The following is a 44487-nucleotide window of genomic DNA, read 5'->3' on the forward strand; positions in this document are numbered from 1 at the left end:
CAGCTTGCCGTACTGCGGCCGCCAGGGGTGTTCGTCGCCGCGTTCTCGCGACGGGGACGGGCCGGCGGCCGCTGGACGGGGACTACTGCTCGGGGGTCAGGACCGGGCTGTTGTGGTAGGCGGCGATCAGCCACTGGCCGTCGCGCTTCTCGAAGACCCAGGTGGCGTTCACCTTGCGGTGGTCGTCGGTGATCTCGGTTTCGCCGGGGAAGAGGATGGCGGATTCGCTGACGAGGATCGCGGCGTCCTGGCCGAGGAAGCGGATGCTGAGCTGCTTGTTCTGGGTGGAGCTGCCCTTGAGGGGGCCGGCGAAGGCTTGGGCCATGTTCTGGCGGATCATCTCGCGGCCGTCGCGGAGCGAGCCGGGCATGATGGCGGTCGCGTCCGTGGCGTAGTCGGCGACCATGCCGTCGGCGTCGCCGGCCTCCCACGCCTTGTAGGAGTCGGCCAGCACGGCCTGGATCGCGGCCTCGTCATGGGCACGGGTGTTCGGCATCGGGTTCTCCCTTGTGATCGGCTCGCCCGGGGTGTTCCGGAGAGCCCGCCGATACATACCGGCGGCGCGGGCCGAACTCATCGCACCGTCGTCAGGAGATTTCAGTGGGCAGGCCGAAGGCCGCGAAGATCTCGGGGTCCTGGAACACCGAGTTCCTGCTGATGCCCTCGGCCGTGACGGTGAAGATCTGGAGCGTGTGCAGCCGGTATCCGTCGCCGGCGCGCCGGTAGGCGGCGAATCCGGGCTGGCCTCCGTTGGCGGTGACCTCCTTGAGACGCCAGTCCTTACCGGCGGCGTCGAACACCCACCCCATGAACAGGCCGTAGTTCCCGCGTCCGGTGAACCAGTTGAGCATCGGCGGCATCTCCATGAGGACGTCCTCGGTGATCAGCCGTTTGAGGGCCTCGACGTCCGCGAGCTCGAACGCCTTCATGTAGCGCTCGACCCAGGCGCGCTGCTCGGCCGCGGACGGCTCGCCGACCAGTTCCTGCCGGACCCCGGTCTCCTTCAGACGGGCACGTGCCCGCTGCAGGGAGCTGTTCACCGACACCGCGGTGGTGTCGAGGATCTCCGCCGTCTCGGAAGCCGAGAAGCCGAGCACCTCACGCAGGATCAACGCGCCGCGCTGCCGCGCCGACAGGTGCTGCAGCGCGGACACGAACGCCAGCCGCAGGCTGCTGCGGTCGATCACGGTCACAGCCGGGTCGCCCGTCTCCAGCAGCGAGTCCGGCAAGGGCTGGAGCCAGGCGTGCTCGCCCGGGACGAGCGGCGCGAGCGGATCCGACGCGGCCACCAGCCCTGACGGCAGCGGCCTGCCGCCGCGAGACTTCAGCGCGGTCAGGCAGGCGTTCGTCGCGATCCGGTACAGCCAGGTCCGCACCGAACTGCGCGTCTGGTCGTACTGCTCCCGCGCCCGCCACGCCCGCAGATACGTCTCCTGAACGAGGTCCTCGGCGTCGTGAACCGACCCGAGCATCCGGTAGCAGTACGCGAGCAGCTCCGTCCGGAACGACTCGATCCGACGGTCGAAGCCCTCTTCCCCCGACAACACGCCACGCCCCTTCTCCACCGCCGCCGCAACATTATGGACGGACTGACCTCTCATCGGTGCGGTGGCGCCGTGTGCCCGGCGCGTGGGCAGGAACTCCGGTCACCGGGCGCGGAGCGCGTGGGCGTGCCAGCGGCCGTCGCGGCGGCCGAGCGACAGCGGGCGGCCGAAGCACGCCGACGCCAGGTCGGCGGTGAGCACCTCCGCCACCGGGCCGGCGGCCAGCACCCGGGCGTCCCGCATCAGCAGCGCGTGCGTGGTGGTGGCCGGCACCTCCTCCAGGTGATGGGTGACCAGCACCGTGGTCAGCGCCACCCGGGTCTGCGCCAGGGTTTCCAGCGCGCCGATCAGATCCTCCCGGGCCGGCAGATCCAGCCCGGCGAACGGCTCGTCCAGCAGGAGCAGGGCCGGCTGGGCCATCATCGCCCGGGCCACCCGCACCCGGGCCCGCTCGCCCTGCGAGCAGACCGCGAACGGCCGGTCGGCCAGGTCCTTGCAGCCGAGATCGGCGAGCAGCGCCTCGGCCCGCTCCCGCTCGGCCGGCCCGTAGCGGTCCCACAGCGGGGCGCTGCTGCCGGTGTGCCCGGTGAGGACGACCGTGTGCGCGGTGAGGCCCTCCCCCTCCATGAGCTGCTCGTCCACCAGGCGCTGGCTGGCCGCCACCAGGCCCACGCGGCGGCGCAGCTCGCGCAGGTCCACCCGGCCCAGCCGGTTGCCGAGCACCGCGGCCGTCCCCGAACTCGGGTGGCGGACCGCGGCGGCGATCGACAGCAGGGTGGTCTTGCCCGCGCCGTTCGGCCCGAGCACCACCCAGTGCTCGCCGAACCCGACCCGCCAGTCCACCTCGTCCAGCAGGGCACGGCCCGGCACCCGGACCGTCACCCCCGAGACCTCCACCGCGGCGGCGGCCATCTCACTCTCCTGCGGCCCCATCGGCCCCCCTTCCCGCCAGCAGCATAAGAGGATGCGTCCCGGCCGCGTGACGCTTCGCCCTTTTGCCCGCTTCAGCACCGGGCCGGTAAGCGCGTCAGTCGTGACACATATCGCGATCACCAGCAGCGTTCCGCCGGTGACACCAATCACGGTCCAGCGAGATGGCCGGACCAGGCGATTATGACGAGCAAAGGCCTCGCCGGGAGCCGGGTAGGCAGCGCGTGCAACAGTTCGGGGGGCGTGGCCGTCTTGTGCGGGACGGAGGAGAGAGGACACCGACCCCTGTGGACGAACCACGATTCGAGGACTTCGCCGGTGAGCGGGCGGACGCGCTGCTGCGGTACGCGTACCTGCTCACCGGCGACCCGCACGACGCGGCCGACCTCGTGCAGGAAGGGCTGGTGCGGCTGCGCGGCTCCTGGGCCAAGGTCCGGCGCAAGGACGACCCGGAGTCGTACGTCCGCACCACGATGACCCGGCTGCACATCAACGCCTGGCGCCGGCGCTCCCGCGAGCACCTGACCGCGGTCCCGCCCGAGCGGGCGGCCCCGGGAGACCCGTTCGCCCGGGTGGAGCAGGACGACGAGCTGTGGCGCCGGCTGGCGTCGCTCCCCCGGCGCCAGCGCGCCGTACTGGTGCTGCGCTACTACGAGGAACGCACCGACCTCGAGATCGCCGAGATCCTCGGCGTCTCCCATGGCACCGTCCGCAGCCAGGCGTCCCGGGCGCTGGACAAGCTGCGCACCACGCTCGCCACCCCGCGGGCCACCACCGAACCGGCCGGAGGAAAGGCATGACGACCGACATCGAGGACGCCCTCACCCGCACCCTGGCCCGGGCCGCCGGCCGCGCCCCCGCCGCGTCACCCGACCTGCTCGACCGGGTCGCCACCCGCCACGCCCGCCGGCGGCGCGGCGCGGTCCTCATCGCCGCGGCGTCGGTCATCACCATGGCCGGCGTCGCGACCCTCGGCGTCGATGTGCTGGCCTCGCGCCTGGACGCGGCACGGCATTCCGCCACCTCCGGCCCGGCGAAGGACCGGCGGGAGGTCACGCCGAAGGACACTCCGATACCTCCGCCGCTGGCGAAGGTCTGGCACGACGGAGTATGGACCCTCCCCGCCAAGCTCTCCGACGGCCGGACCTACACGCCGATGACGTTCATCGACGAGACCCGGCTCCTGATCGCGACCAGTTCCGGCGCCGAGAAAGCCACCCGCCTGCTGTCGTACGACCTGTGGAGCAGGAAGACCACCGAGATCGCCACGATCGGCGTCCCGGCGGGGTCGGCGGCCCTCCCGTCCGGCTTCACGGTCGGCGACGGGCAGGTGGCCTGGTATTCCTTGCAGGGGGACGGCGCGGGACTCACCGTGGACATCTGGGCGGTACCGCTCACCGGTGGCACGCCACGGCGGGTGACGTCCTTCCCCGGGCTCCCCGAGGCGGGCGGGGTGGACCGGCTGGCGATCGTCGACGGCAAGGTCGTCTGGTCCCGGGCCGACGGCGCCGGGGTGTTCCAGGCGAAGCTGCCGGCGGGGAAGCCGGTCAAGATCCCGGGATCCGACGAACTGCACCTGTTCCAGTGGCCCTGGGCGGGGAGCCCCGCTTACCCCGATGAGGCCCGGTGGAGCAAGGCGAACGGACTTCCCTCCGAGTTCACGCTGGACGAGTTGACCGGATCCGCCGGAGATGTCGAGACGACCGATACGACGTGGTTCGCGCGGCTGACGAACGTGGTGACCGGTGAGCGACGGGACGCCGTCCAGCGCCCGAAAGCCGTCCGCGGTACCGCGTCGTGCGGAATGATCCGGTGCGCCGGTGCGACCGATGACGGTCTGGTGACCTGGGACCGCGACGACCCGGCGCCGACCGCCGTGGCGCCCAACGGGGGCCTCGCCGCGCACCGCCCCCCCGCACTCGACCGATTCGTCACCACTCTCCTGGTCCAGAACGGGCGCCTCGCGGGTGTCGCACTGCGTGATCTGCAGACCGGGCTGGCCGCGGACCTGGGCCTCCGGCCGAACAAGGCCGGCTTCATCAGGACGCCGTATGTCCACGACGGTGACATGCGCATGCTCGCCTACCCGCTGCCCGGGCGGATGGTGGTGATCGATCTGACCAAGCTCCTCGGGTGATCGCCGGACGTCGCTCAGGCCGCGCCACCGGACGGCGCGCCCGGCGGCGCGGCGGGGGCCGCGGGGTCGTCGCGGCCGGGAGCCCGGGTCCGGGTCGGCCGGTCCTTGGCGGTGCGGGTCGGGCGGGCACCGGTGCCGGACGGCGGGCAGGGCCGCTCCCTGCCCCGCCGGTTCACGCAGCCGGTCGGCTCCGCCGGCGGCTCGGTGCGCGGCGGCCGTGACCCGGAGCGGGTGGCGCTCGGCCGCTCCGCGGGCGGCCGCCGCGGGCTCGCGGTGAGCCGCCCGTCGTCACCAGGGGGAACGGCGGTGCGCGGGGTGGCCGCACGCCGTGACGTGGCCGGTGCCGGGCGGGCGGGCCCGCCGGTGCGGGCGTAGGGCACCGGACGCCGGGCGGGGGTGGCGGACCGGGCCACCGGGCTCGGCGCGCCGTCGGCCGGGACGACCACCGGGACCGGCACCGGACGCCCGGCCCCGGGCTCGGCGGCCCGCCCGCCGACGCCTGCCGCGTACACCGTCAGCGCGGCGATCGACAGGGTGGCCAGGGCGGCGAAGCCGGCGTTGGAGGCGTGCGCGCGCCGGGCCGCGGTCCGCCGCTCGGCCCGCGAGGCCCGCGACACGGTGGCCGGTGCGCCGGCGGCCGGGCCCGCGCCGGTCGGCTCGCCGGGCCGGGGCGGCACCGGGCGCGGGTGCGGCACCGGCTCCCAGATCTCCTCCAGCACCGCGGCGACGGCCTCGCGCCGGTCCCAGGAGACGTCCACCCCGCCGGCGGCCAGCAGCCAGGTCAGCATGGCGGCGGCGTCCGGCCGCTCGGCCGGTTCCTTGGCGAGCGCCGCCGACACCGGCCCCCACAGCAGTTTGGGCACCGAGGCCAGGCGCGGCTGTTCCAGCAGGACGCGGCGGGCGAGCACGTCGTCCTCGCCGGTGCCGAAGGGATGGTGGCCGGTCGCCGCGTAGGCGATCAGGCAGCCCCAGGCGAACACGTCGGACGCCGGGATGGCGGCCTGGCCGGTGAGCCGCTCGGGCGACATCCAGCCGGGACTGCCCATGACGTGGCCCGCCCGGGTGTGCCCGCCGGGGGCGGAAAGGTCGCGGGCGATGCCGAAGTCGATCACGCGCGGGCCGTGCGGGGAGAGCAGCACGTTGCCCGGTTTCAGGTCGCGGTGCACGAAACCGGCCTGGTGGATGGCGGTCAGCGCGGCCATCGAGCCGACGGCCACGCCGTAGGCCTGGTCGGGGGTGAGCGGACCGCTCGCCGCGACGACCTGGGCCAGGGACGGCCCGGGGATGTGCTCGGTGACCAGGAACGGCCGGTCCCGGTCGGTGCCGTCCTCCAGCACCGCGGCGGTGCAGAACGGCACCACCCGGCGGGAGAAGGCGACCTCCTCGGCGAACCGGGCGCGCAGCTCCGGGTCGCGCAGGTGCACGGCGTGCGGGGTCTTCAACGCCACCAGGCCGCCGCCGGGCGCCTCGGCCAGGTAGACCACGCCCATTCCCCCGGCGCCGAGCCGGCCGAGCAGCAGGTAACGTCCGATGATCACCGGGTCGCCCACGGTGAGCGGCCGGACCCCCGGGGGCGGCCTGCCGGCGCCGCCCGCTCCGCCACGTGCCATCCAGAGGGGACCTCTCTTCGGGGACTACGGCCACAGACACTGTGGCGCGCCCGAAGCGCGTTCGGTACTCACCGGCCCGAAGTGGCATGGCCGGTAAGGCGAATGATCCTCACAGGTAAGGAACGGCTGTGACGGATGTGACAGAGGATGCTGGAGTCCGCGATGACCGGCGGGCCCGTGCCGGGGCTCTGCGGTGCCGCCCTGGCCGGCCCGCGCGCCGGCCCGCGCGCCGGCCCGGCGGGGCGGTTCAGGCGGCGGCGTCGCCGGGGGCGGTGCCGGCGGAGGCGGGGGTCGCGGCAGCGCGATCGGGGCCGCCATCGACCGCGCCATCGACGGCGCCATCGACGGCGTCGCCGGCGGTGCCGGCCGCGGCCGCGTCGAGGAAGCGGGCGATGTGGCCGAAGACCAGGCGGGCCTCGGGCAGCACGTCGGCCAGGATGGCGAACACGTGCGGCATCCGCTGCCACTCCTCGTAGGTGACCGCGACCCCGTGCTCGCGGGCCCGCAGCGCCACCTGGCGGCCCTCGTCGCGCAGCACCTCGGTGGACCCGGTGACCACCATGAGCGGCGGCAGGCCGGTGTAGTCGCCGAAGATCGGCGAGACCAGCGGGTCGCGCCGGTCCAGGCCGGTGGTCCACCGCCGGGCGAGCCAGTCCACCCGGCGGGCGGGCAGCAGCGGGTCGGCCCAGCGGTTCGCCCGGCGCCGGCCGTCCGACAGGTCGGTCCACGGTGACAGGCATACCGCGGCGGACGGCAGCGGCAGCCCGGCGTCGCGCAGCGACAGCAGGGTGGCCAGGGTGAGGTGACCGCCGGCCGAGTCGCCGGCCAGCAGGATGTCGTCGCCGGAGTACCCCTGCTCGAGCAGCCCGCGGTAGGCGTCCAGCGCGTCGGCCAGCGACTCGGCGAGCGAGTGCACCGGGCCCTGCCGGTAGTCCAGCGCGTACACCGGGCGCCGGGCGGCGGCCGACAGCCGCCAGGTGATCGGGCGGTGCGTGGCCGGCGAGCAGAAGAAGTAGGCGCCGCCGTGCAGGTAGAGCAGGACCTTGGTCTCGTCCAGGTCCTCACCGGCGCGCACCCATTCCGAGCCGCAGCGGCCGGGCGTCTCCCGGACCACGGACACGTGCCCGGGTACCGAGCGGGGCAGCCGCTCCCCCAGCGAGGCCAGCCGGGCCATGAGCGACATTCCCATGTCGTGCCGGAGCAGCAGCGCCGAGATCGGTTTGGCGGTGCCGTGCGACAGCCCGTTCAGCAGGCCGGCCTGCCAGCTGAACGGATACGAAGGGTGGACGTCGACGTCCAGGTCCAGCCGCATATGTACCTCCGTGGGCGGAACCATGAAATTTCCGTCTTGCCCTACCAGCCGATATACCTCCGGTTTACAGGCTGGTTACGTTGTTTGTCCAGCGTTGGGCGGTTTCTTGACTCACCGACGGCTCCCGTCGGTCAAGTCGGCCGGAAAAGGAAGCGACGCCCGGCGGGAGCCGCCGTTACACTGCTCACCGCCCCGCCGGACCCTGGAGGTGCCCGACCTTCCCCCTCTACCTGACGATCTTCAAGTACGGTTTCCGCCGCCACGCGACCTACTGGGGCGCCGCCATCGCCGGCGCGTTCACCAACACCGTCTTCGGCATCCTGCGCGCCTACGTGCTGATCGCCCTCTGGCAGGCCCGTCCCGGGCTCGCCGGATACGACGTCACCGACGCGGTCACCTTCTGCTTCATCTCCCAGGCCGCCATCGGTCCCATGATGGTCTTCGGCGGCGGGCTGCAGATCGCCGAGCGGGTACGCACCGGCGACATCGCCCTGGACCTGGTCCGGCCCGCGTCCCTGCAGCTGTGGCACCTGGCCGACGACCTCGGCCGGGCGGCCTTCCTGTTCCTGCTGCGCAGCATCCCGCCCACCGTGGCCGGCGGCCTGCTGTTCGGCATCCGCCTGCCCGCGCAGCCGCGCGTCTGGGCGGCGGCCGCCGCCGCGTTCACGCTGGGCGTGCTGGTCAGCTTCTGCCTGCGCTACCTGGTCGCGCTGTCCACCTGCTGGATCATGGACGAGCGCGGGTCGCAGACGACCGCGCTGGTGCTGACCGTCTTCTTCAGCGGCATGCTGCTGCCGCTGAACCTGTTCCCCGGCCTGCTCGGCACGCTGGCCAGGGCGCTGCCCTGGGCGGCGATGATCCAGGTGCCGGCCGACGTCTTCCTCGGCAAGGCCGACGTGCTGCCGGCGCTGGCCGGACAGGCGGCGTGGATCGCCGTGCTCTTCGCGGTCGGGGCGCTGGCCACCCGGGCGGCGCGCCGCAAGGTCGTCGTGCAGGGAGGGTGAGGCCGATGCCGCGGATCGTCCGCCTGTACGGGCTGCTGGCCTGGGTCTGGGTGCGCGCCGCCGCGCAGTATCCCGTGTCGGCGGCGCTGCTCATGATCGGCTCGGTGGTGACCACCGGGCTGGACGTGGCGGCCATCTTCATCATCTTCCGGCACACCGGCTCGCTCGGCGGCTTCACCCTGCCGGAGGTGATGTTCCTCTACGGCACCGCCGGCCTGTCGTTCGGGATCGCCGACCTGCTGTTCGGCAACGTGGAGCGGCTCGGCCGGCACGTGCGGGCCGGCTCGCTGGACGCGATGCTGATCCGCCCGGCCAGCCCGTTCGTGCAGATCGCGGTCGAGCGGTTCTCCTTCCAGCGCATCGGGCGGACGGCACAGGCGGCGATCGTGCTGTGGATCGGGCTGGCCGGGGTGAGCGTGCCCTGGCAGCGCGCCTGGATGATCCCGGTGATGGTGGCGTGCGGGGTCGTCATCTTCGCCGCGGTGTGGACCTTCGCCGGCGCGGTGCAGTTCCTGCTCACCGACGCGCCGGAGGTCGCCAACGCCTTCACCTACGGCGGCGGCCAGCTCACCCAGTACCCGCTCAGCGTGTACGGGGCCGACCTGGTGCGCGCGGTGACGTTCATCGTGCCGCTGGCCTTCGTCAACTGGCAGCCGGGGTTGTTCGTCCTCGGCCGGCCCGACCCGATCGGCCTGCCGCACTGGCTGCGCTTCCTCGGCCCGGTGGTGGCCCTGGCGCTGGCGGCCCTGGCCGCCCTCGCCTGGCGGGCCGGGCTGCGCCGTTACCGTTCGACCGGGAGCTGACGATGATCGAGCTGGACGAAGTGGGCCGAACCTTCACCGTGAGCCGCCGCACCGGCGTGCTGCGGCGGGAGCGGCGGGTCGTGCACGCGGTGCGCGACCTGTCGTTCACGGTGGCCGCCGGGGAGTTCGTCGGCTATCTCGGGCCGAACGGCGCCGGCAAGTCGACCACGATCAAGATGCTGACCGGCATCCTGACCCCGTCGGTCGGCCGGGTGCGGGTGGCCGGGCTGGACCCCTCCCGCCGCCGGACCGCGCTCGCCCGGCGGATCGGCGTGGTCTTCGGGCAGCGGACCACGCTGTGGTGGGATCTGCCATTGAAGGACAGCTTTCAACTGATCCGGCACCTTTACAAAGTAGATCGTGAGGCGTTCCACCGGCGGCTCGACGAGCTGTGCGAGGTGCTGGAGCTCGGCGCCTTCCTGGCCACCCCGGTGCGTCAGCTCAGCCTCGGCCAGCGGATGCGCGGCGACATCGCCGCCGCCCTGCTGCACGACCCGGCGGTGCTGGTGCTGGACGAGCCCACCATCGGGCTGGACGTGGTGAGCAAGGCGGCGGTGCGCGGCTTCCTGCGCGGCCTGAACGCCGAGCGCGGCACCACGGTGCTGCTGACCACCCACGACCTGGGCGACATCGAGCGGCTGTGCCGCCGGGTGATGCTCATCGACCACGGCACCCTGGCCTTCGACGGGACGGTGGAGGATCTGATGGCCACCGCGCCCGGCGAGACCTCGATCGAGGAGGTCGTCACCCGCCTCTACACCCGGGCCGCGCCGTCCTGACGGTGGCTACTACTGACCCGCCCCGGGCGGGTCAGTAGTAGCCGCCCGGAGACTCGACGGTCTCCTCGGCATACCCGTCATCGGCGTCGCGGCGGCGGCCGGTCCACCGCGAGGGGAAGAGCACCGGGACGAACAGCGCGATGCCCAGCATCGCGAAGATCCCCTTGGCCAGCAGGTCCTGCATGCCCTTGCCCGCCTGGACCAGCAGCGGGTGCATGGAGGGGTCGGTGGGCGCCAGTCCGAGCGCGCGGTTGACGTCCAGCGCGTAGACGACGGTCCACGACAGCATGACCATGGACGGGATGAACGTCGCGAGCGGGGATATCCGTGCGGTCAGCACCAGGCCGAGCAGCAGTCCGGCGACCGCCATCGCGCCGAGGCCGACCAGCGCCCGGGTGTCGCGCGCCGGGTCGACGGCGTTGGCGGCGTCCGCGGCGGCGCTCACCATGCCGCGGGCGGCGTCCGGGGCGGCCCAGCCGGCGCCGGCCAGCAGGATCGCCGTCACCACGACGCCGAGCAGCAGCCCCAGGAAGTGCCGCACGCTCCACCACCTCGCCCTCACGCCTACCAGCGGTTCGCGGCAACAGTAGCGACAAAACTCGCGAAGGGGCAGATGCACCGGCAATAACGATCAATGCCGCACCCGGTGGCCGCGGCCCGCCCCGCACCGGCGAACGGCCCCGCCGGCACCGGTCCCGCGGCCGGTTTCACCCGGCGGCACCGCATGATCCGAGAGATTCGTACGGATTCGCCGGATCTTCCGGGCACCCGGTCCCGGTCCGCGAGATCAAGGGGCGACAGACGTCCCCGGCCGTGGCACCATGTGGGGCGTCATGCGTGCCCGCCTCCCGCTCCGCCTGCTCCGGGCGGCCGTCTTCGCGGTCGTCTGCGTGCTGCTGGCCGTGGCCGGTCACCGGGCGGCCGGCGGCGCCGGACCGGCCGGGTGGGCGGTGGCCGCCGCCACGGCCGCGGTGACCGCGGTGACCGCGCTGCTCACCGGGCGGGAGCGCTCAGCCCAGACGATCAACGGTTTCCTGGTCGCCACCCAGTTCGTGCTGCACGAACTCTTCGGCGCCTCCGAGAGCGGCATCTCCGCCGCCTTCCATCTGCGGCACGGCGACGGGCTCGGCACCGACATCGGCATGCTGACCGCCCACCTCACGGTGACCCTGATCACCGGATGGTGGCTGGCCCGCGGCGAGTACGCGCTGTGGTCGGTGCTCCGCCGGCTCGGCACCCTGGTGGTGCGGCCGCTGCTCGCACTGCTGGCCCTGCTCGCCCGCGGGCCGGCGGGCCCGGTCCGCCCTGCCGCCCCCGCCCCCCGGCACCTGCTGCCGGTCATGGCGCCCCGGCTCCGGCACGCCGTCAGCAGGCGCGGTCCACCACTTCCCGCCCTTCGCTGACCGGTCGCCGCCCCGGCGACCACCCGACCCGCCCGAACCTGCCCGGCCGCGGCCGGATCCGCCGTGCCCTCATGCGCGGGGACCCGCCGGCGGGCACGCGAGCCCCGGCGCGGGCACCGGGCCTTTCCGATCTTGATCTATGCCGAAGTGGAGTCTTCCCCGATGTCGTTCTTCTCGCGTTCCGCCGCGCGCCGCGCGGCTCTGGTCGTCGCCGGCACCGTCGCCCTCACCGCCGGCCTCGCGCTGCCCGCACTGGCCCACGTCTCCATCAACCCCGGCACCGCGGAGAAGGGCGGCTTCACCAAGGCCGCCTTCCGGGTGCCGAACGAGCGGGACAACGCCTCGACCACCAAGATCGTGGTCGAGTTCCCCACCGACCACCCGCTGCCCTTCGTCTCGGTGCGCCCGGTGCCGGGGTGGAAGGTCGAGGTGACCGAGGGCAAGCTGCCCGCGCCGGTCAAGTCCAAGTACGGCGAGATCACCGAGGCGGTCACCAAGATCACCTGGTCCGGCGGGAAGATCGAGCCGCACCAGTTCCAGGAGTTCGAGGTGTCGATGGGCTCGCTGCCGGAGGACACCGACCAGCTCACCTTCCCCACCACCCAGACGTACTCCAACGACGAGGTGGTCAAGTGGGCCGACGCGCCGAAGGCCGACGGGAGCGAGGCCGAGCACCCGGTGCCGACCCTCAAGCTGGTCGCCCCGGCGGCCGGGAGCGACGAGCACGGCGCGTCCTCCCCCGCCGCCGCGACACCGGCGGTCGCGATGCCGGCCAGGGACGAGCACGCCGCCGGCTCGGCGGCCGCGGAGTCGGACGGCACCGCCCGGCTGCTGGCCGGCGCCGGCCTGCTGGTCGGCCTGGCGGGCGTGGCCACCGGCGCCGTCGCGCTGCGCCGCCGCGGCACCCCGCAGGCCTGACGGCCCGCTCCCGCCCGGCCCCGCACCGGGCCGGGCGGGCCAGGGCGGTCAGCCGGTGATGTCGCGGCCGGTGAACCGGGCCCAGGCCACCGTGCCGAACACCGCGATGTAGGCGGCGAAGACCAGCAGGCCCTGGGTCATCGTGTCGACGGCCACCGGATCGCGCAGCACCCCGTCGAACTCGCCCCACCACGAGGTGATCAGGTAGGGGCGCACCGGCTCCAGCTGTGGGATCAGCCCGAAGATGTTGGAGCACACCACCGCGCCGACCGTCGCGGCGACCGCGCCGATCGGCGCCTCGGTCAGCGTGGAGACGGCCAGCCCGACCGCGCCGAACGCGGCCATGCCCACCGCCGCGTACCCGGTGACGGCGAGCACCCGCAGCAGCCCGTCGGCGAAGGAGATCGTGGTGCCGGACAGCAGGGTGACCGGGCCGGCCGGAAACAGGGCCAGTCCGGTGAGCAGCGCGGCGGCCGTCACCACCGCGCACGCGGCGGCCGCGTACACCGCGATGTCGGCGAACTTCACCAGCAGCAGGCGGGTGCGCCCGGCCGGCGCGGTCAGCAGGTAGCGCAGCGTCCCGGTGCCGGCCTCCCCGGCGACGGCGTCACCGGCGACCACCGCGACGGCCAGCGGCAGGTGCAGCTGCGCCACCACCGACATGGCGCCGAAGGTCAGCATCAGCCCGTTACCGGCCGCCTGCGCGATGATCGACGGGCCGCCGCCGCCCATCGCGCGCAGCACCACGCCGATCACCACCGGCACCACGGCCAGCAGCGCCAGCAGCACCAGGTTGCGCGGCCGGCGGAAGGTCAGCCCGAGCTCGGACCGCAACAGCCGCCAGGTGCCCGCGACCGGCCGGGCGCGGGCCGGCGCGCCGGAAGCCCCGGCATCCGGCATGGCGCCGCCCGGCGGGGTACTGGCCGGCGCGCCGCCCGACGCGGCCGCGTCCGACGTGGCGACGTCCGACGTGGCGGCGTCTGGCGTGGCGGCGTCTGGCGTGGCGACGTCCGACGTGGCGGCGTCCGGCGTGGCGGCGTCCGGCGTGGCGACGCGGATCGCGGGCCGATCGGCTCCGTCGATCACGACGCCGGGGCCGTCGGCCGGGCCGGTCGCGGGCGGTTCCTCCGGCGCGGCGCCGGTCCGGGCCGTGGCGTCAGTTCTCGACATCGAATCCCTCCCCGGTCAGGCCGACGAAGACCTCCTCCAGGCTGGGCCGCGCCACGGTGAAGCCGCGCACGGCCACTCCGGCGTCGACCAGCTCAGCGCAGGCGCGCTCCGGCGGCAGGTCGCCGATCTCGGCGACGGCCTCCTCGCCCGCCGCCCGCGCGCCGGAAAGGCCGAGGCGTTCCAGCACCGCCGCGGCCCGGGCGGCGTCCGGGGTCAGCACCCGTACCAGCGGCGCCCGCCCGGCGCGCAGCTCGGCGATCGGGCCCTGGGCCGCCAGCCGGCCGCCGCGCATCACCCCGACGTGGGTGCACATCTGCTCCACCTCGGCCAGCAGGTGGGAGGACACGAACACGGTGGTGCCGCCGGCGGCGACCTGCTTGACCAGCGCGCGCACCTCTCGGGTGCCCTGCGGGTCCAGCCCGTTGGTCGGCTCGTCCAGCACCAGCAGCTCGCGCGGGCCGAGCAGGGTGGCGGCGATGGCCAGCCGCTGCCGCATGCCGAGCGAGTACGCCCGGTACCGCTTGCCGGCCGCCGCCGACAGCCCGACCCGGTCCAGCACGGCGGCCACCCGGGCGCGGGCGGTGCGCCCGTCGGCCGTGGGGTCGGCGGCGTCGTAGCGCAGCAGGTTGGCCGCGCCGGACAGGTACGGATAGAAGGCGGGCCCCTCGACCAGCGCGCCCACCCCCGGCAGCGCGGCCGCGAGCCCGGCCGGCATGGGCCGGCCAAGCAGCTCCCAGCCGCCGCCGGTGGGCGCGACCAGGCCGAGGAGCATGCGGATCGTCGTGGTCTTGCCCGAGCCGTTCGGCCCGAGGAAGCCGTACACCGCGCCGCGCGGCACGGCCAGATGCAGGTCGTCGACGGCGACCTGCCCGCCGCGGAACCGCTTGGTCAGCCCGCGGGTCACGATCGCGCAGTCACCGGTGGAGGCCGCCGGGGCCAGCGGAGGGGGCGCCGCCTCGTGCGCCCCCTCCCCCGTCAGGGTCGCGTTCACCCCCGGCCGGCCACCTCGGTCAGCCGCTGCGGGGTGACCGCGCCCACCAGCAGCCGGCCGTCGTCGGTGAGCAGCGCGGAGACCAGCTTGGTGGTCACCAGCCGGCCGCCGCCCCACGGGCCGGACACCCGCTGGGCGGACGACAGCAGCGCGCCGGCCAGTTCGGCCGGGCCGCCCGCGCGGTCCCCGGCCGGCCCGTCCTCTTCCTTCGCGCCGTCCTTCCCGCCGTCCTTCCCGCCGGCCAGGGCGCTGAGGTCGGCGGTGGAGAAGGGCATCTCGGCGACGGTGCTCCAGCCCTCGCCGAAGGTGCGCAGCCGTCCGGCGTGGTCGGCGAGCTTCTCCGGGGTGCCCGGGCGGACGTCGTCCAGCTTCTTCTCGGTGACCGTGGCGCCGGCCGGCGGGGTGAAGGCGAAGTTCTCCGCGGCGGGCGGCGAGAAGGTCACCTGGGTGAAGCCGACCTCGAACGCCGGCTCCGCGCCGCCCCGGGCGAAGACCTGGACGCGCAGCGGGAGATAGGTGCGGCCGTCGAGAGCCACCGTGACCCGGTCGACCAGCGACGCGGTGTCCTTCGGCGTGAGGGTCAGCTGGTAGGCGGCCCGGCCGGCGATCCGCTCGTTGTCGCTCACCCCGACGGTGGTGCCGGCTTCGGCGGCCTTGAGCACCTGGGCCGCCAGCGCGTCGGGCGTGGTGGCCCCGGGCAGCGCGGTGCCCTGCGGCCTGGCGCCGGGGCCGGTGCCCCGCGGCATGGTGATGCGGGTGGCGGTGTTCTTGTCGCTCTCCCACAGCCAGGCGGCGCCGCTGCCGTCGGTGATCAGGTCGGTCTCGCTCAGCGGGCCGGGCAGCGCCAGCCGGGCCTTGCCGTTCCCGCCGTACCAGACCTTCAGGGTGTTGGACCCCGAGAGCAGGGACAGCGGCGAACTGCCGCCCCCGGAGGAGGGCAGCGGCAATGACGGCAGCCCGAGCGCGGCGGTCTCCACGACCGTGCCGGACATCACCGGCGGCTCGGTCCGGTCGGCGGCCCGGGCCGCCTCGGCGAGCAGTTGCTGCGCGGTGCGGGCGGGCAGCGCCGGCTCGCCCCGCACGGCGGCGAGCACCGGCCCGGCGCCCGCCGCGGCGCCCACCACGGCGACCGTGGCGATCGGCACGCCCCATCTCACGGCACGTGTTCCTGGCATGTCACTCCTCAACGGTACGTCTTGTCCGACATCCGCAGGTTGCCGCGCGGCTGCTGTGTCCTGGCTGAGACCGGCTGAGAGGCCTCTCAGCCGCGCCGGGGGCCCGCGCGTACCCGCAGGTCGCCGCGCCGGCGGCGGCCCGGGGGGCTCTCAGCGCGTTCACAGCGGGCGGGCGCGAGGATGGAAGGTGTCCGCCGCGGGCGGATGCGGCGCCGCGCGGACGGCGCGCCGGGACGTGCGCGGGACGCCGGAGGGTGGAGGAGGCGCGGATGCGGGTGCTCGTCGTCGAGGACGAACGGCGGATGGCCGCCGCGCTGCGGCGCGGCCTGAGCGCGGAGGGGTTCGCGGTCGACCTGGCGCACGACGGCGAGGAGGGGCTGCACCTGGCCGGCACCGGGGACTACGACGTGGTGGTGCTCGACATCATGCTGCCCCGGCTGTCGGGTTACAACGTGTGCAAGCGGCTGCGGGCCCAGGAGAACTGGGTGCCGATCCTGATGCTGTCGGCCAAGGACGGCGAGTACGACCTGGCCGACGGCCTGGACCTCGGCGCGGACGACTATCTCACCAAGCCGTTCTCCTACGTGGTGCTGGTGGCCCGGCTGCGGGCGCTGATCCGGCGCGGCGGCCGGCGCCGGCCGGCGGTGCTGCGGTCGGGGGACCTGACGCTGGACCCGGCGGCCCGCCTGGTCACCCGCGGTGACACCGCCGTCGAGCTGACCCCGCGCGAGTTCGGGCTGCTGGAGTTCCTGATGCGCCGGCCCGGCGAGGTGGTGTCCAAGGCGGAGATCCTGGAGCACGTGTGGGACACCTACGACACCGACCCCAATGTGGTGGAGGTCTACGTGGGGTACCTGCGCCGGAAGATCGACGCCCCGTTCGGCCGGGCGTCGCTGCAGACGGTGCGCGGGGCCGGGTACCGGCTGACCGGCGATGGCGGCTGACCCGCTGGCCTGGTGGCGCCGGCAGAGCCTGCGCTTCCGGCTCACCGCGACCGCCTCGGCCGCGCTGGCCGCGGCGCTCGCCGCCGCCGCCTGGCTGCTGGTTCACGTGCTCGGCAGCGCGCTGATCGACTCGGTGGACGAGGTGGCCTACCAGCGGGCCAGGGACGTGGTGGCGCTGGCCGCCGACGGCCGGCTCGCCGACCCGGTCGCGGTGCCCGACGGCACGATGATCCAGGTGCTGGACGCGCGGGGCCGGATCACCAACGTCACGCCGGGCACCGACCGCCTGGTGCCGCTGGCCGATCGCTCCTGGCCGCCGGACGGCCGCGGCCGGTTCCTGCACGGCGAGCCGTACGGCCTGCCGGGCCCGCTGCGGGTGGTCGTGCTGCGCGCCGACCAGGGGCGGACGGTCATCGCGGCCCGGTCGTTCAAGGAGGTCGCCGACAGCCTGGCCACCACGGTGCGCATGCTGGCGGTGGGGACGCCGCTGCTGCTGGTGCTGCTCGGCGGGGCGAGCTGGGTGGTCGTCGGCCGGACGCTGCGGCCGATCACCGAGCTGCGGCGCGGCGCCGCCGAGATCAGCGGGACGGCGCGGGCCCGGCGGCTGCCGGTGCCGGAGGCGCGCGACGAGGTGCACGCGCTGGCGACCACGCTCAACGACATGCTGACCCGGCTGGAGGCGGCCGAGGCCTCGCAGCGCGCGCTGGTCGCGGACGCCGCGCACGAGCTGCGCAGCCCGCTGGCGAGCATCCGCCTGCAGCTGGAGGTGGCCCTCGGCCACCCGGACGGGCAGGACTGGCGGGAGACGGCCGAGGGGGTGCTGGAGGACGCCATGCGGCTCAGCCGGCTGGCCGAGGGCCTGCTGACCCTGGCCCGCCTGGACGAGCGGCGCCGGCCGGCCCGGTGGGAGCCGGTGGACCTCGGCGCGCTGGCCGCCGCGGCGGCCGACCGCTACCCCGGCGTGGTCGTGCGGGTGGCGGCCGCCGGCCCGGCCGTGGTGGGCGGCGACGCGCTGGAGCTGCGGCAGGTCCTGGTGAACCTGCTGGACAACGCGGTGCGGCACGCCCGCTCCACGGTCGTGGTCGAGGTGGGCGCCACCGGCGGGCTGGCGGCGGTCACGGTGACCGACGACGGGCCGGGCATCCCGGAGGCCGACCGCGAGCGGGTGTTCCACCGCTTCACCCGGCTGGACAGCGCGCGCAGCCGCGACGACGGCGGCGCCGGGCTGGGCCTGGCCATCGTCCGGGAGACGGTGCGCGCCCACGGCGGCACGGTGGAGCTGGCCGGTGCCGCGCCGGGGCTGCGGGCGACCGTCCACCTGCCGCTGGCGGCGCGGGCGTGGTAGCGTCCTCGCCCGCCCCGGTACGGCCACGCCGTACGCCCCCCGGCAGGAAGAGGACCAGGTGCTCGCGGACCACGGCCGCCCCGTCGACGAACTGCTCGCCGAGCTCGACCGGCTCCGACGCGGCGACCTGGCGGTGCGCGGCGGCACGGTGACCGCCTACGTGTACGACACCGGCCGCCCGGAGGTGCACGAGGCGGCGGCCCGCGCCTACCTGGCGATGCTGGAGGTGAACACCCTCGACCCGACGGCGTTCCCCAGCGTCGTGGCGATGGAGAAGCAGGTCGTGGGCGCGGTGGCCGGGCTGCTCGGCGGCGGCCCGGACACGCCGGGCATCTTCACCGCCGGCGGCACCGAGTCGATCATGCTGGCGGTGAAGGCGGCCCGGGACGCGCGCCCGGTCGGCGGCCGCCCGCGGATGGCGGTGCCGGTGACGGCCCACCCGGCGTTCCACAAGGCGGCGCACTACCTGGGCCTGGCGGTGGACCCGGTGGCGGTGGACCCGGTCACCTTCCGCGCCGACCCCGCGGCCGCGGCGGCGGCGGTCACCCCCGACACCGTGCTGGTCGTCGTGTCCGCCCCGTCCTATCCGCAGGGCGTGGTGGACCCGGTGCCGCAGATCGCGGCGATGGCGGCCGGGCGCGGCGTCCCGTGCCACGTCGACGCCTGCGTCGGCGGCTGGCTGCTGCCGTGGCTGGCCGAGGCGGGCGCGGCGGTGCCGCCGTTCGACCTGTCGGTGCCCGGCGTGACGTCCATCTCGTGCGACCTGCACAAGTTCGGCTACGCGCCCAAGGGCGCCTCGGTGGTGCTGTTCGCCGACCCGGCGATGCGCCGGGCCGCCTACTTCGCCTCGGCGGCCTGGCCGGGATACACGGTGATCAACGCCACCGTGCAGAGCTCGAAGTCGGCCGGGCCGCTCGGCGGCGCGTGGGCGACGCTCGGCGCGCTCGGCCGGGACGGCTACCGGGAACTGGCCCGTGACACGCTCGCCGCGACCCGGCGGCTGGTCGACGGCATCGGGCGGATCCCCGGGCTGCGCGTGCTGGGCGAGCCGGACGCCTCGCTGGTGGCCTTCGCCGGGGATGGCGGGCTGGACGTGTTCGTGCTGGCCGACGAGGCCAGGCGGCGCGGCTGGTTCCTGCAGCCGCAGCTGTCGTACGCGGGCATCCCGGCGAACCTGCACGTGACGGTGACCGGGGTGACGCTGGCCGGGGTCGAGGAGATGCTGGCCGCGATCGCCGCCGCCGCCGCGGCGGCCCGGGAGCGGGGGCCGGCGCCGGTGCCGGACGGGCTGGCCGAGGCGCTGGCCACGATGGACCTGTCGGCCGTGGACGACGCGACGTTCGCCGCGCTCGCCGCGTCGGTGGGCGTCGATCTGGGCGGCGGCGGGCAGCCGGAGATGGCGGTGGTCAACGCGGTGCTCGACGCGCTGCCGGCGGTGACCCGCGAGGCGATCCTGGTCCGGTTCCTGTCGGTGCTGTACGGCTGACCGGGCACCCTGCCATGGCGGCGCGCCGGGGAGGGCACGTCTCGCCTGCCCGGGGCCACCAGGCCGTTCACCGGTTGGGAACGCTCCAAAACGGCTCAGATCGCCGCCGTGCCCTCGGCGACGGCCAGGAAGTCCTGCGCGATCGCCGGCAGCCGGCGGCGGGTGTGCACCAGCGCGATGACCCGCCGCACCGGCGGATTCAGCGAGCGCACCACCAGCCCGGCCCGGGCCGCCTGCTCGGAGGTGCCGCGGTAGGCCAGCAGGGACGCCGAGGCCGAGCGCACCGCCGGCAGCCAGCCGCCGCGCTCGTCGGTCTCGGCCGCGACGACCGGGCGCACGCCGTAGGTGGCGAACAGCTGGTCGAATTCCTTGCGCCGGGCGCTGCCCGCCGGGGGGAGCACCAGCCGCATGCCGGTGAGCCGGATCATCGGCACCGATTCGGGCAGGTCCAGGCCGGGCGGGGAGACCAGCACGATCTCCTGGCGGTCCAGCGGGTGGCTGACCAGGTCGGCCGGGACCGGCAGGTCGGTGAGCCCGAGGTCGGCGCGCTGCTCCCGGATGGCGTTCACCACGCCGTCGCGGCCGTCGCACCGGACGACCTGGACGCGCACCCCTGGATGGTCGGAGGTGTAGGCGGGTAACAGCCGGCCGGCCAGCGCGGGCTCCAGGCTCGGCGGCGCGGCGATGCGCAGCTCGACGACGCCCGGCTGGGTGTGGGTGGCCAGCGCCTCGATCTCGTGCACCGCGTCGAGGGCCTCCTTGGCCAGCTTGACCACCCGGCGGCCCTGCGCGGTGACCACGACGCCGCGGCCGGAACGGGCGAACAGCGTCATGCCGAGTTCGCGTTCCAGGTCGCGAATGGCCCGCGAAAGAGCCGGCTGCGCGATGTAAAGCGATTTGGCCGCATCTGTCATGGTGCGATGCTCCGCTGTGGCGACCACATAACGGAGCTGCTGCAGATTCATGCCAAAGAAGCTAGGGCAGAGAGGTGCGGCGATTCCGGAACATCGCAGAGATCACCTCGGATGATTTCAGAATGTAACCATATACAGCGACATCCGTGACTGCTGAGAAATGAGTACAGTTCTGCCCAAAATGGTCCGCTATGTGGATCTTGTTACTGGGGAGGACGGCGCGACCCGCGCGCCGGCTAAGGGGGCGTTCACGGATATGGCCAACGGACAGGGACCGTACCCGCCGCCGGGAGGCGGCGAGCCGTACCCGCCGGGACAGGGGGCGGAGTGGGGCGGGGGCCCCGGACCGCACGACGAGCGGCACGAACCGCATGATCCGGCCACGCAGTACCCGCCGACCGGACCGTACCCGGCCGGCGGCCCGCCGGCCGGCCGGCACTCGACCGCCGGCCAGGCGGCCGGCCAGTACCCGCCGCCGGGGCCGCAGGGCGGACGGTACCTCGCGCCCGGGCCGCGGCACGGGCGGCCCGCGGCGGCCGGTCCGGACGGCGGGCAGTACCCGCCGCCCGGCCCCGGGGAGGGCCGGTACCCGTCGCCCGGACCGCAGCACTCGCAGCACCCGCCCCCCGGGTCGCCGCAGGGCGGGCATCCCTCGCCCGGCGGGCAGTCCGGGCAGTACCCGTTCCCCGGCCCCCAGGACAGCCGGTACGGCACGCCCGGCGGCGCGCAGCCCGGGCAGTACCCCACGCCCGGCCCCGAGGAGGGCCGGTACGGGCAGTACCCGTCTTCCGGGTCGCCCCACGGGCAGTATCCGCCGCCCGGCCCTCCACATCCGGCTCCCGGGCCGCAGGACGGGCGGTACCCGGCCCCGGAGCCCGGCCGGCCGGCCTATCCGCCGCCCGGCGACCCGCACGCCGGCCCGTACCAGGAGCCGCCGGGGCGGCAGTGGAACCCGCCAGCCCAGGCCGCCGCGGCGGGCACGGCGGCACCGCCCGGTCCCGGCGCGCCCGCCGGGTACGGCGCCGGATACGGCGCGCCCGCCGGGCACCCCGGCCCGGTTCCGCACCCCGGCCAGCTGCCACCGCCGCCCGGCCCCGGCCTGCCGCCGGGAGCGCCGTACGGGCCGCCCGGCGGCCAGGGACCCGGAGCGCCGCAGCCGCCGCCCGCGGGCCATGGGCCCGCGGCCCCGCAGATGCCGCCCGGCGCCCAGGGACCGGCCCCGCGCGGCTGGAACGCCCAGCCGGGCGGCCCGCCCTATCCGCCGCCCGGTCACCTGGCGCCGGGCTGGACGCCGCCGCGGCGCAAGAGCACCGCCGGCGCGGTGATCGGCGCGGTCGTCGGGGTGATCGCCGCGACGTTCGTGGTGATGGTGGTCGGCGCCGCGCTGCTGGACAAGGCCGGCGGCACCGACACGACCTCGCCGGTGGCGGTGCCCACCTACGCGCCGCCCACCTACGACCCCTACACCCCGCGCCCGGATCCGTCGACGACCACCCTGCCGACCGGGGAGGCGTCGCCGGCCGCGAGCACGGCGGCCGAGCCGGACGGCACGAGTTCCTCGGAGACCACGCGGAGCCGGCCGACGCTGAACACCTCGCTGAAGGGCAACACCGTCTACCGGGTGGGCACCCTGCCTCAGCTGGCCTGCCGGGGCGGCTCGGTCAACGTCTACAGCGACGCGCAGCTCAAGGCGCTGATCCTGCGGACCGGGAAGTGCATGAGCCGCACCTGGGCGCCGGCGCTGCGGCGCGTGGGCATCGATTTCTCGCCCCCCGGGTACGCGATCACCGCGCGCGGCGGGCGGGGCGCGTGCGGCGACTTCCCGCAGCGGGGCAGCATCGTGCCCTACTACTGCCCGCGCAACTACACGATCTACGCCGCCACCTCGGCCCTCTCCCGGGGCCGGGGCAATTCGCCGGGATACGCGTCGCTGGTCAGCTGGCACGGCGCGTTCACCGGCATGATGGCGCACGAGTACGGCCACCACGTCCAGCAGCTGTCGGGGCTGGCCAACTCCTGGTGGAGCCGGACGCTGGACTCGCGGACCTCCAGCGGCCGGCTGGCGCTCAGCCGCCGGTACGAGCTGCAGGCCAACTGCTTCAGCGGCATGTGGATGCGGTCGGTGGCGGGCAGCTACCCGATCCCGGCGGCCCGGCGCCAGTCGCTGTACTACTTCTTCGGCAACGTCGGCGACTGGCCGGGCCGGCCGCGCGACCACGGCTCGCCGGCCAACAGCGGGCGCTGGTTCCGGCAGGGATACGAGCGCAACAAGGCCTACCAGTGCAACACCTGGCTGGCGCCCTCCTCCACCACGTCCTGACGCCCCGGGGCGGGGGCCGGCCGGTCCGGCCTCCGCTCCGCGGGCACGGCCGCGGTCCGCGGCGTAGCAGGAATTCACTACGATGTCACCAACCGATTCGGCATTTTTGTCTTTGAACTAGCGATGTCGGTGTATGGGGTTAGAATCCTGGAATCCGGGTAGCCCCGGGGGCCGCTTCCTGGCGTTTCTCCAGGTCGGTGGCGGGACTCCGACAGTCGTGAGGGGAAGCTTGTGACCACGCCTCTTGGCGGCACCCCGGGGGAGGCCGCCGGAGACGGCCCGGACGAAACCGGGACCGAAGGCCGCGCTCCGCGGCCGCCCAGATTCGCCAGGTCCCTGACCACCGGCGCGGTGATCGGCTGGACGAGCCTGTCCGCGCTGGTGCCCGGGGCGGCCCACCTGCGGGCCGGCCGGCGCACCGCGGGTTTCTCGCTGCTGGGCGCCTTCGGCGGCCTGCTGGCGATCGCGCTGATCATGGCCCTGGTCTTCCGGTCCAACCTGGGGCTGGTGGTCAGCGACACCACGCTCGTCACGTTGATCGTCGTGGCGGCCGTCGGCGCGCTCGCCTGGTTCGCGCTCGTCATCACCTCCTACATCGCCCTCGGCCCGGACCGGCTGCCGCAGGGCGGCCAGGTGCTGTCCGGCATCGTGGTGGGCGTGCTGTGCGTGGCGGTGATGGCGCCGTTCGCCGTGACCGCGGGCAGCATGATGACCGTCCGGGCGACCGCGAACGCGGTCTTCCCCTCCGACCCGGGCGGCCCGACCGCCGCGCCGGTCAAGCAGGAGGACCCCTGGAACGGCCGTACCCGGGTCAACTTCCTGCTGGTCGGCGGGGACGCGGCCGGCAACCGCACCGGCGTGCGCACCGACAGCATGACGGTGGCCAGCGTGGACGTGCGCTCCGGCAACGCCGTCATGCTCAGCCTCCCGCGCAACCTGCAGTTCGTCCGCTTCCCCAAGGGCGACCCGCTGGCCGCGCGGTTCCCGAACGGGTTCACCGGCGACTCCGGGCAGGGCCTGCTCAACGAGGTGTGGCAGTACGCCGAGGACCACCTCGGCAAGGGCAAGGGCCCGGTCGAGCTCAAGCGCGCCATCGGCCACACGCTCGGCCTGAAGATCGACTACTACGCGATCGTCGACATGTACGGCTTCGCCGCGCTGATCGACGCGGTCGGCGGCCTGAAGATCCGGGTCGAGCAGGACGTCCCGTGGGGCGGGCACTTCGGCACCGCCGGCACCATCAAGGCCGGCTACCAGCGCCTGGACGGCGAGCACGTGCTCTGGTACGGCCGCTCTCGGGTGAACAGCGATGACTTCACCCGGATGGGCCGGCAGCGCTGCATCATGGGCGCGCTGCTCAACCAGGCGACGCCGCAGGTCGTGCTGGCCAACTTCGGCAAGATCGCCACCGCCACCCGGCACATGTTCCGCACCGACATCCCGCGCGACCTGCTGGAGCACCTGGTGCCGCTGGCGCTGAAGGTGAAGGACGGCAAGACCACCACCCTGCAGTTCGTGCCGCCGACCATCTGGCCGGGCGCCGCCGACTGGGCGAAGATCCGCCGGATGAGCGCGCAGGCGATCCGGCAGTCCGAACGCTCCGGCAACACGCTGGCCGCCGGGGTGACCGCGACCCCGGGCGCCGGCGCGTCCGGCGCCGGCGCCGGCACGCCGGGCGCCTCCTCGCCCACCCCGTCGCGCACGCCGCGCGCGGACGGCACGCCGACCCCGAACCAGGGCAAGGACAAGGGCGGCGCCAAGACGCTCGCCCAGGCCTGCGGCTTCTGATCTTCGCGCCCGCCGCCCCGGGCCGGGGCGGCGGGCGCCCGGCTCAGGCGGCCCGCGCGGCCCGCGGCAGCAGGGCGAACGCGCCGAGGTAGATCAGCCCGGCCACCGCCAGCAGCCCCTGGTAGCCGATGACCAGGGCGAGATACTCCAGGCAGCCGCCCACGATGGCGCCGAGCAGGTTGGCCCCGAACGACACCGTCGGGTCGGCCGTCTCGGCGAAGCGCTTGGCGAACACCACGTTGGCCGCGAAGATCGGCAGGAACGCCACCGCGACCGCGAGCACCGCCCGTGCCGGCACCGGCAGCCCGAGCAGCCAGGAGTTCGGCACCACGGCGGCCAGCACCAGCCCGCCGAACAGCACCGCGTACATGACCGGCAGCGGCGGCGTGCGGAACCGCCGGGTCACCTCCACCGCGGCCAGCACCGCCACCAGCACCCCGGCGAACACGATCGCGTTCACCACCCAGGTGGTGCCGAACAGCAGCGCGAACCCGGTGACGCTCTTGGTCTCCAGCAGCAGGAACGACACCCCGAGCAGGCACAGGTCGGCATACGGGCGCATCCGGCGGAACGGACCGGCCACCACCCGGACGGCGAGCACGCTGACCAGCAGGATCAACCCGAGCGCGATCAGGTAGATGGACGGGATGTCGCGCCCGTGCAGGTACAGGAACGGCCGGTCGTCGGTGGCCGGCGCCGGCGTGCCGGCCCGCGGGCCGGGCCACTCGGCGCCGCAGCGCTGCGCGTCGGTGGTGAGCCCGGCGGTGATGACCGCCTGCTGCCCGGCGCCGACCTGGTCGACGCACGGCTTGTGGCCGAAGGCGGCCTGCGCGGTGGCGGCCAGCCGGTCGACCAGCCACTGCTCGCGGTAGTAGTTGTACATCGAGAACGCGCCACCGGGTTTGAGGTGCGCGCGGGCGGCGCGCAGCGCGTCCTCGGTGAACAGATAGCTCTCCAGGCGCAGCGAGCTGGCGCCGGACACCAGGGTGAGCGAGTCGGGCAGCGCGAACAGGATCAAGTCGTACTTCTTGCCGGTGGCCTCCAGGAAGGCGCGGCCGTCGGTGATGTGCGTGGTGACGCGCGGGTCGTCGTAGGGCCGGTCGGGGTGGAAGGCGCCGCCCAGCTCGCGCAGCCGCGGGTCGATCTCGGCGGCGTCCACGTGCTTGGCGCCCTTGGCCAGCGCGATGGCGACGTCGGTGCCGCTGCCCGCGCCGACGATCAGCACGTCGTCCAGCCGGCCGGCGGCCGCCGAGCGCTCATACGGCAGGGCGTACTGGCGCTCGTACTTCAGCCGGTAGTCCGCCGGGGTGGCCTGCTGGTGCGGGATGCCGTTCACCGAGATGTTCAGCAGCGGGGTGCCGTACCACGAGGCGTGCTCGTACTTCACCTTGTAGTAGGGCGACCACAGGGTGCCGGGGGTGAGCGTCTCCATGGCCAGCGCGCCCACCACGACCAGCGAGGGCACCGTGACGAAGGCCAGGTACCGCACCGTCGAGCGGGGCTGCAGCAGCGCGCCGTAGGCGCACGCGGTGACCAGGCCCCAGGCCACCGGCGGCGCGCCGGCGTAGGACATCAGGGAGAACGCCGCGATGCCGGTGAGGCTGCCGATCAGGTCGTACCGGTAGGCCTCCAGCCGGGGCAGCTCGGGGAAGCAGCCGCCGACCAGCTCGGCCGGGCCCATCAGCACCAGCGCGGCGGCGGCGAAGACCACCGGCAGGATCGCCCAGGCGGGCGGCCCGCTGGTGGACAGGCTGGTGAAGTACAGGATGCCCTCGGTCTCGCGGTTCACCGTGACCGGGAAGAACATGACGACCAGCACCAGGATCGCCAGCACCACCGGCGAGTAGAACGGCTGCCGGGTGGCCCGGCCGACCCGCAGGAATCCCAGGCCGATGCCGAGAAATGAACCCAGCAGCACGAAGTTGGTGAAATAGCTCAGGTGGACGATGTTGGAGCCGGTCCATCTGATCAGCGCCAGCTCCAGGAAGAGCATGAACGCGCTGGCGACCACCAGCCGCGGGCGGACCGGCAGCCAATGCTCGCCGGCGGGAGGGGCGGGGGGGCGCGATGTGGTGTCCACCTTGGCGATCACGGGTCTCAAGGTAGCCAAGCCCGGCCCGGCACGGAAGCTCCATGGCGGGACGCGTTCGGTCGTGCCTGGCCGTGGCGGGCGATGACGGAAAATTTCCCTGAATTATTCATCCGGTTTGTCGGTGCAATGCCGGATAAGCGGTTGTTTCTGCTGGTAGACGGGGTCACCGGAAATACAGGAATGTGGTGCCGTTCGCTCCTCGCGCTCCCAAGGTGGTGTTTCCTCATGCGGGTCCTCATCCAGCTCCGGCCCTCCCCCGACGTCATCGCGGCGGTCGCCGCCCCCGACGTGGCCACGACGACCGCGGACGTCACCGGCGGGCTGCCCGGGGTGGCCCTCGACCACTCCTACGTCCCGGTGGCGCTCCCCCGGCCGCGGCCCGCCGCCGGCGGCGACCCGCTGTCGATGCACCAGCCGCTGGACTTCTCGCTGGCCCCCGAGGACGCCTCGGTGCTGGTCCGCGGCGAGATATCCGACGACGAGGGGGCCGCCCGGGCGGCGCTGCTGCCCGCGCAGAGCGACGTGGTGGCGGTGTACGCCGACCCGGTGATCGAGACCTCGCTGACCTGCGGCGGCAGCCCGCCGGTCGGCACCTGGGAGGACGTCGCCCGGCTGCTGGCCGTCCCGGCGCTGGCCGCCGAGGGGTACGACGGCGCCGGCGTGCCGCTGGCCATCTGCGACACCGGCATCAACGCCGCGCACGTCGGGCAGCGGCTGGGCCGCTCGTGCACCGTGGACGGCGAGCGCAGCTGGAACCCCGGCGGCGTGTCCGGCGAGCCGGGCCGCTTCGCGGTGGACCACGGCACCATGTGCGCCTTCGACGCGCTGATCGCCGCGCCGGCCGCCACCCTGATCGACATCCCGGTGCTGCTGTCGCGCCGGCAGGGCGGCTCGGCGATGGACGGCCTGCTGTCGGACGCGGTGGCCGCCTTCGCCCACCTGCGCACCGTGCTGGACGCCCAGCCGGCCGGCAGCCGATCGCTGGTGGTCAGCAACAGCTGGGGCTCGTTCTCCCCGCTGTGGGACCTGGCGCCCGGCCAGCCGGGCAACTACTCCGACAACGCCGCGCACCCGTTCAACATCATCGTGGGCAGCCTGGAGCAGGCCGGCGCGGACATCCTGTTCGCCGCGGGCAACTGCGGCAGCGAGTGCAAGGACCGCCGGTGCGCGTTCCCGGCCCGGCCGATCGTCGGCGCCAACTCCCACCCCCAGGTGCTGTCGGTCGCCGGAGTGGACACCAACGGCGAGCGGGTCGGCTACTCCTCGCAGGGCCCCGGGCGGCTCAGCGACCGCAAGCCGGACATCGCCGCCTACACGCACTTCGCCGGGTCCCGCGCGTTCGGCGACACCGAGCCCGACTCGGGCACCTCGGCCGCCTGCCCGGTGGCCGCCGGGCTGGTCGCCGCGATCCGCACCCGCTGGCCGGCCTCCCGGCTGAGCCCGTCCCAGCTGCGCACCCTGCTGCACCGCACCGCCGACGACCGCAGCACCGTGGGCTTCGACTACGACTACGGATACGGCATCGCCGACCCGGCCGCGCTGATCGAGGCGCTGCGGAAGGTGAGCGGCAGCCGGGAATGAGCCGGGCGGGGCTTCGGGGGACGGGGGCGGGCGCGTAGCGTGGTGGGCATGGTCCTGGTCACGGTAGAGCTGCCGCCCGGCGCGACCCTGGAACAGGCGGCGCACGCGCTCGGCCTGGCCGAGGACGAGGTGGACACCGGCTACGGCCTGGTGCCGCTCGACCCGGCCCGCGGCCTGTACGCCCTGCGCGTCACCGAGGAGGCCGGCCGCCGGGTCCCCCCGGCCGCCGGCCCGTACGCCGACCCCACCATCGAGCCCTACGGCCCGCCGAGCTGACCCGCCGGGTGAACCGTTCCGCCGGGACCGGCACCGCGTTCGCCACCAAGGCCCGCCGCCGGGGCACCTTGCTCGCGTCTCGCGCGTTCCATCCGCTCGGCCAGGGCCGTCCCCCGGTGGGACCGGATCATGCGCGGGACGCCCGGCCGCCTGCTCGGGGATGCCGCCCGGTCATCTGGATCGGCCGGGTGCCGCGGGCGGCTCGAGCGGGCCGGGCGGGTGGACGGTGGCGGGGAGGGCGATGGTGAAGGCGGCGCCGTCGCCGGGGGCGGTGCGCAGGTCGAGGCGGCCGCCGTGCGCGGCCACCAGCGACCGGGCGATGGCCAGACCGAGGCCCGCCCCGCCGCCGTGCGACCGGCTGCGCGAGTCGTCGGCGCGGTAGAACCGGTCGAACACCCGGGCCGCGTGCTCCGCCGGCAGGCCCGGCCCGCGGTCGGCGATGACCAGCACCGCCTCGCCGCCGGCCGTACCGACCCCGATCCGGACCGACGAGCCGGCCGGGGTGTGCGCCACCACGTTGCCCACCAGGTTGGTCACCACCTGGCGCAGCCGCGCCTCGTCGCCGAGCACCGGGGCCGAGCCGGGCGGGCCGCCGTCCGGGCCGGTCAGCTCGACGTCGCGGTCCGGGGCCAGCGCCCGCAGGTCCAGCCGGGCGTCGGCGGCCAGGGTGCGCAGGTCCATCGGCGCCGGTTCCAGCGCCAGCGCGGCGCCGCCCTCGTCCAGCCGGGCCAGCAGCAGCAGGTCCTCCACCAGCCGGGCCAGCCGGCCGGCCTCGCTCTCGATCCGGGCCATCGCGGCGGGCACGTCGGTCAGCCCGCCCATCCGGTACAGCTCGGAGAAGCCCTTGATCCCGAACAGCGGGGTGCGCAGCTCGTGGCCGACGTCGGCCACCAGGGCGCGCAGCCGGGCCTCGGACTCGGCCCGCGCGGCGAAGGCCCGCTCGACCTGGCCGAGCATCCCGTTCAGCGACGCCGCCAGCCGCCCCACCTCGGTACCCGGGCCGGCGGCGTCCGGCACCCGGCGGGTCAGGTCGCCGGCGGCGATGGCCGCCGCGGTGTCCTCGATCCGGCGCAGCGGCCGCAGCCCGGCGCCGATGGCGAACCAGCCGGCGAGGCTGAGCAGCGCCAGCAGCCCGGCGCCGGTCGCGGCGTGCGCGGCCCGCAGCCGGCCCACCGTCGCGGCGACCGCGTCCAGCGAGGCGGCCACCACGACCGCGCCCTCCCCACCGCCGGCTCCCGCGATCTCCTCGCCCTGAGCACTCCCCGCGCCACCTTGTTCACCTCGCGCACTGCTCCCGGCGCCGTGAACACCGCTCCCGCCCGCCGCGCCTGCACCACTCCCCGTGCCTTGAGCACCGTCAGCGCCTTGTCCCGTGCCTCCGGTGCTCCCCGCGCCGCTGCCCGGACCGATGCGCAGCGGTGAGCGGGCCCGAGGAAGGACCAGCACCCGCCAGCGCCCGCCACCGGCCCGCCCCGCGGTCTCGAAGGGCGTACCGGCCAGCGCGCTCACGCCCGGTCCGTCCAGCGGCGGCAGTACCGGGCCGCCCGCCGCCGGGCCGCCGGGCGGCACGACCGGGATCCGCGCCTCCCGCCGGACCGTGCCGTCCGGCGCCAGGTGGGCGAGGTACACGTCGGACACCACGTCCAGGTCGCCGGCCAGCGCCCGCGCGGCCGGCACCCCGGCACCGGTCCACTCGGGTGGGAGAACCGCGGCCAGCCCGCCGAGCGCCCGCAGTTGCCGGTCGACCCGGTCGACCAGCCCGGCGCGCAGCAGCCCGACCACGATGGACCCGCTCAGCACCAGCCCGGCCGCCAGCAGCGCGCTGACGATCAGCAGCAGCCGCGCCCGCAACGACAGCCGCCGGCGGGTCACCGGGGCCGGCGCAGGACGTAGCCGACGCCGTGCACGGTGTGGACCAGCCGCGGGCCGGCCGCCTCCAGCTTGCGTCGCAGGTAGCTGACGTAGGTGTCCACGATGCTGGAGTCCCCCGCGAAGTCGTACTGCCACACCTGCTCCAAGATCTGCGCCTTGGACACCACCCGGCCGGCGTTGAGCGCCAGGTAGTGCAGCAGGCGGAACTCGGTGGGCGACAGCCGCACCTCCCGTCCCGCCCGGGTGACCTGGTGCCCCTCGGCGTCCACCACGAGGTCCCCCACGACCAGGGCGTCCATCCCGCCGGCCCCGGTACGCCGCAGCACGGCCCGGATGCGGGCGATCAGCTCGGCCAGGTCGAACGGCTTGGTCACGTAGTCGTCCCCGCCCAAGGTCAGCCCGGTGACCTTGTCCTGCGGCGAGTCACGCGCGGTGAGGAACAGCACCGGCACCGGCGGCCGGGTGAGCGCGCGCAGCGACCGGACCACCTCGAAGCCGTCCAGGTCGGGCAGCATGACGTCCAGCAGCACCAGGTCCGGCGGCTGCTCGCGGGCCGCCCGCAGCGCCTCGCCACCGGTGGCCGCGGCGGTCACCTCGAACCCGGCGAAGCGCAGCGTGGCGGCCAGCAGCTCGCGCACGGTGGGCTCGTCGTCCACCACCAGCAGCCGCTCACCCGTCCCGGCCGCCCCCGGCCCTCCCGCGTCCGACGCCATCACCCCTCCGCTCTCCACGGCCACCGGCCGATGCCGGCCGCGTTCGCGGGATCGCCCGCCACCCGCCCGCCACCCGCCGCCGTCACCATTCCGGTCGCGCCGGGTCCGAGGCGGTCAGGGCCCGGGACCGGCCCTGACCGGGCGCGCCTTCGACCGGACGGCACGGACCAGCCGGTAGGCGGCGACGCCGAGCAGCCCGCCGATCGCACCGGCCACCAGGCCGGCGGGCGCGGCGAGCAGCAGGTCGCCCCGGACGGCCGGCGACATCAGCTGCATCGTACGGCCGAGCAGGGTCAGGCCGAGATCCACCGACCCGCCCGCCAGGGCGGTCAGCGGCGGCGCAAGTACCGCCCAGCCGGCCGCGGACGCGCCCGCCGTCCATGCCGCGCGGCCCGGGGACGGCGTCCGATGGGCGATCAGCGTCCCGCCGGCCACCAGGGCCGCCAGCGCCACCGCGACCGCCGGCCAGTGCGGGCCGCTCCAGGCGGCGGCCGTCTGTTGCGCCGCGATACCGGCACCGGGCGGCCCGGCGGGCCATGGCCATCCCGGCGACGGGCCCGCCAGGCCGGCGGCACCGGCGGCGGGCGGGCCCGTCCAGGGCACGCCCAACCCGGCCGAAAGCACGACGAATCCCGCGTTGGGAGCAAGGAGCAGCACCGCACCGGAGAGGCCTGGCCCACCGGCCGCCATCGCTACGCCCAGTCCCACGACCGTGACGATCGGCGCCGCCACCGCCACCAGCCGGGCCGGCACCGCCGCCGCCCGCCAGATGCGGGCGGCCTCCGGCCACCAGGCCGGCGCCGTCCCCGGCCAGGCCCCGGCCCGGACGGCCGCGCCAAGGCACGACATCACGACGGCCGCCGGGGCGAGGATCGGCCCGAGGCCGGGCGAGGCCCGAAACTCCAGCCGGAATGGCCGCGCCCCGCCCGCACCGGCCGCCCCGATCGCCGGCGGGCTGCCGAGGACGCCGGCGGTGCGACCGCCGAGGCCGCCGGACGGCAGCAGGCCAGGCAGGTCCACCGACGTGACCACCCCGCGGGCGACCAGCCCGAGTCCGGCCAGCCCGGCCAGCAACCCGGCCGCCGCGGCCAGTCCCTGGGCCAGCCGGATCCGCACCGGCGCGGTGGCCGGCCCGGCCACCGCGCCCCGCCTGCCCGGGTGATGCAACGCGGCGGCGAGCACCAGCAGGCCGGCCAGGGTCACGCCGAGCGGGACCACATCGAGCCGGCCGGTCAGGGCGATCCCCGTCCGCAGCAGGCCCGGCAGGCCGTCTACCGGCCCGCTCGCCACCGGGGTACCGGACAGGGTGAGCGACCCGCCCACCGCCAGGAGCACCGTGGCCGCCGTCCCGCCCACGGTGAGCCCACCGACCGGGGCGCCCACCAGGTGCAGGCCCAGCGCGGCCGTCGCGGTCATGGCGGCGAGCGCGCCCCCGGCGGCGAGCAGGCCCCGGCCGATCCCATCCGGTATCAGGCCCCGCCGGCCGGCCCCGGATGCCGCGTTCACGAGACGTCGCGGCGGCGGAAGACGGCGAAGGCGATGGCCAGTGCGACCACGACGTAACCGCAGAAGACCAGGAGTCCGGGTACCGGCGCGAGCAGCGCCGGATCGTCGGTCACGGCCAGCAGCCGGCCGCCGGCGGTGGTCGGCCAGTACTTCACCACGAACGAGGCCAGCCAGGACGGGAGCACCGGCGCCAGGGACGGGACGAGGATCCCGATCACCGTGACGGCGGTGAGCGCCCCGGCCGTCGTCCGGGCCAGCACCCCGAGCGCCAGGCCGAGCAGGCTCATCATCGCCGTGATCAGCCCCATTCCGGCCAGCGCGCGCAGCACGCCGGGCTGGTCCAGCGCGTACCCCGGCACGTCGCGGGAGGCGAGCACCGCGGCGCCGGCCAGATAGGCCACGGCCGCGGTGGCCCAGCCGGCGAGCAGCGCGAGCGCGGCCGTGACGGCGGCCTTGGCCGCCAGCAGCCGGCCGCGGCGCGGCACCGCCGCCAGGCTGCCGATCATCGTCCGGGTGGCGAACTCGACGGTCGCCGCGCGCAGGCCGAAGTACCCGGCGAACAGCTGCACGAAGATGTTCGCCCGGAAGACCGCGCCGAACGGGTCGAAGGCCGCGCGGTCCGCCGGCGCCGCCTCCAGGTAGCCGCGCACGCCGGCCCCGGCGAACAGCGCCGCGAACACCCCGCCCGCCACCAGGAGGGCGAGCAGCGCGAACCAGGTGGACCGCAGCGTGCGCAGCTTCCACCACTCGGCGCCGAGCACGTCGGCGAACGACGGCTGCAGGTGCCCGCCCGCCGTCCCGCCATCGGTGACCCGCATGGTCAGCGCGGCCGGCAGCCCGGACTCCGGGCCGGCCGCCGTCCCGTGACCCGCAGTCCCATGATCCGCCGTCCCGGCGGGCCGCCGCGTACTCGCCGCCGGGCGGCCTCCGGCGCCGCCGGTCGTGGTGTCGCTGGTTCCGGTCATCGGTTCGGTCCTTCCGTCACGCCGTACTCGACGCTGTCGCGGGTCAGTTCCATGAACGCCTCCTCCAGCGAGGCGCGGCGCGGGGTCAGCTCGTGCAGCACGGCCCCGGCGTCCGCCGCCAGCCGGCCGACCTCGGCGGCGGTAACCCCGATGACGACCATCACCCCTTCGCCGCCCGCGCCGGCCATCTCACCCATGCCGGTCGCGCCGGATACACCGGCCGTCTCGCCCGAGCCGGCCTCGCCGGTGACGGCGTCCAGGCCGGGCCCGCCGGATGGGCGGGCCATGCCGTCCATGCCGGGCAGGCCGGACGCGCCGGTGGCGTCTCGCCCAGCGGTCACCCCGTCCGGGCCGGCCGCGCCGTGCGGGCGGACGGTGGCGCCGGCCGCGGTGAGGGCGCGGGCGAGCCGGGCGGCGTCCGGGGTGCGGACCAGCACCTCGCGCGGCGCGGCGAAGCCGTCCACCGGGCCCTCGGCGATCAGCCGGCCCCGGCCCACCACGACGAGGTGGTCGGCGGTGAGCGCCATCTCGGCCATCAGGTGGCTGGAGACCAGCACCGTGCGGCCCTCGGCCGAAAGGCCGCGCAGCAGGGTGCGGATCCACACGATGCCCTCGGGGTCCAGGCCGTTCACCGGCTCGTCCAGGATGAGCACCGCCGGGTCGCCGAGCAGCGCGGCGGCGATGCCGAGCCGCTGCCGCATGCCGAGGGAGAATCCCCCGGCCCGACGGCCGGCCACCGCCGCCAGCCCCACCTGGTCCAGCACCTCCACCACCCGGCGGGCCGGGATGCCGTTGCTGCGGGCCAGGCAGCGCAGGTGGTCGCGCGCCGTGCGCCGGGGGTGCACCGCCCCGGCGTCCAGCAGCGCGCCGGTCGCGCGCATCGGCGCGGGCAGCCTCGGGTAGGGCACGCCGAGCACGGTCGCCTCGCCGGCGTCCGGGCGGTCCAGCCCGAGGATGGCGCGCATCGCGGTCGTCTTGCCGGCCCCGTTCGGGCCGAGGAAACCGGTCACCACGCCTGGGTGGACGTCGAAGGTCAGGTCGTCCACCGCCAGGACCGTCCCGTACCGCTTGGTCAGGCCCCGCACCCGGATCACCGGGCCGCTCCGTCACTCGTCTTCGTCATGCCGCCCGAGCGTGGCCTGCCCGGCTGGAGGAATCCGGCGACTTCTGGGAGATCCCTGTGCGTCCCGCCGGACGCCCCGGCGCCGACCAGCCCCGGCACACCCCGGCCGGCGGCCGCGCCCTCGGACGTTCACCGAAGATTCCCGGGGAACGCATCGAAACGGTTGGTAGCGCCTCGATCACCCTCGGTCCGGCACCCCGGCGGTGGATCAGCCCGATTGGGGTCAGTTGCCGATGTCGGCCTGCGGACCGGCGTAGGTCTTCACGATGGACGGGACGCTGGACGCCGGGTCCAAGGTGTAGGAGTAGAAGGAGCCGGGAGTGAAGGCCGAGCCGCCGGTCTCCTTCTGGCCGGTGCAGCTCACGCAGGTGCTGCCGATCAGCTTCAGCTCAGCGGTGTCGTCGCGGTAGTAGGGGTCCTTGACGTTCTCGTAGTAGGTGTTCTCGATCACCATCTTGGTGTGGCCGCGCGAGTAGTTTCCGTAGCCCTTGATGTTCTGCATGTAGTTGTTGTAGAGGTGCGCGTAGGCGACGTTGTCGGTGCTCGGGTTGCGCACGTTGTTGTCGTGGATCCAGTTGTGGTGGATCGTCATCCGCGCGGTGACGTTGTCGGTCCAGCCGATGCCGAACGCCTTGTTCCCTTCGGCGATGACGTTGTAGGACACGGTCAGGTAGGAGGTGTCCTTGCGGCTGTCGATCAGGCCGTCGTTCATCCGCACGATGGTGTTGTGGTCGATCCAGACGTGGTGCGCGGTGTCCATCTGGATGCCGTCGTAGTCGTAGTCCTTGTCGTCGGGATCGTCCTGCGTCATCCGGGTGTCGCGGATGGTCAGGTTGCGGATGATGACGTTGCCGACGTTGTTGAGGTTGAACCCGCCGTTGACGATCTGGCCGTTCCGGCCGACGCCGACGATCGTCTTGTTGGACGCCACCTTGATCTCGGTGCCGTACGGGGTCACGGTGATCGGGGCGTTGACCCTGATGACGTACGGACTGGACGAGCCGGCGTACTTGACCAGGTCGGCGTAGTTGGTGACCGTGACGGTCTGGCCGCCGGCGCCGCCGGTGGTGGTGCTCAGGCCGCTGCCGCTGGTCGAGGCGAACCCGTCGGCCTGGTCCGACCAGCGACCGCCCCCGGTCGGAGTCGGGGTGGGGGTGCGGGTGGGCGTGGGACTGGCGGTAGGGGTCGCGCTCGGCGTGGTGGTGGCGCCGGTGCAGGCGACGCCGTTCAGCGTGAACGCGACGGGCTTGGGGTTGGACCCGGAAAAGGCTCCGGTGAATCCGATGTCGACGCTCCCGCCACTGGGAATGGACCCGTTGTAGTCCACGTTCCGCGCGGTGACGTTCTGCCCGCTCTGCGAGTAGGTCGCCGACCAGCCGCTGACCACCTTCTGGCTCGAACTCGGAAACGCGAAGGCCAGCGTCCACCCGCTGAGCGCGTCCCCCAGGTTCTGGATCCTGACGCTCGCGGTGAAGCCCGAATCCCAGTCATTGGTCGCGTATGTCACCGCGCACCCGGCCGCCGCCCGGGCCTGGGGGGCGGGAACCGCGACGGCGAGACCCGCGGTCAGCAAGGCGATGCCGGTGGCGAGCGCGCGACGCCTGGCCTCCCGGATGCCCGAAGTGCCGCGGCGGCGGCCGGTCATCGCGGTGGACGGACATGAGCGGGCTGACGGTTCCATGAAGGCTCCTTCGGTCACCTGGCGTGCCGGTGCATCATCGGACCTCGCACCCCCGGTGGGAAAGTTCACAATGGCCGCGATCGAATAGCCGCAGGTCACGTCGGTTCACCCGCTGAAACCTTCAGAAAAGTTTTCGACCTCCACTCGACCCTCTCCTGATGGGCATGGGTTTCAGCGACGCCACCCCTTCCGTTCCGCGGTCTAGCTGCGAAAGCCTCGCCACCTGCGCGTAGAACCGTCCGCTCGACGTCCTTGGCCTCTGGGGCCGGAACCGTTTCTGTTAGCGATCACATGAATTTCGGTGATCAGCGGCCGGAAATCGTTTCCCCCCTCTGATGATCGCCGCCCTCGGCTAGGCTTTACGTCATGGAAAACGCGGCCTCCGACCCCGGTGCCGGTACGGCCGAACCAGCCTCACCCCGGCGGCGTGCGGTCACGATCGCGCAGGTGGCGGCGCAGGCCGGGGTGTCGATCACCACCGCGTGGAAGGTCGCCAACGGCCGGCCGGACGTCTCGCACGACACCCGGCGCAAGGTGCAGGCCGCCCTGATCGACCAGGGCTACCGTCCGCCGAGCAAGAGCCCGCGTTTCACCCGGCTGGTCGAGTTCGTCGTTCATGAGATGGAGACCGCCTGGGTGCTCGAGATCATCAAGGGCGTCTACCGGGAGGCGGCCACCCACCGGGCCGCCATGGTGCTCTCCGAGCTGGGCGGCGCGATCACCCCGTCGGACTCCTGGATCACCGACGTGGTGGCCCGGCAGCCGCTGGCGGTCATCTCCGCCTTCGCCGTGCCGACGGAGGACCAGCGCCGCAGCCTCGCCGTCAACGGCGTCCCGCTGGTGGCGATCGAGCCGGCGGCCGAGCTGACCGACCAGACCCCGTGGGTGAGCACCTCGAACTGGAACGGCGGGCTGGCCGCGGCCCGGCACCTGATCGGCCTCGGGCACCGGCGGATCGCCACGATCACCGGCCCGCCGGACATCATGTGCAGCCGCGCCCGGCTGGACGGCTACCGCGCGGCGCTGGACACCGCGAAGGTCCCGGTCGATGCCGAGCTGATCCGGCACGGCGACTTCCTGGTCTCCGGCGGGCTGCGCGAGGGCCGCGCGCTGCTGGCCCTGGCGGACCGCCCCACTGCCATCTTCGCCGCCAACGACCACCAGGCGATGGGCGTCTACCAGGCCGCCCGCGAAATCGGCCTGCGCATCCCCGCCGATCTCAGCGTCGTCGGATTCGACGACCTGCCGATGGCCGGCTGGCTCGGCCCCGCCCTCACCACGGTGCGCCAGCCTCTGCACGACATGGGCGCCGCGGCGCTCGGCACCGCGCTGGAGCTGGCCAAGGGCGACCCGCCGCCGCACAACCAGATCATCTTCCCCAGCGAGCTCGTCGTCCGAGCCAGCACCGCCCCACCCCCCGACCGCGCCGAGCCATAGCCCACCCCCGCCCGATCGACCGAGCGGGTCGGCGGCACTCACGTTCGCCAGGGTCCGTAGCACTGCCCGTACGAGTACCCACAGGTCTGAGTGTCAGCGCGTCTCCACGCCGCGCGCGGCTCCGTCCGGGGCCGAAGCTTCGGGTCCCGGCACCACTTCGGTCCATACCGTGCGGCCGGTGCCGGTCGGATGCCATCCCCAGGCCGAGGACAGCTCGCGTACCAGCCACAGCCCTCGGCCGCCCTCGCTCATCGGGTCCACCGGCGTGGTGATCGAGGGGACGCCGCCGCTCGACCCTTCGTCGGTCACCTCGGCCCGCACGGCCCGCCCGTCGTCATGCACGCGCAGCCACACCACGCCGCCCGGCCGGTGCCCGGAGTCGGAGTGCCGTACCGCGTTCGCCACCAGCTCGCCGACCAGCAGCTCGACGTCCCCGACGTCGCAGCGGCCCGCCGACGCGAGGAACGCCCGCACCCAGGCCCGCGCCACCGGCACCGACCGCAACTCCCCCGCCAACTCCACCTCCCCGCACACCCCGGTGGGCTTCATGTCCACGCCGGACCGGCACCCAACAAGATTCTCGTTCACTATCGCCACCTTTCCGCCCGAACCGCTTTGCCCGCATTACCTGGCAACCGCCATACCGCCCCACCTGTACGGGGTTGGCTTGGGTTTAACCCGGAAACAAAGACGGCTCCTCGGGCTAGCGTCCGCTTAAGATTGGCTCACGAGCGTGGGGTTGGCAGCGATGAACCAAGTCCATCAGAGGCCAAACAATGTGTTCCTCGGACTGCCACGGACTAAGAGCGGCATACTCCGTGCTTGACGCCCTACTCGCGAGCAGATGGACGAGGAGCGATGAGCGAGGAACGTGAAAGCGAAACGGATTCGGCACGTCAAAGGTTCGGTGCGGAACTTCGCAGAATGCGCGAAACTGCCGGTTTATCGCAAAGCTCTATCGCCGCCCGTTTGCGGGTAACTCAGACGCATATCTCGCGGCTCGAACTCGGTAAGCGAACCCCACACCTCAGCCAAGCGACAATCCTGGATGAAATTTTTCAATTAACGGAGAAGAAATACTTTGTCCGTCTATGCGAGCTCAGCAAGGAGTATCCACTCGGACCGGACTGGTACCTCCGTTGGGCTGAAGAGATCGAACCGGCGGCCCTCGTGCTCCGAAGTTGGGACCCGCTCCTAGTACCAGGCCTCCTCCAAACCGAGGCCTACGCCCGCCTCATCTTCACTGGAGCGGCCAACGCCACTCCCGAAGAAACAGAAGCCAGGGTGAGGGCCCGGCTTCAGCGCCAATCCCTCCTAGATCAAGAAAAACCGCCAGCGATCTGGGCCCTCATCGATACCTGGGTGCTCAACCGCCTCATTGGAGGACCGGCGGTCATGTGTCAGCAGCTGGACCACCTACTGGAGACATCCATCCGGTATAACGTGCACATCCAGCTCGTACCAGGAGAGACGGTGCCGTCCGCCGGCCTTTCCTCCGGCTTCGCACTTGCACAGCTGCCGGACGGAACGGCTGTCGTTTCCATCGAATCGGCCGGTCGAGGAGAAATCAGCACAGACCAGCAGCTGATCACACACGTATGGGGTGCATATGACAAGATACGAGCCGAAGCACTTCCCTTAGCCCGATCCGTCGAAATGATCAAGGAAGCGCGCGACAAATGGAGCAGCAGATGATGGACCTACGGCTGTCGCAGGTTAAATGGCAGAAGTCCCGCCGGTCTGGTTCAGAGGGCGGGAACTGCGTGGAGGTGGCACGCAACCTGCCGCATGCGGTGGGACTCCGGGACAGCAAGAACCCCGCACCGGTGGTCATCGTCCAGTCCGAGGGCTGGTCGGCGTTCCTGAGTGGGGTACGGGGCGACGCGTTCGAGGGGTGAGCGCACCACCCGGCGTCGCTGGCACCGTGCGGCGGGCGGAGCCGGGTGAAGCGCACCGGCGGGCGGCGCGCGTTCCCTAAGATCTTGGCGTGCCCGGTGTCGGTGTCAGGAGTGCGCCCTTCATGCGAGAACGTGTCCGGCGAGTGCTGGAGTCGGCGAGGTTCCAGCGGGCGATCATCGGGGTGATCGTGCTCAACGCGGCCACCCTCGGCGTGGAGACCGCGCCGAGGGCGGTCGCCGAGTACGGCATGCTGCTGCACGTCGTGGATCATGCCGCGCTGTACGTCTTCGTCGCCGAGCTGCTGGCCAAGCTGTACGTCTACCGGCTGCGCTTCGTCCGCGACCCGTGGAACGTGTTCGACGCCCTGATCATCGGGGTGTCGTTCCTGCCGACCGCCGGCGGGCTGTCGGTGCTGCGCGCCCTGCGCGTGCTGCGGGCGCTGCGACTGATCTCGGTGGTGCCGAGCCTGCGCCGGGTGGTGTCGGCGCTGCTGGGCGCGGTGCCCGGCATGTCGTCCATCGCCGTGCTGCTGGCGCTCATCCTGTACGTGGCGGCGGTGATGGGCACCCGGCTGTACGGCGCGGCGTCACCCGAGTACTTCGGCGACCTGCCGACCTCACTGTTCACCCTGTTCCAGACGATGACCGGGGACGGCTGGTCGGACGTCAACCGAGACGTGATGCGGGTCCATCCCTCGGCCTGGGTGTTCTTCGTGCTGTTCGTCCTGGTGTGCACGTTCGTGGTGCTCAACCTGTTCATCGCGGTCGTGGTGAGCGCGATGGAGGACGAGCACCGGCGCGAACGCGACCCCGAGCCGGCCGTCACCGAGTCCGCGCCGGCGATCGCCGCCGAGCTGGCCGCGCTCCGCGCGGAGATCGCCGCTCTCCGCGAGGCGCTCCCCGCGCGCCCGGCCGTCTCCGGGGACGCGCTGACCGGCGCGAACGGCGCGGCTCGCTAGTGCCTGGTCAGCCCCCCGGCCGGACCCCCCGGAAGGTGCGGCGGTAGGCGTCCGGGGGGACGCCGAGCATGCGGTGGAAGTGGCGGCGCAGCGTCGTCGCGGTGCCCATGCCCGCCGCCGAGGCGATGGCGTCGACGCTGTCGTCGGTGACCTCCAGCAGTTCCTGCGCGCGGCGGATCCGCTGGGTGAGCAGCCACTGCAGCGGCGTGGTGCCGGTCACCGACCGGAAGTGCCGGGCCAGGTGGCGCGAGCTCATGTTCGCCCGCCGGGCCAGATCTTCGACGGTGAGCGGCTGGTCCAGCCGCCGCATCACCCAGGGAAGCAGCTCGGCCAGCGGGTGGCCGTCCCGCTCGGGCACCGGCGTGCTGACGAACTGCGCCTGGCCACCCGCCCGGTGCGGCGGCACCACCAGGCGGCGGGCGACCGCGTTGGCGATTACTGAACCGTGGTCGCGGCGGACCAGGTGCAAGCACAGGTCCATCGCCGCGGCCTTGCCCGCCGAGGTGAGCACCTGGCCGTTGTCGACGTACAGCACGTCCGGGTCGACCCGCACCCGGGGGTAGCGCGCGGCCAGCGCCTCGGTGTGCGCCCAGTGCGTGGTCGCGCCCAGCCCGTCCAGCAGGCCGGCCTCGGCGAGCACGAAAACGCCCGTGCACAGCGAGACCACGCGCGCCCCGGCGTCGTGGGCGGCGCGCACCGCCTCGACCAGGTCGGCCGGCGGATCCCCGTCGATGTCCGCCAGCGCGGGGACGATCACGGTGTGCGCGTGCGCCAGCCGGTCGAGCCCGCCGTCCGGCTCCACCAGGAACCGGCCGATCCGGGCCGGGCGCGCGCCGCAGACCGTGACGTCGTACCAGGGACCCGGCACGGCGTCCGGAGCGGAGCCGAAGACCTCGTAGGCGAGGCCCAGCTCGAAGTGCAGCATCCCGTCGGTGGCGGCGACCGCGACGGAGTAAGGGCCCGAAGTCATGTCGGGAATTGTACGGGTATCGGCGTTCCGGACACTAGGCGTTGACCCGCCGGCCCGGCAGGCTTTCCGCAGCACATCACTTCGGCAGGTGGGAGCGGACATGAAGCAGGCGCGGAACGTGGCGGTGTACGGCGCCTACGGGCACACCGGGCGGTTCGTGGTGGCGGAGCTGCGCGACCGCGGATACGTTCCGCTGCTCCTCGGCCGAGATCCGGAGAAGTTGCGGGCGCTGACCGGGCTCCACCCGGGGCTGGAGAGCCGCCAGGCGCCGGCCGACGATCCGGCCGCACTGGTCCGCGCGCTGGCCGGTACGGACATCGTGATCAACTGCGCCGGGCCGTTCGCCTCGACCGCCCTCCCGGTGGCCGAAGCGGCGCTGCGCGCCGGCATCCCGTACGTCGACGTGGCGGCCGAGATCGAGGCGAACCTCGACACGTTCACCCATCTGGCGGAGCGCGCCCGCGCCGCGGACGTGCTGGTCGTCCCGGCGATGGCCTTCTTCGGCGGCCTGGGCGACCTGCTGGTCACCACGGCGATGGGCGACTGGACGGTGGCCGACGAGGCGCACGTCGCCTACGGGCTGAGCAGCTGGCACCCCACCGCCGGAACGCTCGCCGCGGGCACGGTCTCGGCGCGGCGGCGCGGCGGCCGCCGGGTCCGCTTCACCGGCGGGCGGCTGGCGTACCACGATGACGCGTTGCCGACCCTGGAGTGGCCCTTCCCCGCTCCGCTCGGCCCGCAGCGGGTGATCGCGGAGTTCACCATGGCCGACGTCGTCACCATTCCCAGCCACCTGACGATCCCCGAGGTCCGCACCTACATGACCGCCCAGGCCGCCGCCGACCTGTCCGCCCCGAACCCCGCGCCGCCGGCCGCCGTCGACGAGCGCGGCCGCTCCGCGCAGACCTTCATCATCGACGTCCTGGTCCGCGCCGGTGGCCAGGAACGCCGGGTGACCGCCGCCGGCCAAGACATCTACGCCATCACCGCGCCGCTCGCGGTCGAGGCCGCCGACCGCATCCTCACCGGCCGCACCAAGGCCACCGGCGTCGCCTCCGCCGGTGCCGCCTTCGACGCCCCCGACTTCCTCCGCGCCCTATCCGGCCACCTCTCCCTGCACACCCCGGCCACCACCCGCACCTGACGCCCCTGCTCGTCTGCCCGCCTCCCGCACGTCATCGTCGTGGCCGCACTTCTGAACGACTGATCACCCGCAGTGCTCTCGATTAAGGAACGCGATCAGGTCTTCCTCCTCGGCAGCCGTCCGCGATCCCATATTCCGATGGGCCAACCCACGAAGTGTGGGCGAGCGATAAGGCTTGGGAAGAACGACCGTTCCGATGCTGTCCTGCCATACTGTTCCTACGATGAACACCGACCCGTCCACGGCCGACATGGAAAATCCTGGATGACCGTATCCTGAGCCAAGAATACCCGATGCGGCTCCTTGACCTGCGAGATCCCAGTCGTCGGCTAGTTCCACCAATCCCCACATGGATTGCCACCATACAGGGTCTTCCCAGTCATGAGCCTCCTCCCGCGCCTGATCGAAGACCGGGTCTATAGCCGGACTCAGCGCTACCAGGAAACTTCGATCCGCTGCGAAAAGCCCGAATTCGGTCGCAATTTCGTACCAGTCGGCATTGAACTTAACGACGCGATCAGGGTCAGGGAGCTTGACAATCCTGTCGCGTCGCCCTTCCTCGGGGCCGCAAGACGTGACCATTCCCGCTAGAAAAGCAGGAATTCCCGTCCCGTACCTGAGGTGAAGGAATCTCATTCCAAAGCTCGCCATGAGCCCCGCCGTCAATTCCTCGTTCAACACTGCCCTCCACCCCATGGTAATCATCAGCGTTGAAGCTGCGTGATCTCATTATATTTGTGCCCCCGTCCTTCCTCGGGCCGACTCAGAACAATGGACGCGGCCACATTGGCAGCAAAGCCCAGAAGCGAGTTCAGCCTGGACGGCCGGCCGGCACCGTCAGGCGTCCGCCCGCTTCACCGCATCGGCCTGCTGGTTGATGTCTTCGACGAACCGTTGGATTTCGGAGGCGTCCCACCCGAAAAAATACTCGATCTCCTAGGGCGAATTCCGGGTCAGCGAGTCGATCAGGCTCGAGACGATGAGCGTCAACTCCCGATCAGAGAGCTCCCACTGATATTGCGAGTTCTTCCCCGCACCCAGGGTGGCCATTGTCACTTATCCTTTCTCTCTAGCGTACCAGGAAAGCGAAGTTCTACTTTTCCCGCCCGAGTCACGGCGACCGGTAGACCCAGGCACGCTTCCGGTCAATAGAATACTCCGTCGCAGAACGACTCTTGATCAGGCGGCGTGATGCCGGCGGAAATTCGGATTTCGCCTAACAGACTACGCGAGCGCTTTCGGTCCCGCTCCCAGACAGGATTACCGCCTAGCGCTTCATAAGCTCATAGTCGATGACTGCCGGGGATTGCGCGTAGTTCCCGTAGGGTCGACTCGCCTTTACTTCGCATGCCTGCCTCGTCGAGGCCGCCTACCTCCTCGAGGATGCGCGGGTCCGCGCAGTAGTCGTCCACCGCGGCGAACAGACCGTCTAGCGCCCTGAACAGCTCGTCCTCCCACTTGGTCGGATCGGTCTTGTACAGCTTCAAGAACATCACTTCGAATTCGGCTCCCGTCAACCTGTGCTCGATGAAGGCACTCACCAGCACCACGTAAGGCGCAAGCTCGTGCCGCCATCCTTCGAACTCCCACCAATAGGACTTGTCCACCCGGAACCCTCCTGCCTTCGAATCAGTGACCTGCGCCGGCACAGGACGACTCGCACAGGCCGTCAACAGAAGAGTGCGGGTGAAGTCAGT

40 protein-coding genes are annotated in these 44487 nt (G+C 73.5%); 19 read left to right on the forward strand and 21 right to left on the reverse strand.

Translation table 11 applies throughout. The features are described from left to right. Positions 1-82 precede the first annotated feature (82 nt). The 3 genes from Sru01_RS10890 to Sru01_RS10900 all read right to left on the reverse strand — a co-directional run bounded on the left by Sru01_RS10890 (position 83) and on the right by Sru01_RS10900 (position 2477). On the reverse strand, positions 83-496 hold the full coding sequence (locus Sru01_RS10890; RefSeq protein WP_203983970.1) for an SgcJ/EcaC family oxidoreductase: 414 nt from the start codon (positions 494-496) through the stop codon (positions 83-85). A gap of 91 nt (positions 497-587) precedes the next feature. Continuing rightward, positions 588-1547 carry a sigma-70 family RNA polymerase sigma factor gene (locus tag Sru01_RS10895; RefSeq protein WP_239137256.1) on the reverse strand — a complete coding sequence of 320 codons (960 nt, stop codon included), beginning with the start codon at positions 1545-1547 and terminating at the stop codon, positions 588-590. Between the two features lie 99 nt (positions 1548-1646). Continuing rightward, complete coding sequence (locus tag Sru01_RS10900) at positions 1647-2477, reverse strand: ABC transporter ATP-binding protein (protein ID WP_239137258.1); 831 nt, start codon at positions 2475-2477, stop codon at positions 1647-1649. A gap of 284 nt (positions 2478-2761) precedes the next feature. Here Sru01_RS10900 and Sru01_RS10905 point away from each other — a divergent pair, with 284 nt between their 5' ends. Both Sru01_RS10905 and Sru01_RS10910 read left to right on the forward strand, forming a co-directional pair. Then, a complete protein-coding gene (locus Sru01_RS10905) occupies positions 2762-3274 on the forward strand; it encodes a SigE family RNA polymerase sigma factor (RefSeq protein WP_239137260.1) in 513 nt (170 codons plus the stop codon). Then, positions 3271-4611, forward strand: a complete 1341-nt coding sequence (locus Sru01_RS10910) for a hypothetical protein (RefSeq protein WP_203983976.1) — start codon at positions 3271-3273, stop codon at positions 4609-4611. Before Sru01_RS10905 ends, Sru01_RS10910 begins: the two co-directional genes overlap by 4 nt. Before the next feature lie 14 nt (positions 4612-4625). Here the strand turns inward: Sru01_RS10910 and Sru01_RS10915 are convergent, their stop codons facing one another. After that, the gene (locus Sru01_RS10915) at positions 4626-6221 is read right to left on the reverse strand and encodes a serine/threonine-protein kinase (RefSeq protein WP_203983977.1); all 1596 of its coding nucleotides are present in this window, start codon (positions 6219-6221) and stop codon (positions 4626-4628) included. Positions 6222-6468: 247 nt separating this feature from the next. Beyond that, positions 6469-7533 carry an alpha/beta hydrolase gene (locus Sru01_RS10920; protein WP_203983978.1) on the reverse strand — a complete coding sequence of 355 codons (1065 nt, stop codon included), beginning with the start codon at positions 7531-7533 and terminating at the stop codon, positions 6469-6471. Between the two features lie 332 nt (positions 7534-7865). Between Sru01_RS10920 and Sru01_RS10925 the strand changes: the two genes are divergently transcribed. The 3 genes from Sru01_RS10925 to Sru01_RS10935 are packed head-to-tail and all read left to right on the forward strand — an operon-like array spanning position 7866 to position 10119. Next, positions 7866-8537 carry an ABC transporter permease gene (locus Sru01_RS10925; RefSeq protein ID WP_307812004.1) on the forward strand — a complete coding sequence of 224 codons (672 nt, stop codon included), beginning with the start codon at positions 7866-7868 and terminating at the stop codon, positions 8535-8537. A 5-nt stretch (positions 8538-8542) separates the two neighbouring features. After that, a complete protein-coding gene (locus Sru01_RS10930) occupies positions 8543-9340 on the forward strand; it encodes an ABC transporter permease (protein ID WP_203983979.1) in 798 nt (265 codons plus the stop codon). Positions 9341-9342: 2 nt separating this feature from the next. Next, positions 9343-10119: an ABC transporter ATP-binding protein gene (locus Sru01_RS10935; protein WP_203983980.1), complete on the forward strand. Its 777-nt coding sequence runs from the start codon at positions 9343-9345 to the stop codon at positions 10117-10119. A gap of 31 nt (positions 10120-10150) precedes the next feature. Here the strand turns inward: Sru01_RS10935 and Sru01_RS10940 are convergent, their stop codons facing one another. Further along, positions 10151-10660: a hypothetical protein gene (locus Sru01_RS10940; RefSeq protein WP_203983981.1), complete on the reverse strand. Its 510-nt coding sequence runs from the start codon at positions 10658-10660 to the stop codon at positions 10151-10153. A 292-nt stretch (positions 10661-10952) separates the two neighbouring features. Here Sru01_RS10940 and Sru01_RS10945 point away from each other — a divergent pair, with 292 nt between their 5' ends. Both Sru01_RS10945 and Sru01_RS10950 read left to right on the forward strand, forming a co-directional pair. Then, positions 10953-11522, forward strand: coding sequence for an MFS transporter (locus tag Sru01_RS10945; RefSeq protein ID WP_239137261.1), 570 nt, complete (start codon positions 10953-10955; stop codon positions 11520-11522). Between the two features lie 162 nt (positions 11523-11684). Further along, positions 11685-12440 carry a YcnI family copper-binding membrane protein gene (locus Sru01_RS10950; protein WP_203983985.1) on the forward strand — a complete coding sequence of 252 codons (756 nt, stop codon included), beginning with the start codon at positions 11685-11687 and terminating at the stop codon, positions 12438-12440. Between the two features lie 48 nt (positions 12441-12488). Here the strand turns inward: Sru01_RS10950 and Sru01_RS10955 are convergent, their stop codons facing one another. Genes Sru01_RS10955 through Sru01_RS10965 form a run of 3 tightly spaced genes read right to left on the reverse strand, consistent with a single transcriptional unit; the run spans position 12489 to position 15776 of the window. Continuing rightward, on the reverse strand, positions 12489-13610 hold the full coding sequence (locus tag Sru01_RS10955) for a DUF2705 family protein (protein ID WP_239137263.1): 1122 nt from the start codon (positions 13608-13610) through the stop codon (positions 12489-12491). Then, positions 13597-14601 (reverse strand): ABC transporter ATP-binding protein, encoded by a 1005-nt coding sequence (locus tag Sru01_RS10960; RefSeq protein ID WP_203983987.1) that lies wholly within the window; start codon positions 14599-14601, stop codon positions 13597-13599. Before Sru01_RS10960 ends, Sru01_RS10955 begins: the two co-directional genes overlap by 14 nt. Then, entirely contained in the window at positions 14598-15776 is a 1179-nt protein-coding gene (locus Sru01_RS10965; protein ID WP_203983988.1) for a LolA family protein, read from the reverse strand. The genes Sru01_RS10960 and Sru01_RS10965 overlap by 4 nt, the downstream gene beginning before the upstream one ends. Before the next feature lie 269 nt (positions 15777-16045). Between Sru01_RS10965 and Sru01_RS10970 the strand changes: the two genes are divergently transcribed. Genes Sru01_RS10970 through Sru01_RS10980 form a run of 3 tightly spaced genes read left to right on the forward strand, consistent with a single transcriptional unit; the run spans position 16046 to position 19551 of the window. After that, positions 16046-16720 (forward strand): response regulator transcription factor, encoded by a 675-nt coding sequence (locus tag Sru01_RS10970; RefSeq protein ID WP_203983989.1) that lies wholly within the window; start codon positions 16046-16048, stop codon positions 16718-16720. Then, positions 16710-18065, forward strand: a complete 1356-nt coding sequence (locus Sru01_RS10975) for a sensor histidine kinase (RefSeq protein ID WP_203983990.1) — start codon at positions 16710-16712, stop codon at positions 18063-18065. The genes Sru01_RS10970 and Sru01_RS10975 overlap by 11 nt, the downstream gene beginning before the upstream one ends. A 58-nt stretch (positions 18066-18123) precedes the next feature. Beyond that, entirely contained in the window at positions 18124-19551 is a 1428-nt protein-coding gene (locus Sru01_RS10980; protein WP_203983991.1) for a pyridoxal phosphate-dependent decarboxylase family protein, read from the forward strand. Between the two features lie 95 nt (positions 19552-19646). On the opposite strand, the gene Sru01_RS10985 is transcribed toward Sru01_RS10980, so the two are convergent. Further along, positions 19647-20516 carry a LysR family transcriptional regulator gene (locus Sru01_RS10985; protein WP_203983992.1) on the reverse strand — a complete coding sequence of 290 codons (870 nt, stop codon included), beginning with the start codon at positions 20514-20516 and terminating at the stop codon, positions 19647-19649. A 205-nt stretch (positions 20517-20721) separates the two neighbouring features. On the opposite strand from Sru01_RS10985, the gene Sru01_RS35495 reads away from it, so the two are divergent. Both Sru01_RS35495 and Sru01_RS10995 read left to right on the forward strand, forming a co-directional pair. After that, positions 20722-22785: a neutral zinc metallopeptidase gene (locus tag Sru01_RS35495; RefSeq protein WP_239137266.1), complete on the forward strand. Its 2064-nt coding sequence runs from the start codon at positions 20722-20724 to the stop codon at positions 22783-22785. A gap of 231 nt (positions 22786-23016) precedes the next feature. After that, on the forward strand, positions 23017-24573 hold the full coding sequence (locus Sru01_RS10995; RefSeq protein ID WP_203983994.1) for an LCP family protein: 1557 nt from the start codon (positions 23017-23019) through the stop codon (positions 24571-24573). A 43-nt stretch (positions 24574-24616) separates the two neighbouring features. On the opposite strand, the gene Sru01_RS11000 is transcribed toward Sru01_RS10995, so the two are convergent. Next, the gene (locus tag Sru01_RS11000; protein ID WP_239137268.1) at positions 24617-26665 is read right to left on the reverse strand and encodes a spermine/spermidine synthase domain-containing protein; all 2049 of its coding nucleotides are present in this window, start codon (positions 26663-26665) and stop codon (positions 24617-24619) included. Between the two features lie 225 nt (positions 26666-26890). On the opposite strand from Sru01_RS11000, the gene Sru01_RS11005 reads away from it, so the two are divergent. Further along, entirely contained in the window at positions 26891-28246 is a 1356-nt protein-coding gene (locus tag Sru01_RS11005; protein WP_203983996.1) for a S8 family peptidase, read from the forward strand. Positions 28247-28294: 48 nt separating this feature from the next. Beyond that, positions 28295-28522 (forward strand): hypothetical protein, encoded by a 228-nt coding sequence (locus Sru01_RS11010; protein ID WP_203983998.1) that lies wholly within the window; start codon positions 28295-28297, stop codon positions 28520-28522. A 171-nt stretch (positions 28523-28693) separates the two neighbouring features. On the opposite strand, the gene Sru01_RS11015 is transcribed toward Sru01_RS11010, so the two are convergent. From Sru01_RS11015 to Sru01_RS11040, 6 genes are all read right to left on the reverse strand, one after another. Next, on the reverse strand, positions 28694-30394 hold the full coding sequence (locus Sru01_RS11015; protein WP_203984000.1) for a sensor histidine kinase: 1701 nt from the start codon (positions 30392-30394) through the stop codon (positions 28694-28696). Then, positions 30391-31107: a response regulator transcription factor gene (locus tag Sru01_RS11020; RefSeq protein ID WP_203984002.1), complete on the reverse strand. Its 717-nt coding sequence runs from the start codon at positions 31105-31107 to the stop codon at positions 30391-30393. The genes Sru01_RS11015 and Sru01_RS11020 overlap by 4 nt, the downstream gene beginning before the upstream one ends. A 114-nt stretch (positions 31108-31221) precedes the next feature. Continuing rightward, the gene (locus Sru01_RS11025) at positions 31222-32613 is read right to left on the reverse strand and encodes a streptophobe family protein (protein ID WP_275412152.1); all 1392 of its coding nucleotides are present in this window, start codon (positions 32611-32613) and stop codon (positions 31222-31224) included. Next, the gene (locus tag Sru01_RS11030; protein ID WP_203984005.1) at positions 32610-33578 is read right to left on the reverse strand and encodes an ABC transporter permease; all 969 of its coding nucleotides are present in this window, start codon (positions 33576-33578) and stop codon (positions 32610-32612) included. The genes Sru01_RS11025 and Sru01_RS11030 overlap by 4 nt, the downstream gene beginning before the upstream one ends. Continuing rightward, entirely contained in the window at positions 33575-34672 is a 1098-nt protein-coding gene (locus Sru01_RS35500) for an ABC transporter ATP-binding protein (RefSeq protein WP_239137270.1), read from the reverse strand. Before Sru01_RS35500 ends, Sru01_RS11030 begins: the two co-directional genes overlap by 4 nt. Before the next feature lie 252 nt (positions 34673-34924). Next, entirely contained in the window at positions 34925-36382 is a 1458-nt protein-coding gene (locus Sru01_RS11040) for a cellulose binding domain-containing protein (RefSeq protein ID WP_203984006.1), read from the reverse strand. A gap of 366 nt (positions 36383-36748) precedes the next feature. Here Sru01_RS11040 and Sru01_RS11045 point away from each other — a divergent pair, with 366 nt between their 5' ends. Continuing rightward, positions 36749-37819 (forward strand): LacI family DNA-binding transcriptional regulator, encoded by a 1071-nt coding sequence (locus Sru01_RS11045; protein ID WP_203984007.1) that lies wholly within the window; start codon positions 36749-36751, stop codon positions 37817-37819. A 93-nt stretch (positions 37820-37912) separates the two neighbouring features. Here the strand turns inward: Sru01_RS11045 and Sru01_RS11050 are convergent, their stop codons facing one another. After that, on the reverse strand, positions 37913-38407 hold the full coding sequence (locus Sru01_RS11050; protein ID WP_203984008.1) for an ATP-binding protein: 495 nt from the start codon (positions 38405-38407) through the stop codon (positions 37913-37915). Between the two features lie 270 nt (positions 38408-38677). Here Sru01_RS11050 and Sru01_RS11055 point away from each other — a divergent pair, with 270 nt between their 5' ends. The 3 genes from Sru01_RS11055 (at position 38678) to Sru01_RS11065 (ending at position 40676) form a co-directional block, all read left to right on the forward strand. After that, complete coding sequence (locus Sru01_RS11055; RefSeq protein WP_203984009.1) at positions 38678-39514, forward strand: helix-turn-helix domain-containing protein; 837 nt, start codon at positions 38678-38680, stop codon at positions 39512-39514. Continuing rightward, positions 39499-39717, forward strand: coding sequence for a DUF397 domain-containing protein (locus Sru01_RS11060; RefSeq protein ID WP_239137272.1), 219 nt, complete (start codon positions 39499-39501; stop codon positions 39715-39717). Before Sru01_RS11055 ends, Sru01_RS11060 begins: the two co-directional genes overlap by 16 nt. A 122-nt stretch (positions 39718-39839) precedes the next feature. Next, a complete protein-coding gene (locus Sru01_RS11065; protein ID WP_203984011.1) occupies positions 39840-40676 on the forward strand; it encodes an ion transporter in 837 nt (278 codons plus the stop codon). A gap of 7 nt (positions 40677-40683) precedes the next feature. On the opposite strand, the gene Sru01_RS11070 is transcribed toward Sru01_RS11065, so the two are convergent. After that, positions 40684-41646, reverse strand: a complete 963-nt coding sequence (locus tag Sru01_RS11070; RefSeq protein WP_203984013.1) for a helix-turn-helix domain-containing protein — start codon at positions 41644-41646, stop codon at positions 40684-40686. Between the two features lie 100 nt (positions 41647-41746). On the opposite strand from Sru01_RS11070, the gene Sru01_RS11075 reads away from it, so the two are divergent. Further along, the gene (locus tag Sru01_RS11075) at positions 41747-42790 is read left to right on the forward strand and encodes a saccharopine dehydrogenase family protein (protein WP_203984015.1); all 1044 of its coding nucleotides are present in this window, start codon (positions 41747-41749) and stop codon (positions 42788-42790) included. A gap of 63 nt (positions 42791-42853) precedes the next feature. Here Sru01_RS11075 and Sru01_RS11080 read toward each other — a convergent pair whose 3' ends face one another. Together Sru01_RS11080 and Sru01_RS11085 are read right to left on the reverse strand one after the other, a co-directional pair. Next, positions 42854-43468 (reverse strand): hypothetical protein, encoded by a 615-nt coding sequence (locus Sru01_RS11080; RefSeq protein ID WP_203984016.1) that lies wholly within the window; start codon positions 43466-43468, stop codon positions 42854-42856. 605 nt (positions 43469-44073) lie between these two features. Beyond that, a partial coding sequence (locus tag Sru01_RS11085; RefSeq protein ID WP_203984017.1) for a colicin immunity domain-containing protein occupies positions 44074-44487 on the reverse strand: 414 nt, incomplete at its 5' end.

This window comes from Sphaerisporangium rufum (assembly GCF_016863395.1).
Classification (GTDB): domain Bacteria; phylum Actinomycetota; class Actinomycetes; order Streptosporangiales; family Streptosporangiaceae; genus Sphaerisporangium; species Sphaerisporangium rufum.

Coding starts and splice junctions, on each gene's coding strand:
- Sru01_RS10890 (WP_203983970.1), bottom strand. CDS start 496: ATGCCGAACACCCGTGCCCATGACGAGGCCGCGATCCAGGCCGTGCTG.
- Sru01_RS10900 (WP_239137258.1), bottom strand. CDS start 2,477: ATGGGGCCGCAGGAGAGTGAGATGGCCGCCGCCGCGGTGGAGGTCTCG.
- Sru01_RS10910 (WP_203983976.1), top strand. CDS start 3,271: ATGACGACCGACATCGAGGACGCCCTCACCCGCACCCTGGCCCGGGCC.
- Sru01_RS10915 (WP_203983977.1), bottom strand. CDS start 6,221: ATGGCACGTGGCGGAGCGGGCGGCGCCGGCAGGCCGCCCCCGGGGGTC.
- Sru01_RS10920 (WP_203983978.1), bottom strand. CDS start 7,533: ATGCGGCTGGACCTGGACGTCGACGTCCACCCTTCGTATCCGTTCAGC.
- Sru01_RS10930 (WP_203983979.1), top strand. CDS start 8,543: ATGCCGCGGATCGTCCGCCTGTACGGGCTGCTGGCCTGGGTCTGGGTG.
- Sru01_RS10935 (WP_203983980.1), top strand. CDS start 9,343: ATGATCGAGCTGGACGAAGTGGGCCGAACCTTCACCGTGAGCCGCCGC.
- Sru01_RS10945 (WP_239137261.1), top strand. CDS start 10,953: ATGCGTGCCCGCCTCCCGCTCCGCCTGCTCCGGGCGGCCGTCTTCGCG.
- Sru01_RS10950 (WP_203983985.1), top strand. CDS start 11,685: ATGTCGTTCTTCTCGCGTTCCGCCGCGCGCCGCGCGGCTCTGGTCGTC.
- Sru01_RS10955 (WP_239137263.1), bottom strand. CDS start 13,610: ATGTCGAGAACTGACGCCACGGCCCGGACCGGCGCCGCGCCGGAGGAA.
- Sru01_RS10965 (WP_203983988.1), bottom strand. CDS start 15,776: ATGCCAGGAACACGTGCCGTGAGATGGGGCGTGCCGATCGCCACGGTC.
- Sru01_RS10970 (WP_203983989.1), top strand. CDS start 16,046: ATGCGGGTGCTCGTCGTCGAGGACGAACGGCGGATGGCCGCCGCGCTG.
- Sru01_RS10975 (WP_203983990.1), top strand. CDS start 16,710: ATGGCGGCTGACCCGCTGGCCTGGTGGCGCCGGCAGAGCCTGCGCTTC.
- Sru01_RS10985 (WP_203983992.1), bottom strand. CDS start 20,516: ATGAATCTGCAGCAGCTCCGTTATGTGGTCGCCACAGCGGAGCATCGC.
- Sru01_RS35495 (WP_239137266.1), top strand. CDS start 20,722: ATGGCCAACGGACAGGGACCGTACCCGCCGCCGGGAGGCGGCGAGCCG.
- Sru01_RS11005 (WP_203983996.1), top strand. CDS start 26,891: ATGCGGGTCCTCATCCAGCTCCGGCCCTCCCCCGACGTCATCGCGGCG.
- Sru01_RS11010 (WP_203983998.1), top strand. CDS start 28,295: ATGGTCCTGGTCACGGTAGAGCTGCCGCCCGGCGCGACCCTGGAACAG.
- Sru01_RS11020 (WP_203984002.1), bottom strand. CDS start 31,107: ATGGCGTCGGACGCGGGAGGGCCGGGGGCGGCCGGGACGGGTGAGCGG.
- Sru01_RS11030 (WP_203984005.1), bottom strand. CDS start 33,578: ATGACCGGAACCAGCGACACCACGACCGGCGGCGCCGGAGGCCGCCCG.
- Sru01_RS11040 (WP_203984006.1), bottom strand. CDS start 36,382: ATGGAACCGTCAGCCCGCTCATGTCCGTCCACCGCGATGACCGGCCGC.
- Sru01_RS11045 (WP_203984007.1), top strand. CDS start 36,749: ATGGAAAACGCGGCCTCCGACCCCGGTGCCGGTACGGCCGAACCAGCC.
- Sru01_RS11055 (WP_203984009.1), top strand. CDS start 38,678: ATGAGCGAGGAACGTGAAAGCGAAACGGATTCGGCACGTCAAAGGTTC.
- Sru01_RS11060 (WP_239137272.1), top strand. CDS start 39,499: ATGGAGCAGCAGATGATGGACCTACGGCTGTCGCAGGTTAAATGGCAG.
- Sru01_RS11065 (WP_203984011.1), top strand. CDS start 39,840: ATGCGAGAACGTGTCCGGCGAGTGCTGGAGTCGGCGAGGTTCCAGCGG.
- Sru01_RS11070 (WP_203984013.1), bottom strand. CDS start 41,646: ATGACTTCGGGCCCTTACTCCGTCGCGGTCGCCGCCACCGACGGGATG.
- Sru01_RS11075 (WP_203984015.1), top strand. CDS start 41,747: ATGAAGCAGGCGCGGAACGTGGCGGTGTACGGCGCCTACGGGCACACC.